The 45785-nt window shown below is 37.9% G+C and carries 37 protein-coding genes, 1 other RNA gene and 1 pseudogene; 19 read left to right on the top strand and 20 right to left on the bottom strand.

Annotation, left to right across the window (positions count from 1 at the left end):
• The 6 genes from AN486_RS13690 to rsgA form a co-directional block, all read left to right on the top strand.
• Positions 1–445, top strand: a 445-nt coding sequence (locus tag AN486_RS13690; RefSeq protein ID WP_290601077.1) for an IS607 family transposase, incomplete at its 5' end; no start/stop codon positions are given.
• Positions 446–570: 125 nt separating this feature from the next.
• Complete coding sequence (locus AN486_RS13685; protein WP_233455403.1) at positions 571–942, top strand: hypothetical protein; 372 nt, start codon at positions 571–573, stop codon at positions 940–942.
• A 186-nt stretch (positions 943–1128) separates the two neighbouring features.
• Positions 1129–3087 carry a molecular chaperone DnaK gene (gene dnaK, locus AN486_RS13680; RefSeq protein ID WP_053539891.1) on the top strand — a complete coding sequence of 653 codons (1959 nt, stop codon included), beginning with the start codon at positions 1129–1131 and terminating at the stop codon, positions 3085–3087.
• 719 nt (positions 3088–3806) lie between these two features.
• The gene (gene dnaJ / locus AN486_RS13675; protein WP_039202901.1) at positions 3807–4940 is read left to right on the top strand and encodes a molecular chaperone DnaJ; all 1134 of its coding nucleotides are present in this window, start codon (positions 3807–3809) and stop codon (positions 4938–4940) included.
• Entirely contained in the window at positions 4937–5194 is a 258-nt protein-coding gene (locus tag AN486_RS13670) for a sulfurtransferase TusA family protein (RefSeq protein WP_027401832.1), read from the top strand. Before dnaJ ends, AN486_RS13670 begins: the two co-directional genes overlap by 4 nt.
• Positions 5191–6417: a small ribosomal subunit biogenesis GTPase RsgA gene (gene rsgA / locus AN486_RS13665; RefSeq protein WP_290601079.1), complete on the top strand. Its 1227-nt coding sequence runs from the start codon at positions 5191–5193 to the stop codon at positions 6415–6417. The genes AN486_RS13670 and rsgA overlap by 4 nt, the downstream gene beginning before the upstream one ends.
• Positions 6418–6701: 284 nt before the next feature.
• Here rsgA and AN486_RS13660 read toward each other — a convergent pair whose 3' ends face one another.
• On the bottom strand, positions 6702–8477 hold the full coding sequence (locus AN486_RS13660; RefSeq protein ID WP_290601073.1) for a bifunctional serine/threonine-protein kinase/formylglycine-generating enzyme family protein: 1776 nt from the start codon (positions 8475–8477) through the stop codon (positions 6702–6704).
• A gap of 431 nt (positions 8478–8908) precedes the next feature.
• On the opposite strand from AN486_RS13660, the gene AN486_RS13655 reads away from it, so the two are divergent.
• Positions 8909–10501: a glycoside hydrolase family 57 protein gene (locus AN486_RS13655; protein WP_168635426.1), complete on the top strand. Its 1593-nt coding sequence runs from the start codon at positions 8909–8911 to the stop codon at positions 10499–10501.
• A gap of 109 nt (positions 10502–10610) precedes the next feature.
• On the opposite strand, the gene AN486_RS13650 is transcribed toward AN486_RS13655, so the two are convergent.
• Both AN486_RS13650 and AN486_RS13645 read right to left on the bottom strand, forming a co-directional pair.
• Positions 10611–10838 carry a hypothetical protein gene (locus AN486_RS13650; protein ID WP_053541320.1) on the bottom strand — a complete coding sequence of 76 codons (228 nt, stop codon included), beginning with the start codon at positions 10836–10838 and terminating at the stop codon, positions 10611–10613.
• 279 nt (positions 10839–11117) lie between these two features.
• Positions 11118–12545, bottom strand: coding sequence for a phosphoglucomutase/phosphomannomutase family protein (locus AN486_RS13645; protein WP_053539887.1), 1428 nt, complete (start codon positions 12543–12545; stop codon positions 11118–11120).
• A 122-nt stretch (positions 12546–12667) separates the two neighbouring features.
• Between AN486_RS13645 and AN486_RS13640 the strand changes: the two genes are divergently transcribed.
• The 3 genes from AN486_RS13640 (at position 12668) to AN486_RS13630 (ending at position 15123) form a co-directional block, all read left to right on the top strand.
• Entirely contained in the window at positions 12668–13543 is an 876-nt protein-coding gene (locus AN486_RS13640; protein ID WP_168635428.1) for a PD-(D/E)XK nuclease family protein, read from the top strand.
• Between the two features lie 834 nt (positions 13544–14377).
• Entirely contained in the window at positions 14378–14680 is a 303-nt protein-coding gene (locus AN486_RS13635) for an RNA-binding protein (protein WP_168635429.1), read from the top strand.
• A 140-nt stretch (positions 14681–14820) separates the two neighbouring features.
• Positions 14821–15123 carry an RNA-binding protein RbpA gene (locus AN486_RS13630; protein WP_027401821.1) on the top strand — a complete coding sequence of 101 codons (303 nt, stop codon included), beginning with the start codon at positions 14821–14823 and terminating at the stop codon, positions 15121–15123.
• A gap of 371 nt (positions 15124–15494) precedes the next feature.
• Here AN486_RS13630 and AN486_RS13625 read toward each other — a convergent pair whose 3' ends face one another.
• The 10 genes and pseudogenes from AN486_RS13625 to pbpC all read right to left on the bottom strand — a co-directional run bounded on the left by AN486_RS13625 (position 15495) and on the right by pbpC (position 25615).
• Entirely contained in the window at positions 15495–16856 is a 1362-nt protein-coding gene (locus tag AN486_RS13625) for a hypothetical protein (RefSeq protein WP_325064581.1), read from the bottom strand.
• A 448-nt stretch (positions 16857–17304) separates the two neighbouring features.
• Positions 17305–18027, bottom strand: coding sequence for a ribonuclease III (gene rnc / locus AN486_RS13620; protein ID WP_053539882.1), 723 nt, complete (start codon positions 18025–18027; stop codon positions 17305–17307).
• A 188-nt stretch (positions 18028–18215) separates the two neighbouring features.
• On the bottom strand, positions 18216–19169 hold the full coding sequence (locus AN486_RS13615; RefSeq protein WP_053539881.1) for a DUF4435 domain-containing protein: 954 nt from the start codon (positions 19167–19169) through the stop codon (positions 18216–18218).
• Positions 19169–20512 carry an AAA family ATPase gene (locus AN486_RS13610; RefSeq protein WP_053541318.1) on the bottom strand — a complete coding sequence of 448 codons (1344 nt, stop codon included), beginning with the start codon at positions 20510–20512 and terminating at the stop codon, positions 19169–19171. Before AN486_RS13610 ends, AN486_RS13615 begins: the two co-directional genes overlap by 1 nt.
• A 156-nt stretch (positions 20513–20668) precedes the next feature.
• Positions 20669–21033, bottom strand: an RNA gene (gene rnpB / locus AN486_RS13605) — RNase P RNA component class A.
• Between the two features lie 51 nt (positions 21034–21084).
• Positions 21085–21789: a hypothetical protein gene (locus tag AN486_RS13600; RefSeq protein WP_053539880.1), complete on the bottom strand. Its 705-nt coding sequence runs from the start codon at positions 21787–21789 to the stop codon at positions 21085–21087.
• A gap of 372 nt (positions 21790–22161) precedes the next feature.
• A complete protein-coding gene (locus AN486_RS13595; protein ID WP_290601070.1) occupies positions 22162–22383 on the bottom strand; it encodes a GxxExxY protein in 222 nt (73 codons plus the stop codon).
• Between the two features lie 216 nt (positions 22384–22599).
• Positions 22600–22716: pseudogene (locus AN486_RS13590) on the bottom strand (GxxExxY protein); the annotation flags it as partial.
• 283 nt (positions 22717–22999) lie between these two features.
• Complete coding sequence (locus tag AN486_RS13585) at positions 23000–23146, bottom strand: hypothetical protein (RefSeq protein ID WP_015083478.1); 147 nt, start codon at positions 23144–23146, stop codon at positions 23000–23002.
• A 114-nt stretch (positions 23147–23260) separates the two neighbouring features.
• Positions 23261–25615, bottom strand: a complete 2355-nt coding sequence (pbpC, locus tag AN486_RS13580) for a penicillin-binding protein 1C (protein WP_290601067.1) — start codon at positions 25613–25615, stop codon at positions 23261–23263.
• Positions 25616–25801: 186 nt separating this feature from the next.
• Here pbpC and AN486_RS13575 point away from each other — a divergent pair, with 186 nt between their 5' ends.
• Positions 25802–31507 carry an alpha-2-macroglobulin gene (locus AN486_RS13575; RefSeq protein WP_290601065.1) on the top strand — a complete coding sequence of 1902 codons (5706 nt, stop codon included), beginning with the start codon at positions 25802–25804 and terminating at the stop codon, positions 31505–31507.
• Positions 31508–31599: 92 nt separating this feature from the next.
• Here the strand turns inward: AN486_RS13575 and AN486_RS13570 are convergent, their stop codons facing one another.
• Positions 31600–32487, bottom strand: coding sequence for a hypothetical protein (locus tag AN486_RS13570; RefSeq protein ID WP_290601063.1), 888 nt, complete (start codon positions 32485–32487; stop codon positions 31600–31602).
• A 211-nt stretch (positions 32488–32698) separates the two neighbouring features.
• Here AN486_RS13570 and recJ point away from each other — a divergent pair, with 211 nt between their 5' ends.
• Positions 32699–34744, top strand: coding sequence for a single-stranded-DNA-specific exonuclease RecJ (gene recJ / locus AN486_RS13565; protein ID WP_290601061.1), 2046 nt, complete (start codon positions 32699–32701; stop codon positions 34742–34744).
• Positions 34745–34834: 90 nt separating this feature from the next.
• Here the strand turns inward: recJ and AN486_RS13560 are convergent, their stop codons facing one another.
• A complete protein-coding gene (locus AN486_RS13560; RefSeq protein ID WP_071992760.1) occupies positions 34835–34954 on the bottom strand; it encodes a photosystem II reaction center protein Ycf12 in 120 nt (39 codons plus the stop codon).
• Between the two features lie 278 nt (positions 34955–35232).
• Here AN486_RS13560 and AN486_RS13555 point away from each other — a divergent pair, with 278 nt between their 5' ends.
• On the top strand, positions 35233–35583 hold the full coding sequence (locus AN486_RS13555; RefSeq protein WP_290601059.1) for a YkgJ family cysteine cluster protein: 351 nt from the start codon (positions 35233–35235) through the stop codon (positions 35581–35583).
• Between the two features lie 89 nt (positions 35584–35672).
• Here AN486_RS13555 and AN486_RS13550 read toward each other — a convergent pair whose 3' ends face one another.
• Both AN486_RS13550 and AN486_RS13545 read right to left on the bottom strand, forming a co-directional pair.
• Positions 35673–36404, bottom strand: coding sequence for a hypothetical protein (locus AN486_RS13550; protein ID WP_290601057.1), 732 nt, complete (start codon positions 36402–36404; stop codon positions 35673–35675).
• Positions 36401–37582 (bottom strand): AAA family ATPase, encoded by a 1182-nt coding sequence (locus AN486_RS13545; protein ID WP_234413213.1) that lies wholly within the window; start codon positions 37580–37582, stop codon positions 36401–36403. The genes AN486_RS13550 and AN486_RS13545 overlap by 4 nt, the downstream gene beginning before the upstream one ends.
• Positions 37583–38068: 486 nt before the next feature.
• Here AN486_RS13545 and AN486_RS13540 point away from each other — a divergent pair, with 486 nt between their 5' ends.
• Both AN486_RS13540 and AN486_RS13535 read left to right on the top strand, forming a co-directional pair.
• Positions 38069–38446, top strand: coding sequence for a TMEM165/GDT1 family protein (locus AN486_RS13540; protein WP_053539873.1), 378 nt, complete (start codon positions 38069–38071; stop codon positions 38444–38446).
• 29 nt (positions 38447–38475) lie between these two features.
• Positions 38476–38757: a TMEM165/GDT1 family protein gene (locus tag AN486_RS13535; RefSeq protein WP_039202938.1), complete on the top strand. Its 282-nt coding sequence runs from the start codon at positions 38476–38478 to the stop codon at positions 38755–38757.
• Positions 38758–38781: 24 nt separating this feature from the next.
• On the opposite strand, the gene AN486_RS13530 is transcribed toward AN486_RS13535, so the two are convergent.
• Positions 38782–39267 (bottom strand): hypothetical protein, encoded by a 486-nt coding sequence (locus AN486_RS13530; RefSeq protein ID WP_053539872.1) that lies wholly within the window; start codon positions 39265–39267, stop codon positions 38782–38784.
• Between the two features lie 794 nt (positions 39268–40061).
• Between AN486_RS13530 and AN486_RS13525 the strand changes: the two genes are divergently transcribed.
• Entirely contained in the window at positions 40062–41255 is a 1194-nt protein-coding gene (locus AN486_RS13525) for a Coenzyme F420 hydrogenase/dehydrogenase, beta subunit C-terminal domain (protein WP_290601054.1), read from the top strand.
• Between the two features lie 54 nt (positions 41256–41309).
• Here the strand turns inward: AN486_RS13525 and AN486_RS13520 are convergent, their stop codons facing one another.
• The gene (locus tag AN486_RS13520) at positions 41310–41687 is read right to left on the bottom strand and encodes a GxxExxY protein (RefSeq protein WP_053539868.1); all 378 of its coding nucleotides are present in this window, start codon (positions 41685–41687) and stop codon (positions 41310–41312) included.
• Positions 41688–41729: 42 nt separating this feature from the next.
• Positions 41730–42962, bottom strand: a complete 1233-nt coding sequence (locus AN486_RS13515; protein WP_053539867.1) for a methionine gamma-lyase family protein — start codon at positions 42960–42962, stop codon at positions 41730–41732.
• Positions 42963–43048: 86 nt separating this feature from the next.
• Here AN486_RS13515 and AN486_RS13510 point away from each other — a divergent pair, with 86 nt between their 5' ends.
• From AN486_RS13510 to AN486_RS13500, 3 genes are all read left to right on the top strand, one after another.
• Positions 43049–43864, top strand: coding sequence for an acyl-CoA desaturase (locus AN486_RS13510; protein WP_053539866.1), 816 nt, complete (start codon positions 43049–43051; stop codon positions 43862–43864).
• Between the two features lie 230 nt (positions 43865–44094).
• On the top strand, positions 44095–45153 hold the full coding sequence (locus AN486_RS13505; protein WP_053539865.1) for a fatty acid desaturase: 1059 nt from the start codon (positions 44095–44097) through the stop codon (positions 45151–45153).
• 190 nt (positions 45154–45343) lie between these two features.
• Positions 45344–45785 (top strand): fatty acid desaturase (locus AN486_RS13500; RefSeq protein WP_290601052.1); only part of this gene is annotated, 442 nt, incomplete at its 3' end.

Raw genomic sequence — 45785 nt, 5'->3', positions numbered from 1 at the left:
GCGGGTTCTTTACGCCCGTGTCAGCACAAAAACCCAGTTGTTAGACCTTGACACACAAATAGAATTTTTAGGCAAAACTTACCCAGGATGTCGAGTCGTCAAGGATGTTGCTAGTGGCATGAACTGGAAGCGGAAAAACTTTCTTAAATTAATGACTCAAGTTGCCCAGAATCAAATCTCTGAAATTGTCGTGGGACATAAGGACAGGTTATGCAGATTTGGTTTTGAGTTCGTTGAGTGGTTTTGCAACCTTCACGGCTGCAAAATTGTTGTGGTGAACAATGCCAAGCTATCGCCGCGCGAAGAGTTGATGCAGGATTTTATGGCTATCATGCACTGCTTTTCCTCCAAACTTTACTTTCTTCGGGCTTACAAGAAAAAAATAGCCGAAGAGCAAAATATTCATGAAACAAATAGTAGTCAATATGAGTCAATGGGGGTATAATAGTAAAAGACGTAGCAAACCAAGTCCATGAAACTGGACTTTTTTATCATACAAAGAACAAGGTTCAAAGCCTCTCCCCGCAACGGGGAGAGGTTTACCAGAGGGGTTTCATATTTGGTTAAACTATGAACCGTTTGCAGTATAGAAAGTTTTGGTATCGAGGTCACACAAAAGTTTGTAACCAAATTATTGTGAAGGCTTATGATACTAAGATGGACGACAAAGGTGTGGTGTGGTTGCGTTTTGGAGGATTAACTCCATGTAAAACTCTCAAGTTACCAACGACTTTACCAATAAAGTGTCAGCTAAGGCTAATTAAGCGTAATAGCAGATGGGAAATACACTACACAACTGATATCCAAAAAGCTGGAAAAAAGACCGATGGTAAAATAATTGGATGTGATAGAGGTTACACCGAAGTTGATGCCACATCTTCTAGGGAACACCAAAAAATAAATTACCCAATTTTGTGGGATGGGCATCCTGCCCGTCCTTGATGGTTAGCGGGCAATTCGTCCCGCACCACAAGAAATTTTTGGGTATTTTTTAAATCGGTAGCATCTGTGTAAGCGATCGCTTATAATGTGTTTTAAATAAAGGTTGCATAAATTCATTGCCTGTAGCTAAGACACAACCACTTGTGAGTAATTACGGTAGAGCATCTTACTAAAAATAATTCAAGTATGGGAAAAGTTATTGGGATTGACTTAGGGACTACAAATAGTTGTGTCGCTGTTTTGGAAGCTGGGCAACCAAAAGTAATTGCCAACTCCGAAGGTGGACGTACTACCCCTAGTATCGTAGCCTTTGGTAAAGCTAACGATCGCCTAGTCGGACAACTAGCCAAGCGACAGGCTGTAACCAATGCCGAAAACACAGTCTACAGTATCAAGAGATTTATCGGTCGTCGTTGGGAAGACACAGAATTAGAGCGCGGTCGTGTCCCTTATAATTGTATCAAAGGCAGGGATAACACCGTTGATGTCCAAATTCGCGCCCAAAACTACACACCCCAAGAAATATCCGCTATGGTCTTGAAAAAACTCAAGCAAGACGCGGAAAATTTCCTGGGGGACGAAGTAACAAAAGCCATAATTACCGTACCAGCATATTTTACAGATGCTCAAAGACAAGCCACAAAAGATGCAGGTACTATTGCTGGGCTAGAAGTATTAAGAATTATCAACGAACCCACCGCCGCCGCCCTAGCCTTCGGTTTAGACAAACAAGATCAAGAACAATTAATCCTAGTATTTGACTTAGGCGGAGGCACATTTGACGTATCTATCCTCCAACTAGGAGATGGAGTTTTTGAAGTTAAAGCCACCTGTGGTAATAATCATCTCGGCGGAGACGACTTTGATAATGCCATTGTCTGCTGGATGGTGGAGCGATTCCTGGCAGAAGAGAAGATAGACATTACCCAAGACAAAATGGCACTCCAACGCCTGCGAGAAGCCGCGGAAAAAGCCAAAGTGGAACTATCCAGCCTGGTTGTTACCTCCATTAACCTGCCATTTATCACGGCTGATGCCAGCGGACCCAAACATCTGGAAATGGAACTCAGCCGGTCCCAATTTGAAGAACTCACAGGGAGTTTAATCGAGGGGACAATCGCCCCCATAATGCAAGCTCTCAAAGATGCAGAAGTCAAACCACAAAATATAGATAAGATTATTCTAGTCGGGGGTTCTACCCGCATTCCTGCCGTTCAAAACGCCCTGATTAAATTTTTCAATGGTAAAACCCCGGATCATTCCGTCAACCCTGATGAAGCCGTAGCCTTGGGTGCAGCTATCCAAGCTGGGGTTTTGGCAGGGGAATTAGACACCCTGTTACTTTTAGATGTCACACCTTTATCTTTAGGGATTGAAACACTAGGAGAAGTATTCACCAAAATTATTGACCGAAATACCACCATACCCACCAGCAAAGCTCAAATATTTTCTACAGCCGTTGATGGTCAAAACTCCGTAGAAGTTCATGTCCTCCAAGGAGAACGCGCTATGGCTAAAGATAACAAAAGTCTGGGCAAATTTCTCCTCAGTGGCATTCCCCCTGCGCCTCGCGGCGTTCCCCAAATTGAAGTCGCTTTTGAAATTGATGTGAATGGCATCCTCAAAGTTGCGGCGCAAGATAAAGGTACAGGTAGAGAACAGAGCATCCGCATTACAAGTACAGGCGGTTTAAGCAACAACGAAATTGAGCAAATGCGGAAACAAGCTGAATTATTCGCCGAGGAAGATCAAAGACGTAAAGAACTGGTAGCACTCAAAAACCAAGCTAATAATCTTTTGTTCACCTATAATTCAACATTACGGGATAATCCCGATTTGGTCAGTGAGCAATTGATGGCTGTGGCTAATCAGAAAGTTGAACAACTACAAGCCGCAATGAACAACTCCAATCTGTCCCCAGGGAAGTTTAAAACACTTTTAGAGGATTTCCAACAAACTATCTTTGCTATTGGTACAGATGTTTACAACCAGGCTAGTGAGGAACATTCTAAATCAGAAGATGTCACGCAAATCAATCTCACAGAAGAATATCATTCTTCCTTACCCAATACACAAATACCACAATTCAACGTTGATTTAGATGAAGAAAATAACTCACAAGTTGATTATGAGACCATAGACTAAGTAGGTTGGCATTGAAAATTGTCGTTATGGCAAGGCAAAAGGCAAGAGGCAAAAGGCAAGAGTGAAGAGGGTTTGGGCGATTTTACGCTTCTTTACACTTACACAGTTTGGTTTTATTGTGTTCACCTACTTAGTACCGCAAGGCGGAAGTCAAAAGTCAAAAGTCAAAAGTCAAAAGTCAAAAGTCAAAATGAAGACAGTATAGGCTTTTGGAGGATTTAGAATGGTTCATTCACTTACGCCACAGCGTACTAGAAATTTACCATGCCAAATATCTGCTTAACACAGCCATACCATATACCTAGCCAAAAGTATAGGTTGGGTTTTCCACATTTAATAGTACGGCTAGTACCTATAATCAATAGGTGGGTTTTCCACACTTCAATAGCACAATAATATAGCAGGAACGATTTAATGTAATTTGTCTTTACGAACGGCGGAAAAATCCCAGACAAAACCCAGGTCTAGGAAAAATAAGGACAGATTTACTCTTTTCCAGACGCTTAAGCAACCACTTTAAACATACCCTATGATCATTATTGTGGACACTAATGCCAAGAAAATAATAATTATTAACAAAAATTAAAAAAGAGCATGACTAACGCTAATCCCCGCTATTTGCACTCCTAAAAGTCTGTATTCTTGTTAAAGTGTTACCTTGAACCTATTAGCTAGTATTTTCTGTAATTCTGCTTCCTTCTAAATTTTAACCTTGCTATATGGCCCGAGACTATTATGAAACCCTGGGTGTCTCTCGTGACGCCGAGAAAGAAGAGATTAAACAGGCTTATCGCCGCCTAGCCCGAAAGTATCACCCAGATGTAAATAAAGAATCTGGGGCAGAGGAACGATTTAAGGAAATTAACCGCGCCTACGAAGTGCTATCTGAACCAGAAGTTCGCGCCCGTTATGACCGCTTTGGTGAAGCAGGTGTTTCTGGCGCGGCTGCGGCTGGTCCTGGTTTCCAGGATATGGGTGACATGGGTGGTTTTGCCGATATCTTTGAGAGCATTTTCAGCGGCTTTGCTCCAGGTGGACAACCCCAGCAAAGACGGCGGAGTGGACCAGTACGGGGCGATGATCTGCGCTTAGACCTGAAATTAGATTTTCGGGAAGCGGTATTTGGTGGAGAAAAGGAAATTCGGATTTCCCATTTAGAAACCTGTGAAGTTTGTACTGGTTCTGGCGCTAAATCAGGAACTCGCCCCCGGACTTGTAGCACCTGTAGCGGTTCAGGTCAAGTTAGACGGGTAACAAGAACTCCTTTTGGTAGCTTTACTCAAGTATCAACTTGTCCCACTTGTGATGGCACAGGAACAGTGGTGGAAGATAAGTGTAATGCTTGTGATGGTAAGGGCGCAAATCAGGTTACAAAGAAACTGAAAATTAATGTTCCCGCCGGTGTGGACAATGGCACAAGACTACGGATTTCCCAAGAAGGAGATGCGGGTCAACGGAATGGTCCTCCAGGTGATTTATACGTTTACTTGTTTGTCAATGAAGATGAAGAATTTCATCGTGAGGGCATTAATGTTAACTCGGAAATTAAAATTAGCTACTTACAAGCGATTTTAGGTTGCCGATTGGAGGTAAATACGGTAGATGGACCTGTGGAGTTAATTATTCCCTCTGGAACTCAACCGAATACAATCATGAAATTGGAAAATCGTGGTGTTCCCCGTCTGGGTAATCCTGTGAGTCGTGGTGATCATCTGTTGACGGTGTTAATTGATATTCCCACAAAGATCATCCCAGAGGAACGAGAACTACTGGAGAAGTTGGCTAAAATTAAGGGAGACAGAACTGGTAAGGGTGGTTTAGAAGGATTCTTAGGAGGCTTGTTTAAGTCATGATTGGGTCTTCTGTATTCACCCCTGATGCTCAACTCGATTTACGTGGTACTCCTTGCCCGATTAATTTTGTGCGGACAAAATTATTTCTGGAAAAGATGCCTCCTGGCGATTTGTTGGAAGTCTGGTTAGATCCGGGTGAACCGATAGAACAAGTTCCTGATAGTCTAACAATGGCTGGTTATCAAGTGGAACAAATTACAGATTGTACTGGCTATTTTTCCCTGGTTATCCGTCGTCCGGTTACTGTGGCATGACAGGGGAAAATATTTCTACTAAACAGTTATTGGGTACGGTGTTAGCTGTACAGGCGAATTTTTATCGAGTACAGATGGATGAAGTAGAAGGAGTCAGCACTTCGGCTTCGCTCAGTGAACAGTCAGGAGTTCAGGAGTTCAGGAGTTCAGAAATAATAGAAAGTTCTTCCTCCCCTTCTTCGCTGTCACCTGTTCCCTGTCACCTGTCACCTTCTTCCCCTTCTTCGCTGTCACCTGTTCCCTGTCACCTGTCACCTTCTTCCCCTATCCTCCTCTGTACAAGAAGAACGCGCTTAAAAAAGATTGGTCAACAGGTGATGGTGGGCGATCGCGTAATTGTGGAAGAACCAGATTGGGCGGGGGGACGAGGGGCTGTGGGTGAGGTTTTACCGCGTCATAGTCTATTGAATCGCCCAGCGATCGCTAATGTCAATCAAATTCTCCTGGTTTTTGCAGTTGCAGACCCGCCTTTAGAACCTATTCAATTGAGTAGATTTTTAATTAAGGCTGAATCTACAGGCGTTGATGTGCTGTTATGTTTGAATAAATGTGATTTAGTCTCTCTAGAAGAAAAACAGCAAATTAGCGATCGCTTACTGGCTTGGGGTTATCAACCTTTATTTATTAGCGTTCAAAATAGCATTAACATTGACCAAATAGCCACATATTTGCAGGATAAAATTACAGTGATTGCTGGTCCTTCTGGTGTGGGGAAATCCAGCTTGATTAATAGTTTGATTCCCGATATCAACCTGCGGGTGGGGGAAGTTTCCGGTAAATTAGCCCGTGGTCGCCATACTACCCGTCATGTAGAATTATTTGAAATGCCTACAGGTGGATTATTAGCAGATACTCCTGGTTTTAATCAGCCAGATTTAGATTGTAGTCCTGAAGAATTAATCCACTATTTCCCAGAGGCCAGAGAACGCCTAGCTGTTGCCCATTGTCGCTTTAGTGATTGTATACACAAAGATGAGCCAGACTGTGCTGTTAGTGGTGAGTGGGAACGATATCAGCATTATTTAGAATTTCTGGATGATGCTTTAGCCCATCAAAACCAGACTAACCAACAAGCTGACCCCGAATCAAGTCTGAAATTAATATCTAAAGGTAAAGGTCAAAGTCAGTACGAACCAAAACTAGAAAGTAAAAAATATCGCCGAATTGCTCGAAAAACCCAATTACAAGATTTACAGGAGTTATATCGAGAAAGTGAGGATTGATACTAAATAAATTTCAGATCCCCGACTTCTTGAAGAAGTCGGGGATATTGGGATCTTGAATGAACCGAATTTCCTAACATTCAAAATCCCACCCCTTCTTCCATCCTGTAAATCCTTAAATCCTGGACATCCTGATTCAGACAAAATAAAAAATCTGTGCTATAATGAATCCAGACACCAAAACCAGATTTTTGTAGAAAAATATTTTCCGCCTAACTGCGGTGGGTTAAAAAGGGAAAAGAAAAAAAGAGAAGAGAGCAAAAGAGCAAGAGTGTAAAGGGCTACTAAGTCCTCGCCGCACCACTACACACAAACCGAAAACCAATATCGTGGTCGTTGTTGTTGTAGTCGAGGGAGATGTAGAAGCGAGCAGCAGAACGGAAACATCCAGGACTGTCGTTCCACGAACCACCGCGCAGCAGCTTTGCGCTCCGGCTTGGACTTGTCAAAGCACTGCCATCTGTAGGCGCATTTATATAATTATCTTTATAGTCATCTTGACACCATTCCCAGACATTACCGTGCATATCGTACAAACCAAAAGAGTTAGGGGGAAAAGTTCCTACATCTGTAGTGTGCTGACGATATTTTCCTTTTGGTGCAGAAGCATAGGTATAATCACCATCATAATTTACCAAATCTGGAGTAATACTTTCACCAAAATAAAATGGTGTGGTAGTTCCGGCACGACAAGCATACTCCCATTCTGCTTCACTGGGTAATCTGTATTTTTTGCCTGTTTTTTGACTTAATTTTTCACAGAAAGCAACTGCATCATTCCAACTAACTCTTTCAACTGGGCAGTTATCGCCTTTGAAGTTGGAAGCGTTAGTTCCTATGATAGCTTGATACTGTGCCTGTGTCAATTCATATTTTCCCATGTAGAAACTGGGAACTGTAACTTGGTGTTGGGGACTTTCACTTGAGGATCTATTTTTTTCGCTTTTCGGTGAACCCATGATAAATGTTCCCCCTGGGATTTCCACCATGTCCAACGTCACACCATTTCCTAAGTCTTCTGTAAAGTATTTCGCGCTTGCGTTGCGTCGGTTGGTGATATTTCCCCGTGCGTCTGTGGTGACAACTTCAAAACTAAAGGTTTTAAGGTTATTGGAAGGTATTGGTGGTTGAGGTTTTGGTGGTTGAGGTTTTGGTGATTGTAAAGCTTTTTCTATTGCTGCTATTCTTTGCAAAATCTCATGGGAGTTTTGAGGACGATCTTTATATAAACGCTGCATCATATCATCTAATAAATCTGCCAACATAGATGATATTTGTGGTGCATGATTCCGCCAATTTAATGTTTCATTATAGGAATCATACATGATTGGATCAAGTGGTTCTTTACCTGTGAGTAAATAAACAAATGTCCGTCCTAAAGCAAAAAAATCAGATTGAGGTACAGCATTATGATTAATTTGTTCCGAGGGTGTGTAACCTGCGGAAATTATTCCTGTGACACCACCTTGTTGTTTAAATACTGTAGATGTTACCTTCCTCACAGTCCCAAAATCAATTAATACCAATTCGGCACTTTCAGACCGCAACATAATATTAGGTGGTTTAATATCTCGATGAAAGAAGTCTTTATTATGTACCTGTTCTAAAATAATAATTAGATCTTTTAGCCATTCTATAGCTGTAGTTTGGTTAATAGGACGCAAACCACGTTTTCGCATATATTTTTCTAAATCTTCTCCCACAACTTTTTCCATTACCAAACAATGAATTGGATTTTGGCTATTGTAGGGATAATATTCAAAATAAGCGTCTGATTCTACTTGAGGAATACCGGAATGATGGAGTTGACTTAAAACATCAGCTTCTTGTTTAAATAATTCTACGGCTTTAGGGTTGTTATTAATCAAGACTTTGAGAACTTTAGCCTGATTGGTTCTGACTTCGTTAATCTCATAAGTCACACCAAAGCCACCCCGTCCTAACTGACATTGTACCCGATAACGTTGTTGTAGCAAGACTTCCGAGCCACAGGCTTGACAAAAAAGGATATTATCGGGATTTTGTGGCTTTGGGCAGTTAGAATTGATGCACAGGCTCATAATCTTGGTAGTTAGGACGTTTATTTGATATTCTACCTTGATTTACTGAAAATCAGTAATTTAGGATTTATGCACTGTCAAAATTAATCATTTTATGTATTGAGGAAAAAAGGCTATTTCCGAATTTGATTGATGATTATATTGATCATGAACAGACAAATATGGGAAGCTTGCAAATACGCCAGGGAATGAATTCCCTGTCTCATAGCTCAAGTCCGTTAAAACGGACTAAGGAATTTCACAAGTAAGTGTAGACGCGGTTTATGAGCGCCCGTTGAACTTCCGCGAAGCGGCGCTAGACCAAAATATTTTTCTATTAAGTATTAGCCGAGGATTCATGACCAATGACCCATATCGTCTTAAAATATTCTTAATTTCCCCACACAGACTTTTTTGTCTGTAACCTCCAAATACCACACATAAAAAATATTATGGCTATAGGCTACGTCGCGCTTGTACTTCATGCACATCTGCCCTTCGTTCGTCACCCAGGAAGTGATTATGTGCTAGAAGAAGAATGGCTGTATGAAGCGATTACTGAAACTTACATTCCTTTATTAAAAGTATTTGAAGGCTTAAAACGAGATGGCGTTGATTTTAAACTCACCATGAGTATGACTCCGCCTTTGATTTCTATGCTTCGTGATCCTTTATTGCAAGAACGCTATGATGCTCACTTATCACAACTAGAAGAGCTTATAGAACTAGAATCTGAGCGCAATATTCATAATGGTCATCTGCGGTATTTAGCAGAACATTATGCAACTGAATTTAATCAAGCGCGGGAGTTATGGGAACGTTATCAGGGTGATTTAGTTACAGCATTTAAACAGTTCCAAGATAGTAATAACTTAGAAATTATTACCTGTGGTGCGACTCACGGCTACTTACCATTAATGAAAATGTATCCCCAAGCTGTATGGGCGCAAATTCAGGTAGCTTGTGAACATTACGAAGAAACTTTTGGCCAAGCCCCTAGAGGCATTTGGTTGCCAGAATGTGCCTATTATGAAGGTGTGGAGCGAATGCTGGCGGATGCTGGTTTACGTTATTTCCTCACTGATGGACATGGCATTTTATACGCCCGTCCCCGTCCTCGCTTCGGTAGTTATGCCCCGATTTTTACTGAACCCGGTGTAGCAGCTTTTGGTCGAGATCATGAATCTTCCCAGCAAGTATGGTCTTCTGAGGTGGGTTATCCTGGTGCAGCCGAATATCGGGAATTTTATAAAGATTTGGGTTGGGAAGCGGAATATGAATATATTAAGCCCTATATTATGCCCAATGGTCAGCGCAAAAATACAGGTATTAAGTATCATAAAATTACCGGACGGGGCTTAGGTCTTTCCGATAAAGCTCTATATGATCCTTATTGGGCAAAGGAAAAAGCGGCAGAACACGCTGCTAACTTCATGTATAATCGTGAGCAGCAAGCTGGGCATTTACACAATATCATGGGTCGGCCGCCAATTATTGTATCTCCCTATGATGCGGAGTTATTTGGTCATTGGTGGTATGAGGGTCCTTGGTTTATTGATTATCTGTTTCGGAAGTCATGGTATGACCAGAAAACCTATGAAATGACCCATTTAGCCGATTATTTACGGGCTAATCCTCAGCAACAAGTATGTCGTCCTGCTCAGTCGAGTTGGGGCTTTAAGGGTTTCCATGAATATTGGTTGAATGATACTAATGCTTGGGTTTATCCACATTTGCACAAAGCTGCGGAACGGATGATTGAAATTTCCCAAATTGAAGCTGAAGATGAATTACAGGAAAAAGCACTTAACCAAGCTGCGCGAGAGTTGTTATTAGCACAATCTTCTGACTGGGCGTTTATTATGCGGACAGGAACAATGGTTCCCTATGCAGTCAGAAGAACGCGATCGCATTTAATGCGTTTTAATAAGCTGTATGAAGATGTGAAAGTTGGTAAGGTTGATAGTGGTTGGTTGGAAAAAGTCGAATCAATGGATAATATTTTCCCCAATATTAACTATCGTGTTTACCGTCCAGCATTTTAATTAAGTAGTTCCCATATCCCCGACTTTTTGAAAAAGTCGGGGATCTAAACCCGCAGAATTCTGACTGGGGGTTATTTTTATATACATCTTGTCAAATTGCCACTAAATACTATCTGGGTAAATTACGGCTGTGGTAAGCATCAATAGCATAGACAGGTACGCGTTGGGCATAGTCCATATCTACACCAGTAATAGATTTAGCTAAAGCTGCAAACTTATCAGAAGCCCAGTTGCGTTCGTGAATGGGCTTGCTTTGTTCACCCATAAAGTAGGCTAGAGAACCGATAACAGAAACTGCTACCCAACCAACAACCAATAGAGAAATTAAAATAGTCATTCGAGAACCTCGTTTTTTACTTTTTGTAACCTTATGTAAATAAATATAACAGATTGTTAACAGAAGTTGCAAATTATTTTCTGGTGTGTATGCCCCTAAAATAGGTGAGGTATTCCTCACTGTAATTATTTTGTAATAAAACAAGGGGGAGTGGGGGAGTGGGGGAGTGGGGGAGTGGGGAATAAAAATTACAGTTACTCAACTTCCACTTCCACTTCCACTTCCACTTTTTCTTCTTTCTGACTCGGTGACTCGGTGAATCCTGCTCCCTGCTATAAACTAACCTAACTTAGCAATTTCACCTTCCATGAATTTAGCAATCTGACTAAGTTTTTCCGGTGAGTTGGTTTCCATGTACACTCTCACCAAAGGTTCTGTTCCAGAAGGACGCAGTAACACCCAGCTACCCTCTTCTAAATACAGTTTAATACCATCTTTCCTGCCCACCTCTTTCACCGCAATTCCTGCCACTTCTGAGGGCGGATTTTGGGTGTAGGAATCAATCACTGCGACTTTGTGATCTTCCGTGAGGTGTAAATCCAAGCGATTGTTATACAAAGGTCCATCAGCTTCGGCTATAGCTTCTTGTACCAACTGACTTAAAGGCTTACCTTCATAAGCGATCGCCTCAGCTACTAGCATATCTGCTAAAACCCCATCTTTTTCGGGAATATGCCCAATGATACTTAAACCACCGGATTCTTCTCCACCGATCAAAACGGCGGTTTCCCGCATTTTCTCACCAATGTATTTAAAACCTACCGCAGTTTCATAAATTTGCAAGCCATACTTAGCAGCAAAATTATCTAATAAATGCGTAGTTGCCACAGTCCTAACAATTGCACCGCTCTTACCCTTGTTTTTAATCAAATGCCGTGCTAGAACTAACAGCACTGTATTGGGAGTGAGGACATTACCTTGTTCATCAACAATACCAAAGCGATCGCTATCACCATCGGTAGCCAAACCCAAATCCGCATGATCAGCCCTCACGGCTGCCACCAACTCAACTAACTGTTCCCCTTTGGGTTCAGGCATACCACCGCCAAACAGCACATCCCGCCAATCGTGGAAACTTTCTAATTGACAACCACAGTGTTGCAAGACTTCATCTAAATATCCCCGTGAGGTAGAATAAAGGGCATCATATTTGACCTTTAAATTCGCACTTTTAATTTTTTCCACATCTAACAAGGTGTAGATAAAATTTAGATAATCGGGCTTCGGATCAAAAGTAGAAATTGAACCAGATGGGTTACTACCGGGTAACTCGTCCGATGCCGTTTCTATATTGGCCACAATAGTATCAGTAATTTCTGGAGTTGCAGGACCTGCATAATCGGGAATATATTTAATCCCACAATAGGGTGCAGGATTATGACTAGCAGTAAACATCAAAGCCCCTGCGGAATTGAGAAGACGCGCATTGTAGGCAATTACTGGCGTGGGACAATCCCGATCAGTAATTTTCACATTCCAGCCCAAATCCGCCAAAACTGCGGCAGATGTCCGGGCAAACTCGTCTGCTAAAAACCGCGTATCGTAGGCAATTAAAACAGGTTTGTCTTTACTATAGGCAGTTTCCAGATAACTAGCGATCGCTCTCGTTACTTTCCGTACATTAGGAAAAGTAAAATCATCGGCAATAATTCCGCGCCATCCATCAGTACCAAACTTTATCTTACCGGAATTGCTAGGGTTACTCATATTGCCACTCTCTCCCGTGCATTATTATTGCTATTTACTATTAGGAAACATCCAGCAAAGCTGTGGAACAGCCACTAAGCCGCAAGTATCCCCAAGGTAATTTCTCTCACTCTACATGAGCAATGTCAACCCCCGATAGACCCTTTGTTAGTTACCACCTTTGGTCTTTATTTGCCCCCAGCCGGGGACAGGAACATTGGCATTGCCAAATGAGAAGAGGATTTATCAAAGCGCGACAGCATGAACCCCAAGTCAAAGCCTTATTGGCAACAGCTACCCCACCCCAGCGCATTGGCATTCTTGCCCAAAAAGGTGTGTATGAGTTTCATCGTCATCTTCATTGGTTAACCCAGGTTGATGGTGTGGAAAAAGTGGCGAGGTTATTGAGATTGAGTCAAACCCATGAAACAGTTAAATATCGGGTATTACAAATTTTAAGAAAATATCAAAATGCCCCTTTATTATTAGGTAAGCGGATTCTAGAATTAACTTCAGGTGATGAAGGTTTTCCCAAGCCGATTGTGATTGAAAAACAAGATTACTGCTTTCGGTTATATGCCGCTATGGATTGTATATTTATTGAGTCTGATAGCACCTTACATATTTTAGATTTTAAAACAGGTAGATCGGCTTTTGACCACAGACAAGCATTAGTTTATTTACTTGCAGCCCGTTATCTTTATCCTGGTAAACCCGCAGTTGCATCTTTTTATAATTTGGAAGTTTGTAAAAAATCGGAATTAATTACTATTAGTAATAGTGAGTTTAAATCTTTAGAATCTGAGTTAGCAAATATTGCCCATCAACATCAAGAGGATTTACAACAATATGAAGCTAAAAATAGCAACTTTAGTCAAATATTTCCCCCAAATCCTGGAAACCATTGCCGTTTTTGTGCCTTTAGTTCTATCTGTGAATTCGCTGATTTAAAACTACCAAAATCTTATGTGATGCCAATTACAAAAGTTAGCGGTAAGCGTAAAGCTCAGTGGCTTTAGCCCTGAGATATAAGCGAGTTAAAAAGATCGGAGAATTTATCTTTTGCGTTCTCTAGTGTTATACTGTTCACAACAGGAACGGTAATCAACCTGTCTAAAAACCTAACTGCCTAACGGCAATATGGGTTCTATTCCATAGTTCTAGTTCCTGCCCAGGAATAGGTAAAATCTTCATGGGAGCTAGACGACACAGAATTTATTTAAACTCAATCAAAATTTGCAGTAATGCAACTACCTTGTCCGCTGAGGGGAAGTTAACGCTTGGGGAGAGAACCACCTCTGGCTTAAATACCGCAAGGGGTCTAAGTTAAGTGGACTCGTTGAACCAAGAATCTCAGTGGCTCTAGCCCTGAGAGTGTCAAAAAATCTCACCCTTCTCCAACATCTTCGTGAGTCGTATTTGGTGATTTAGAAAGTGAGATTGAGTAAGTTATCTTAATTTTGTTCGTTGGGCAATTCCTCACTCGCGCGTATTGTATTCATCTCATCACCTCCCTATCGGGTAGGTGAGAGGCTTCTACCGTTTAAACTAAATCATCAGTGGCTGATCTTGTAGCAACAAAACCCAACATTGACGACAAATATCTCACCACAAATATCTAAAATAATTCACAACCATAATTAACTGTACAAATCTTGCTGCATCATCAATCTCCGCCTCAATTATTGATGATTTTGTCAATCTAGCTGTCGGTGATTTGGAGAGTTATGCTACTGGAGAAAAAATTTCCATGCCAAATTAGAAAATAAACCTTAATTACGGGTATTATATGGTTGAGGCATTCCTCATGTTGATAGTCTAAAAGTCCACTTTTTAATTTTCGGAGCTATTCAATGTCAATTTACGTTGGTAATTTGTCCTATGAGGTCTCAGAAGAAGACCTCAAGCAGGCATTTTCAGAATATGGAACTGTGAAAAAAGCTCAACTGCCTACTGACCGAGAAACCGGACGCGCCAGGGGTTTCGGCTTTGTAGAAATGAGTTCAGACGCAGAAGAAGAAGCAGCCATTAATGCACTTGATGGTTCTGAATGGATGGGACGCAGCTTGAAGGTTAACAAAGCTAAACCCAAAGAAGATCGTGGTGGTGGTGGTGGACGAGGTGGATATGGTGGTGGTGGACGGAACCGTTACTAAGTTTTAACATCCACAATCAATCATAATTTTATCAAAACAGACACATATTGTGTCTTTTTTAAGTCCTATAGCGGATTTTATCTGAGTGCTGATATTGTAGTTAAGGAACAAGTCAACTTTTTAATTTTCGGAGTCATTCAATGTCAATTTACGTTGGTAATTTATCCTATGAGGTTACAGAAAATGACCTGAGTGGGGTTTTCGCAGAATATGGAACTGTTAAGAGAGTCCAACTACCTACTGATCGGGAGACTGGTCGGAAAAGAGGTTTTGCCTTTGTAGAAATGGGAACAGAGGCAGAAGAAACAGCCGCAATTGAAGCACTTGACGGTGCTGAATGGATGGGACGGGGCTTAAAAGTTAACAAAGCTAAACCCAAGGAAGATCGTGGTGGTGGTGGTGGACGTGGTGGATATGGTGGTGGTGGACGCGATCGCTACTAAATTTTGCCATTAGAACTCTAAGCATCATATTTTGAGGACAGAGAAAATCTCTGTCTTTTTTAATGTATACAAAAGCTTAAATTCATGCTATAGCGGTATGCAATTGAATCAGATACATCCTAGTCCCCTCCTCGCTTGCGGGGAGGGGGTTGGGGGTGGGGTTCTTGTATCTCACTCAACCGAGAACCGCTATATTGTACTAAGTAGGTGAACACAATAAAACCAAACTGTGTAAAGAAATGTAAAATCGCCTAAACCCTCTTCACTCTTGCCTCTTGCCTCTTGCCTCTTGCCTCTTGCCTTTTGCCTTGCCATAACGACAATTTTCACCGCCAACCTACTTATCTCTCAACTTTTCAAGAGATTTGTTTTTAACAAAATCTCTTAAAGAATGATAAGTCAATCCCACCAAAATTAATACTAAAAGCAATATTCAATTGTTCCAAAGTTCCCACTAACCAGCCAACAGTATCAGTGGTGGAAGATTCATAGTGATTAAACAAAATTGCAAATTTCCTTTCTAAATATGGTTTAACTTTTCCACAAATGAGGACAATTTTTAATAATAAGCCCATTGTCGGGACTGTTCCTTGATTACTAATTAAATCTAAGAAAACAAAGTGCTGTGGTGATGATTGGTTATTAACAACTAAAAAGTTTAATAAATTACTGCAAGTTCTTACCAATAACAAATCATTAATTTTTTGCTCATTGGCTTGAGGTAAAATATCTTGTAAATATTTATATAGTTTTTGGTTGAATTGTTTTTTTCCGTATTGCTTGTCCACAGAAGATATCAAATATTCATATAAATCATCTTTAAAATTACGAAAATTTTTCGCTTGTCCGCCATATTTTATGAACTGTTGGGCAGATTCATGATATGTATTCCCATGTTCAACTTTACCAATAAAATGTTTTAATGTGGTGTATAACTCACTGTCAGTTAACAATGTAGGATTATCTATAGGGCGTAAGATTCTATCGGCTTCGGCAGTTGAGGTGTTTTTCAACATCTGAATTCGCCGCACTTTATAAGTTACATATTGTGATAAATCAATTTCAAATTTTTTTTGTACCTGTGATTGAAAATGTCTAACAGTTTCTTTTTGTTCAATAGTAGAGTTGTCGTTCATTAAACAATGTTCATACAGATAAGGATAACGACGAATTAAGGTCATCAGTGGCTGATTATCTTGCCTCTTAGTTACAGGATGAGTCTCATTTACTACTTGAGTAAATCTCTGTAAAATTAAATACTGTTCGCTGCTGACAAACTGTTTGATTAATTCCCGTAAACGAGTGATTTCGCGGCAACGTAAATTGCTAATTTTATAAGTAGGAGGTATAGCATTAAATAAACTTATCAAATCGGCAATTGCACTATGTATCAGGGGGTTCATGTGCCAGTAGTTGATGAGAATATGGCAACACCGATTCAGGAAAAACTGAAATTCTTCAGATGCGTTCTTAGATGCGGTAATTTTGTCTAAAATTGAGATAATTTCTGGTTCAGGATAATTCGCTCTTTCAATAAATAATGCCCGGAATCTGTCCAATATTTGGTTGGGAGATTCTTTTCGCACTAAGTTTACTAAGTGTTGATAGATTAACTGTTCTTCATGGTAACAGTCATGATAATGGTGAGCATAGTCTAATTTTCGGTCAATTAGTTTCGCCGAATGTTCTTGGGGAACTGTTTTGTCTGAGTTAATATCAATTCTGTTTCTCACTTTTCATTACCTACAGCCTGGAATAAGTATATTTTTTATACGTTTTATTATAAATGGTAACAGTATAAACACGGTTTTAGAATTATTTTTTAATTTGTACAGGTTAGTCTAATGCTGCTGAGAACATTTTACCACATAACACAGGACTTCACTGAGAGCTAAACATGAGGCAGATATAAATTTTTACTACCTAATCTTAAATTTTTAATCAAGAAACATCAGTGACTATGATCACCAAAAAAGAGTAATCCTAAAATTTGGTATAAATTGGAGAATTTTGTGTAAGTAGGTTGGCGTTGAAAATTGTCGTTATGGCAAGGCAAAAGGCAAGAGGCAAGAGTGAAGAGGGTTTGGGCGATTTTACTTTTCTTTACACAGATTGGTTTTATTGTGTTCACCTACTTATATGAATGTAAAAACGCAAGTTACTACCCTCTTAAGTATATTATTACTCATCCTTTGGTGGAGTGCTAATTGCTAAATAGGCAACTTTGGCAGCGGCTTGTTCAGCGGCTTTAATAGAACGCCCTTTACCTTGTCCTAGCATTTTTTCATATAGCCAAACTTCAGCAAAGAAGCGTTCATGATTGTGGTGGGGTTGACTGATTTCTAAAACTCGATATTCTGGAAGAACCTTAAATTGTGCTTGAGTCCATTCTTGTAAGGCTGCTTTATAATTGAGTCTAGCAGGGTCAAGGCGGATTTCTGTGGTTAGTTGTTGGAAATGGGAATCTAACCAAGGACGAATCAGGTTAAGGTTGTTGGTACTCAGGTACAGCGCCCCTAGAACGGCTTCAAAGGAGTCTGCTAATCGTGATTCTTGACCAACATGATCAGCGGTGGCGCTACCGGCTACTAGTAAATATAATTCTAAACCATATTCTCTTGCTAGTTGGGAAAGAATGCGATCGCTCACCAAGACCGAACGAATAGCAGCAAAATCACCGACTGAACAATCAGCATAATGTTCCCATAATACTACGGCAGCCACTAGGCGTACCACTGCATCGCCAACAAATTCTAGCTGTTCATAATTGGCAGTATCAGAAACAGTGGGATGAGTGAGTGCTAAATCTAACAATTCCCATTTAATAGGTGCATTTAGTGACAAACCTAACTTTTGGACTAAACTTTCAAGCTGCCGTTGACGGCGGGGATAAACGCTGGACATTGAGTAAGTTGGGAAAAAAGGGATAATAACTATTAACTTAGCATTAAATTATAGGGTATAAATAAAAGTCTGTTTTTTGTGCAAAAACTTACTACATCAGCATTTTCATAACTTCAACTAGCTGCGGAATCTGGAATTAGCGGATGATACCATACAATAAAAACATAAAAGAAGAGATAAGCTGACGTTTATTCCTGTTTTATTACTTGCATTAGATAAGCATTTAGACTTTCGGGGGTTTCAGCATAGCCATTAAATGCTGTAAGTGCTTGTTCATTGGTAAGTATAGGATGTGGACTGGTATAGTCATTATTAAAAGTGAAACTTAATTTTTCTGCAATGAACAATTTACTTTTACAAGAATCTCTTAAAATTAACCTTAAAAATACTAACACAAACCATATTTCATATTTTCCTCGGAAAACCTTATAATGTTCACAATTAGTAAATTCAGTCATTTTATTATTTAAAATATCTGCTGGAATTTCTGGAGCATTTGGAAACTTTTGTTTGATTTCTTCCAAATCATAATTTGCCGAAACTGACTCTAAAGTTAAATCAATAAAATTTTCAAAATCTTTAGAAAGATTATCAGATAAATTTACACCTATTTCTCTCCCTGTAGAATTTCTAATTTCTACCAAACAAGCATACCAAGCATTAAGCAAAATTGTAGCTTGATGAAATTCTTCTTGTCTATCTTTAAAAAGAGTCATACAAACTTGAAAATCTGGATCACTAACCTCTGATAAATGACATTCATTTTTGATAATTTCTTTGAAAACATTTACTGAAACATAAAAATTTTCAATTGAATAACAAGATGTTTCAAATATTGGTGGGTTATGAGGTGGTAAAGGTTCATTAAAATCTCTATCAATGAAAAATGCTTTTTTGTACTTATCATATTCTCTATGAATAGTAATAAGTCGGTAAACTTCTAACACTTTCTCTCTACCCCCACAATGGATAGCGTGATAATTTTTAATAAAACGCTTGATTCTTGGCACATAATAAGCATTATCTTTACCTTCAAAAAAACAAAATAAACCATCTTTACCTTGTGTTGTATGCAGGATAAATTCTTGATAGGCAACCTGGGGTTTTTCTCGACTCAGTCTGAGTATTTCTGTGTATAACATTAGGCTATAATCGTTTCTGAAGGTTGAATATATTGATCTAATCCAATAGCATATTTATCCAGTTCATTATCAAAAATAAATGGAGAATGGGTTACTGCTAAAAGTAATTCACATTTTCCTGAATTGATAATATCTGGAAGTAATTGTTTTTGCCATATCATTGATAATGATAATTCTGGTTCATCAAAAAGTATAATAAATCTTTTGTCACTTTCAGAAAGGTATATTTTGGAAAATGTAGAAATAATTTGCTTTTCTCCAGAAGAAAGTTTACTCAAGTCAATTTCAGAATCAGTTTTTTCTGATTTGATAAATATTTTGATGGCACTTTCATCATAAAATACTCTTTTATTGATTAAATATTTATTACAAATGTCTTTAAATTTCTTCACCAAATCATCTAATTCTTTTTGTTTATCATATATTTCTACTAATTTTTTTAAAATATAAGTTAGTGATGGATTTCCAAATGATTGATTTTTAACACTATTTCTAATTTCATTTTTATCAGTTTCAGATAATTCTTTACCAACTCTTGCTAAAATAATTTCAATATCATTTTCATTAATTCTATTTAAAAAATTATTGTCTGTGTGAGCAAATCCTTTTACTAACTGACTGAGAATTTCCGAAGTGATTTTAGAAAATCCTTCTTTTAAGAGTTTATCAATTTTACTTTCAATTTGAGTAAAACGTTTTTTAACATCATCCATTCCAAACTGGATAAGTGTATTTTCTTGCTTCAAAATCTCATCATTGTAACCTAAATTATATAAATCTTCTTCAACCCGTCTGTATGTTGGAAAATACATAATCTCACTACCTTTAATACCGGATTCAATTTCCTCTTTACAGGTTCTAAAAAATTGGTTTGATAAATTTTCCTTATTCATTTCGGCTTGCTCAAAAACTCGAAATAGATGAGTTATAGGATATTTTCTGAACTTGGGATTATATTCAAATTCCATTTCTAATTTTCTTCTATTACCTTTGACTTGTATAAATCTAGTTCTTAACATCTCAAATTGAGAATAACCAACCTCATTAATAAATTCCTTAACTATTGGATTATCATAAATTCCTTTAGTCAATTCATTTACACTAGCTTTATCTATTTTAATAGGATTTCTGTCATTAAATTCTAAAATCAATTCATCAAAACTGAATTCATCAAGTCTAAAAAAATTTCTTGTCAAAGTATAATAAAAAAGATTTAAAACTTGAGTCTTACCAATTCCATTTTCACCAACTAGTATCTTTATATTTTCATCAAAAGGAATGTGTATATCATCTGTTCCAAAAAGACCATACACTGAAAAAGATTTTATATTACTTGTGTTCATTTTATTGTCCATATTAATAACTATAGCTATATATTATGTCATAAGTTGTCAAATAGCTCTATTCAAAATTTCATTAGCTAAAATGTTTCAGTCTCTCTCATTTTCTGTAGTAATTGAAAAAACGAACTATGGAAAATAAAATCCAAAGTCCGTTTTCAAAGAGAGTCGGTAGTAAGCCGGGTTCTGTTCTCTTGCGAGGGCAGTTATCTATCTGGGATGTTTGTTACCAAACACCTCTAGCGGCTCTTTTCAAGCGGAACTGGTAAAAGACCAACCGTAGTTCCTCCGGCCTTGCTTCCAACTGGGGTTTACCGAGCCAACGCCTCTCGACGCTGCTGGTGCGCTCTTACCGCACCTTTGCACCCTTACCAACCAATAAATTGACTGGCGGTATCTTTCTGTGGCACTATCCTCACGATCGCTCGCACTGGACGTTATCCAGCAAGTCTGGTCTTTCGGAAGCCCGGACTTTCCTCAAACCAGTCTTAATGACTAATCTGCAACTGCCTACGCCTACTCTCTTCTTTCTCTATTTTACATTTGATTGCATACTCTGTACTACTACCTGAAAATCACTTTTTCTTATTCCAGGGTAGCGCGTAAGTCCAAGGGAGTTTTTTAATAGTAAAAGGACAATTAATAATTGACACTGGAGGAACATTTATTCCTGGCGCAATACCGACTCTCATTTCGGAAATCCGCAGCACAAGTTGTAATGAAAATTCCAAATTTTTTTTGCCATCTATAAAGTCTTTGTATAACTTCTTATCATTCTTCTTGATGGCAGCAATATTAATTAAGGGAGAAGCTGGTTGATATATTCCTGATTCTTTATCTCTTTGAAATACATCTTCTGCGGTGACATTTTCAGAAATTGTCTTTTTAGGAGCAATGATTGTCGGGACTTGGGGTATAGCTAAATCGCGGGTTAAGTCAGGAGATTTGCGAATCACTCGCCGGGACTGTTTGGTATGTTCAACCACGAAAGAACTATTATCCCAATCAACATATACGGCAATGCTATCTGATTTATTTTCAATACTCATTGATAACTCTTTGAGATCAGTTTCTACTTTATCTAAACCATAATTACCTGTTTTGAAGGAAATACCCACGGTGTCTTGGAGATTTTGTTCTTTTAATTGATCATCAACAGCACCGTTTTGGAAATCAACTTTTACTATATTGTCTATAGATTCAATCATGCGATTAAATGTCCAATAGACAGTCAGTATGTAAATCATCAAAATAATCAGATTTTGATCGCCACTTTGCATTTTTATAACCCTGATTTTCTACCATTTTCAAAATTGTAACATAGTCTAAACTATGATTTATGTGATTTATGTGATGAAGTTGTATGATGCAATTGAATGTGATTTTTACAGGTGTGACTCTAAATCATCCAAATCATAAAAATCATAAAAATCACAAGAATCATAAAAATCACAAGAATCATCCAAATCATAGGAATCATAGTTCAGACGTTTTATATTTCTTATTAGTAAGTCTTTTAAAGTTCAAACTAAGTAGGTGAACACAATAAAACCAAACTGTGTAAAGAAACGTAAAATCGCCCAAACCCTCTTCACTCTTGCCTCTTGCCTCTTGCCTTTTGCCTTGCCATAACGACAATTTTCAACGCCAACCTACTTAGTTTCACCGAAATTGATTAGTAACCCAATCTCAAGATTATATGCTTCTAAGTAGTTAATTGCTTGTGCAAAATGAACGTCTTCTAATTTAGTTACTGCTTTTATTTCAACTGAAATAACACCTTCGACCAAAAAATCTACTCGTCGTGTTCCTATTTGTTCTTTTTTGTAAAAAATTGGCATTTCAAATTCTCTTGCAAAAGAAATACCCGCCAATTGCATTTCAATTACAAAAGAAGGGAACAGGGAACAGGGAACAGGGAACAGGGAGCAAATAAGAAACACTCATTTGCACAAGTTTAAAGCTCAGTCAAAAAAAGGATGTTTTTAAAAGATGCGTAGCACGAAAAAAACAGTGTCATTATTTCAATCTCATGTTTTTAAACATGAGTTTTTCCTGTTCCCTGTTGCCCGTTCCCTGTTCCCTCTGAACAATGCTCTTTGATAAATTACTTCTTGAAAACCATTACCCAATGTTTTATGCACAGTCATAGAACATCCAATGATTTTGGATGTCAGTTCTGAGTATCTATACTTTTCATTGATCATCTTTTCTTGACCCTAACTTACCCTACCTTACTTGATTATTGTCTAAACTATAATTATTTTGATTACTTTGATTCAATGATCACCATATTAAATCATCAGGCGTTGCTGAATCGAGGTATGAAATTTCCAAATTGAACCTTTAAAAATCTTACCTTTGCGTCTTTGCGCCTTTGCGTGAGACTAAAATTCATACCCTTAATCAGCAACGCCAATCATCATTATCACCAACATCACTACAAATCATAGTTTAGACAGATGCAGGGAAAGAAAAGCAGTTCATAAATTAACTTGCGTGTTCCCAGTCGCTGAGTGATTCAGACTGTTGATTTTTCGCTTTAGTTTTGCGGACTGGTACTTTAGGAGTCCCAATATCAACAGGAGAAAAAGACTGTTTCTTTTTAGTAGACTTGCGTTCTTGTGTATTTTTCATGACTATTTTCACTTTCTGAAAACTTTTAACCACATTTACATAATCAACTTTAATTGATCAAATCCCGGATAAAAGATTGAGGTGATTATGTAAAATTCATCAATCCATAACATCCTATAATTTAGTAGGATCTGCTACAGAAAAACCTTGTTTTCTCGGTTGGATATTTCCTAACTTTACTTGAAAGTTTATTTGGTCACGCATCTTACCAGTTCTGGCTTCTAGCTTCCAATTACCGGGGCGTAAATGCCAAAATATCGCATTGGTTGATTGTGTAGATAAATGTTGATCATTTAGCCACCAGTCTATAGACTGATTTAATGTTCCACTAGCTTTAAATTCTAGTTTTTGCTGTCCCTCTCCAGATGGATACAGCAGAAATAAATCCCCATTACGAGGAGAGATAATTCGGAAATTATCAGGATTAAAATGCAATTGTGGCTGTTTTGCTAACCATTGATCATACACAGGTGATAAATGAAAATCCGTAGATTTTTGATATGCAATTTTATCTTTCACAGAGAAATATTCTTGAACTACGGAAGTACAGCTAGGTGTAGGTTTTAGCCCTGTGATGGCACAAATTGGTAATTTTACCATGCCCTCTGGAGATGGAAAATTAGCGGGTGTTTGACGTTCATGCAGATGTAACATGATTCTGTTCCACAAAGGTGCAGCCCCTGTGACACCGGAAACCTGACGCATGGGTTCACCGTTGAAATTACCCACCCAGGTAGCCACAGTATAATCACTACTAAAGCCAACTGTCCAGGTATCACGATAATTTGAAGATGTACCAGTTTTGACAGCGACGGGAAAGGGCAAATTTAACACTGAGTCTACACCAAAAGCTGTGGATCGGGCATAGCGATCGCTTAACATATCAATAATTAATTGCCAATAATTGGAAACTAAAGATTGAGAATTTGAATTTGGGGAACTGTTTAATGTAGTTACTAATGGTGTTATTTTCCCCATGTTAGCCATAGTTAAATAAGCCCTAGCTAGTTCCCACAAGTTCACCTCACCACTACCCAAAGTTAAACCCAAACCGTAATATTCAGCATCTTGATTTAAATGTGCAAAACCCAACTCATGTAAGCGATTTAAAAAAGTTTCTACACCCACTCTTTCTAATACCTTTACCGCAGGTACATTTAAAGAATTTGCTAAAGCAACTCTCACTCTCACCGGACCGAGAAAGCTGTTAGTATAGTCTGTGGGACTATATAATTTCGCTCCCGGAATTGCATAATGGGCAGGTACATCTGGCAAAATCGTATGAGGATTAATTACTCCTTTTTCTAAAGCTAATTCATACACAAATGGCTTTAATGTAGAACCAGGTTGTCGTAAAGCTTGTACTCCATCATTTCGTCCTAATTTCACATCATTAAAATAATCAGGCGAACCAACATAACTTAAAACCTCTCCAGAGGAGTTGTCAATTATCACTACTGCTGCATCATGGACATTATTAGCCTTTAAAGAGGAAATTACTTGTTGTACTTGTGCTTCCACAAATTGCTGTAAAGGGCGATTTATTGTCGTGCGAATAGGTGATGATTCCTGATTAGGTGTATTGTTTTGTTTGGCTAACCAAAATAGAAAATGTGGTGCAGCAATAATTCCCTGTTGACGAGGTTGAAATATTATTTTTTCTTTATATATAAGTTGCGCGTCTGCATCAGAAATATATTTTTCCTGTACCATTCTATTTAAAACATATTTCTGTCTTTGCTGTAATCTTTCTCGATGTTGATAAGGATTAAAATAAGTGGGATTATTAGGAATTGCTGCTAAAATAGAAGCTTGGGCTAAGTTTAAATCACTAGCAGGAATAGAAAAGTAAATTTGCGCCGCAGCTTCTACACCATAAATATTTCCCCCCATAGGTAAACGATTAATATAAGCAGCAAGAATTTCATCTTTCGTCATTCCCGCAGCTAATCGCCAAGATAACCAAACCTCTTTTAATTTTGCAGTCATTGTTCGCGGTGAATTATCCAACATTCTCGCCAATTGCATGGTAATTGTGGAAGCACCGGAAACAATTTTTTTATTCTCAATTGCTATTTTTATCGCTCGAAAAATTGCTTTTAAATCTAATGCACCATGTTGATAAAAATGAGCATCTTCGGCGGCTAATATTGCTTTGATGAATTGTGGTGAAACTTGATTTAATTTGACAACTGAGGTATTTTCTTGATCACTGGTTAATATAGTTCCTAATGGTAAATTGTTACGATCTGTAAACTCTATTGCTAATTGATGCTGGGCAATATCTAGACTACGAATAGGGGCAAAATAAGGACATGATCGGATTAATAAATAGATTAAAATGCAAGGGACAATAATTTTATTCAGTTTGTAGTTGCGGTTTATCTGCAATTTATATGATTTTATCTCACGCAGAGACGCTAAGACGCAGAGAGTAAGAGTTTTGAGGAAATGAGTTAGTAAATTCATAATAATGTTAAGAATTGTATGCTTTTTGGGAAATAGTTACGTTACATTAGTTATCTATATATCATTCCTGTTTTTTAATCGAACCACGGAGGCACAGAGAACACAGAGGAGGAGAGTTGTTTACATTTTATTTAGGATTGGTTTATTCACTGTAGCTAATTGCTGTTGATATTTTTTGCATTTAATATGATGATTGGAAAAATCTTTAAGTTCCTGTTTATTGTCACTCTCGTGTTTGGAATGACTGGTTGTAATTTTATGACTATTCAACCAGGTAAGGAAAAGTTACCACCTGTTGAGTCATTAATTACGCCAAAGTTACCAGATTGGATAGAACAAATTAGTCCTTTAGGAGATGCAAAACCTACCAGTCAAATTCGGATTCGCTTTCAGGAAGCTTTAATTCCTGTTGAAAGTCTTGATAGTCCCCAACAGCAAAGTTTATTAACTAAATTTGCGATTTGGCCTCCTTTACCGGGACAATTTCGCTTTTTAACTCCGCGTATGGTGGGTTTTCAAGCTGATAAAGCTATACCGAAAGCAACGCGAGTTAAGGTTACTCTTAAAGCGGGTTTAGCAGATTTAAAAAATCATCGGTTAAGTCAAGATTTGGCTTGGACTTTTAATACTGAATCTATTCAAATTACTAATTTACCAGGAGTTAACCCGATTGAAAAAGCCGTAGTTGAACCAATGGGTTTACAACCAAAGTTGCAATTTACCTCTAATTTAGAATTAGATTTAGATTCTGTCCAAAAGCATTTACAGTTAATTCCTGAAGGTAAAACGCAAGGTGTGGGTTTTAAGGTGGAATTAGCGAAGGAAGAAACACCAGAAAGTTTAGATCCTTTTGAAAAATTTGACCCTTCAGTCAGAAATTGGGTTTATAATCTTATTCCTGGGCAAAATTTAGAGAAAGCTACTTCTTATCGGTTGACTTTTTCTCTTGGTATTCTTCCTGCTAATGGTAATTTACCCAGTCAAAAAGAATTTGTTAGTAAGTTAGCAACTTATTCACCTTTAGGATTTGTGGGAATTAAACCCTATGGAGAACCAGATTCTGGGGGAACTTATGGGAGATTTACTAAAGGTAGTCCTCAGTTAGAATTTAATAACATTTTATTGGCAGATTCCGTTAAGGACAATATTAAAATTAAGCCCGTACCTAAAAATATTGATACTGTATTGCAAGTTTCTGAAGAAGATAGAATTGTCAGCATTAATCCCTGTTCTTTAGAACCATCTACTACTTATACAATTAATATTGAGAAAAATCTTAAAGATAAATTTGGGCAAACTTTAGGTAAACCAGTAACAATTAAATATGATACTGGTGATGTGGCTGGAAATATTTCTGTACCATCAGATTTAAATATTTTCCTCACAGATAAAGATTTGCAAATTAATATTGATACTATTAATTTACCAGAGTCAAAATATCAAGCTGCTTATCGCATTGTTAAGCCTACAGATTTGGTTTATACAAATACTGCTAATGATTTATTACCCGAACCTTCTAAATGGCAAGATTTCAAAATTAGGGGTAAACAAAATCAGTCATTAACTATCAATATTCCTCTGAAAGAAAAATTAGGTAATCGTCAGGGAATGTTAGCTTATGGAGTGCAAGCACGAACTCATAAATATCAAGAAGACGGTAAGCAATTGTGGAAAGAACCGACAACTTATGGCATGGTACAATTAACTAATTTAGGTGTCTTTTCTCAATGGTTTCCAGAATCGGGTTTAATTCGGGTTCATCATCTTAGTGATGGTTCACCAGTTAAAGCGGTAAATATTGAAATTTATCAATCAAAATTAGCAGAAAAATCTCGTCCTCAACCTGTACCCTGTGCAACTGGAAAAACTGATGAAAAGGGAATTTTGATCATTGAGAATAATCAATTAATACAATGTTATCCCAAATTAAAATCTAGCGGACTACAATTATTAGTAATCGCCAGTGAAAATCAAGATTGGGCATTTGCGAGAACGGAAGAATATAGTGGTGCTTATGGTTATGGAATTGATGCCGGTTGGGAAGCTGATAAACCAGAATCACGAGGAATTATCTTTTCTGATAGACAATTATATCAACCCGGAGAAAAAGCTGCTTTTACTGCTTTTGCAGATTATTTAGAAAAAGGTAAAATTCAGGAAGACAAAAATTCCGTTTATCAATTAACTTTAGTTAGTCCTAATGGACAAAATACAGATTTAGGAACAAAAACAACTAACCAATTTAGTACATTTTCTTTAGAGTTACCAATTCCTCAAAATCAGCCTTTAGGCTTTTATACTATTAAAGCTAAAGGTAACAAGGGACAAGAAATTTCGGGAGAGTTTCGAGTAGCAGAATTTAAACCCCCAAATTTTAAAGTTGATTTAAAACTCAATCAAGAATTTGCAGTAATTGATGACAAAATTGATGTGCAGGTAGGAAGTAATTATTTATTTGGTTCACCAGTTGAAGGGGGAGAAGCTAAATATTTTGTCACTCGTAAACAGACTAATTTTATCCCTAAAGGTTGGGAAGAATTTAGTTTTGGGAGACAATGGTTTTGGCCAGAAGAAAGTCCCAATGTGACGAATGATGTTTTGCAAACTAGCACTAAATTAGATACGAATGGGAAAAGTAGTCAAACTGTAACTGTAGCTAAAGATTTACCATACCCCATGACTTATCGGGTAGATGTGCAAATTAGTGATATTTCTAATTTATCGGTTGCTAATTCCCAAAGTTTTACCGCTTTACCCAGTAACCGAATAATTGGTTTAAAAACGAATTTTGTCGCTGACGCTGGCAAAGATTTTCCTATAGAATTCATTGTCACTGACGCAACTGGAAAAGCTTTAGACAATCAAAGAATACATCTGGAATTACAACAGATGAAATATAGCAGCGTCACCAAAATTGTTGAAGGTAGCAAAACTCCACAAAATCAAGTTGAATATCAGACAGTTGGGAAAACAGATATTACATCTGGGAATACTCCCCAAACAGTCAATTTAAAACCTACTGTATCAGGTTCATATCGGATTCGCGCTAATTTCAGTAATAGTAGAGATGAACTTACAGCCACAGATTTACAAATTTGGGTGACAGGAGAAAATCAAGTATTTTGGGGTGGAGAAGAAAAAGATAAATTGGAAGTTAAATTAAATAAAAAAGAGTTTAAACCTGGAGACATAGCTACAGCTTTAATTCAATCTCCCTACCCAGAAGGAGAATTATATTTTGCGGTGATTAAAGATAAACCTCTCTATCAACAAGTAGTTAAAATTAAAGGAGGTGCGCCCCAAATTCAGTTTACAATTACCCCGGAAATGTTACCTAATGCAGCAGTAGAGGCGGTATTAGTCAGACAAGGTAAACCACTTAATCAAGTAGAACCGGGAAGTTTAGAAAATTTAGCCAAAATTGGGTTTGCAGCTTTTAAAGTTAACCTAACAGATAAATATTTAAAGGTACAAGTTAACCCAGTTGAAAAATCTTTAGAACCGGGAAAAGAAGCAAATGTAGAACTGGAATTAAAAGATCATCAAGGAAACGCTACCAAAGGACAATTTACTGTCATGGTGGTGAATGAAGCGGTATTACAATTAACTGGTTATCGTCCGCCAAATTTGGTAGATACTGTTTATGCAGAACAACCAATTTCTACCCGATTCAGTGATAATCGTCGTGATGTTAAATTAGCACCATTAGCTACAGGTTTACCCAAAGGTTGGGGTTATGGTGGAGGTTTCTCCAATGGTTTAGCAAATACTCGGATTCGTGAAGATTTTCAAGCTTTAGCTTATTACAATGGTTCGGTGATTAGTGATGAAAATGGTAAAGCAAAAATCACCTTTAAATTACCCGATAATCTAACAACTTGGCGGATAATGGTTGTGGCTACAGATGGAAATCTGCGGTTTGGGAATGGTGACGCAACATTTATCACCACAAAACCATTAATAACTAATGCTATTTTGCCACAATTTGCCCGGAGTGGCGATCGCATTTTGGCAGGTTTATCCGTCACCAACACCACCACAAACACTGGAAATCTGACTATTAACGGTGAACTTAGCGGTTCTCTTAACTTCGCCGAAAATAACCCCAAAACCACCTCATTACAACCAAAAGCCGAATCAGCAACCCAAGCTTATCGTTTCCCAATGGTAGCGGGTAATTTGGGCGAAGGTAAAGTCACATTTACCACTCAATTAAATAATATTGCTGATGGTTTTACTGTCCCCTTGGAAATTAAACCTTTAGAAATTACCGAACAAGTTGTGGAAACTGGTGTAAGTGAAAGACAGGTAAAAATTCCCTTGAATATTGCTAAAAATACCTTTCGTGAAGCCGGAGGTTTAGATATTCAATTAGCCAGTACCTTAATTCCAGCAATTAAAGCCCCTGCAAAACAAGTTTTAGAAAATAATGATTTACCATTTGCAGAACCAGCCGCAAGTCAATTATTAATTGCTGCAAATCTGCAAACTCTCACCCAAAAATATAATCAAACCTTTGCCGAATTTAATCCTCAACAACAAGCAAAATTAGTAATTGCACAATTACAAAAATTGCAAATAGCAGATGGTGGTTTTGCAGCATTTCCAGGACAAGAAAAATCCGATCCTCTGGTTTCTGCTTATGCTGGAGAATCTTTAGTTATAGCTAATCAAAACTTTCCTAATTTAGTGGATAGTAAAATCATCTCTAATCTGAAAACTTATCTGCAAAAAGTTCTCGCAAATCCTGGACAATACGACTTTTGTAAACAGAAACTTTGTAAATCTCAATTACAACTAAATTCCTTAATTGCCTTAGCACAATTAGGAGATAAACGCAATAGTTTCTTGTCAGATATTTATCAACAACGTGATAATTTTGATCTAGTTACTCAAATCAAATTAGCCAGATATCTATATCAATTTCCTGAATGGCAAAATCAAGCCCAAATCATGCGGTTGGAGTTCCAAAAGAATATCTATGAAACTGGACGTACCGCAGTTGTGAATTTACCCAAAACTTGGAGTTGGATGAGTTCAAACACTGTCACCCAAGCCCAAGCTTTACGGTTATTTATTGACCAAAAAACCAACCCAGAAATTATTGATAAATTACTGCAAAGTCTGCTAAATTTACGCAGAGAAGGGACATGGGAATCTAGTTATAATAACGCCCAAGCCCTCACAGCTTTAGTTGCATATAGCCAACTCCAACCCACACCACCTAATTTTATAACTACGGTAAAATTAGCAAATCAGAAATTAGGAGAAACCAGTTTTAATGGCTATCAAAATCCTAGCTTACAAATGAATATTCCTATGAATCAATTACCTCAAGGTAAACGTGATTTATGGTTACAAAAATCTGGAAGAGGTAAATTGCATTATTTAGTCGCTTACAAATATCGTTTACAAGGAAATCAACCAGGGAGATTTAACGGTTTACGAGTAACGCGAGAAATTAGTAAAGTTAATGAAGAGAAAACTATTCAAAAAACCGGAATGTATGCTTTTGATAAACCATTAACCTTACAACCTGGACAAGTATTTGATATTGGTTTAGAAGTAATTACAGATCATCCTGTAGATCATGTAGTCATAAAAGACCCATTACCCGCAGGATTTGAAGCTGTAGATGGTAGTTTTCAAACAGCGACACCAGCATTACAAGCAAAAGCCGATAATTGGCAATTAGGATATAAAACAATCTATAAAGATCGGATTATTTCCTATGCAGATCATCTAGAACCAGGAGTTTACAGTTTACATTATTTAGTTCGTTCCGTTACCCCAGGAACATTCATTTGGCCAGGTGCGGAAGTTCATCTTCAATATGCACCAGAAGAGTTTGGACGCAGTGCAGATTCTACTTTAGATATCTTAGAAAGGTGAGTTTTTTTATGATGAATTAATTCTCTTTTCTCTGTGTCCTCTGTGCCTCTGTGGTTCGATAAATTTCCTCCAAACCACAGAGTGCAAAAACCTTATTGTACAATCTGATTCCGGCAATATTCTTGCGTCGGTGTCACCGAAACAACTTCCACCTCTACAGGTTTTTCTGGAGTAGGATTAATAATAAACTCACTTGGTCCTTGATGCGGTTTTAGAGGATTTCCCCAGTCATAGGTATAACCTAAACCAGACCAAGGATAATATTCTTTTTTGGCATTGGTGTAGGAATTGGTGTATATTGCCTTAACAACAGGACTACTATCAGGAACAGGTAAAGGTAAAAGATTACAACTAGAATCGTTAATTTCTCCATCAATACATGGTCTAGTTAAATCTTCGGCTTTTACCCACATTTCCACAAAATGAGTTTTAGTGGAATATTTATTTAAGATTAATCCTAAATACTGTTGTAACCGCAAAGAAAGTTCAATATTATCAGGAATATTGCTATCAATGGGTTGATATTTTTGACAAAATTCTTTTACTTGTGGTACTGCGGTAAACCAAGTTTGATAAGGTAGTAATTTCTTTGCACCTATTGGCCAATCTGTATTTGGGTTACTTGTGTATTTCCAAGTTGACATCAAATATTCTACTTTGCCATTATTTGATCTCGATTTTACTTGGGGATTATTTGGAGATAAAGCCCAAAGATTATTAACTACTTCATCTGCTAATGGTTCTTTGGCATCTTCAATACTATCTGCTAATGTTTTGGTGAGAACATTATAAGTTTCTGGTTGATATTGCAATAGATAGTCATAGACATTTTGGGTTACTTCTAATTGGGCTAATTCTGCTTTGAGGATTGGAGTATTGTTGTTAGTAATTCCTGCTGCTAATACTCTATTTTGCCACCCGAAAACTAAAAAGGCACAACAAAGTAAGCCTACAAATAATTTCTGCTGCCAATTTCTCATGATTAATCACTTGGTACTTGGAGTTTTGTATCAAAACAGATTCTACATGAAGATACTATCAGTTTTGTAGTAAGAATTGTTAATAAATAATTAAAAATACTGAATTACGTATTATAAATATAGAACTAATATTTGATTTTAAAAAAGATACGTAGGTTGTGTTAGCGACAGTATAACGCACCATGATCAATGAAAAAGACGGAAATTGGCAATGAACAATAACCAATCAATTAGACGCTTACCCAATCAACGTTGGCAAATTGCAGCAACAAATCCCGAAGCCAGTTTAACATTAGCAAATTTAATGAATATTTCCCCCATTATTAGCCAATTGTTAATTAATCGGGGGATGAAAAACCCAGAAGATGCCAAAATATTTTTAGATCCTGAATCTCTGAATTTACCTTCTCCTCTGGAAGAATTTCCTGATTTAGCTGCTAGTGTGGAATTATTGGAAATAGCGATCGCCAATCAAGATAAAATAGCTATCTGTGGCGACTATGATGCAGATGGTATGACTAGCACTGCTTTACTACTCCGCAGTTTACGCGCGTTAGGTGCTGATGTTGATTATGCTATCCCCAGTCGAATGCACGATGGTTATGGCATTAATAACCGGATTGTCCAAGAATTTCATGATGAAGGGGTGAAACTAATTCTCACCGTAGATAACGGAATTTCTGCCGTTGAACCAATTACCAAAGCCAGAGAATTGGGTTTAAAAGTTATTATCACAGATCATCATGATATTCCCCAAATATTACCCCCAGCTAATGCAATTCTTAACCCGAAACTAATAGCTGAATCCTCTCCTTATCGAGGTGTAGCTGGTGTGGGTGTGGCTTATATTTTAGCCGTTTGTTTAGCACAGCAATTAGGAGAACTCAAAGGTTTAGTACAACCCCTTTTAGCCCTATTTACTTTAGGAACTATTGCCGATTTAGCCCCTTTAACGGGTGTGAATCGTCGCTGGGTAAAAAGAGGTTTAAATATATTACCAAAATCTACTTTACCAGGGATACAAGCATTAATTCAAATTGCCGGAGTTCAAGCTAGTGAAGGAGAAAAAAATCAAAATTCCAAATCTTTAAAACCCGAAGATATTGGTTTTCGATTGGGACCAAGAATTAATGCTATCGGCAGAATTGGTGATCCCCAAATTGTCATTGATTTACTCACAACTGATGATTTTATTATTGCACTAGCCAAAGCTATCCAGTGTGAACAAACTAATACTCAACGCCAACAAATGTGCGAAGAAATTGAAAAAGAAGCCATTTCTATTGTTGAAGATTTATATGTAAACTCTTTACAAAAAGATCGGGTATTAGTTGTTATTAAAGATAATTGGCATCATGGTGTCATTGGAATTGTTGCTTCCCGCTTACTAGAACGTTATGGTGTTCCCGTCTTTATTGGAACTTACGAAAATGACAGCATAATTCGGGGTTCAGCGCGGGGAATTCCTGAATTTCATGTATTTGCAGCTTTAGATACTTGTCGAGATTTATTAGGTAAATTTGGAGGACACAAAGCTGCGGGAGGATTTTCTTTACCAACGGAAAATTTACCAGAATTTAGATTGCGGTTATCTGCATTTGCAAATCAGTGTTTAGAACCTCAACATCTGAAACCGCTTTTGAAAATAGATACTCAAGTTAATATTTACGAAATTAATCAGGATCTTTTCCAACAGTTAAATATTCTTCATCCTTGCGGTATTGATAACTCAGATCCAATTTTTTGGACTCCTAATGTTCAAATAATTGAACAGAAAATAGTTGGTAAAGGTCACATTAAATTAACTGTATCCCAAACTATAGACAATCAGCGTCAAGAAATTAAAGGCATAGCATGGCGTTGGGGTGACTATTTTCCCTTACCATCAAGATTGGATATTGCTTACAAACTCCGAGAAAATAACTTTAATGGTAAAACTACCATTGAAATGGAGTTAATCGGTGCAAAACTCCCAAATCACGTTCTTGAACTTTTCACTAATTCATCAAATCAATCACGGGGTAGTTTTGAATATAAACAGCGTCAATATACCTGTGGAATCTATGAAAATGGTGTGAGTAGGGAATTAAGAGTTAAGAATTCTGAAGGTAAAGTTTTAGTTATGCAACCAGAAGATAAATTTGGTCTGTTAGGTTTCAACCGCGACAATGCAGAACAGATAGATTTGTCCCAACCCATCTATGAAGGAATTATTCAAACTGCAATTCAGGCTTTATCAACTTCTGTGCAGAATTAAAGATTTAAAACTTTTTTAAGCGGGGATTTAAACCCCGATGATCCTAAATGGGTAATTGGTGACAATACAAACCATTACCCATGACCCAATTTACAGGTTGCCGTTGCGAAATGCTAGAAGGAAGATTACTATAGGACCGGAAACCACGATTAGTCCCACGCAAGTTAACTGCAAGACAACTTCCCAATTGATGTTAGCTAAAATCTCCATTTTTTCCTCCCAATGATTTTAATGGTTTAAAAAGATTTAATAATTCAATCGTAAAACCCGCAACTTATCATATCTGTTTAGGGGATCGAAAATTTAATTTAGTTCACAAAATTATAGAAAAAGTCATAAAAAAGTAGAATATAGCAGGAGGTGGGGGCGCAGGGTCTGCGCCCTTTGTCAGCAGTCAGGAGTAAAATCCTTTTGTTGTCAGAGTTTCATGATTGATATCCTAATCACCCTATACAGGGGTATAACAGGAAGATTAAAAGGTTAAAAATATGGCTACTTGGCAATGTATATCTCAGTGTGGCGCTTGCTGTAACTTAACACCAGCAGATCGTCCAGATTTAGAAGAGTATCTTTCACCACCGGATTTAGAACTTTATCTCAGTATGGTCGGCGAAGGGGGATGGTGCGTAAATTATGATCATGGTGCGCGGGAATGTAAAATCTACTCCACCCGTCCCCGGTTTTGTCGGGTGGTAGCAGAGACATTTGAAGAGATGTATGGAATTGAACCGGAAGATGTGAACGATTTTGCCATTGATTGCTGTCGTCAGCAAATTGAGGGGGTTTATGGCGATCGCAGTTTGGAACTTATCCGCTTTGATCAAGCTGTCGGTTTTTGATTTAATTCATACAGGTATTCTCTCATTGTGTTTTTTAGCGCAGTAATCAATGGGAGATTCATCTTTATGTACCTAAATGTTGCTACTGCTTACAACGTTTCTATGCTATCCCATATATCTAACAATAATTTCAAGCTAGATAAATGATTCATTGATTCACATCGCTTTTTTAACGCATCTAGATACTTTTTATCCGCTACAACTTTTGGATCTTTTTTACTGTAGGACAAACCAAATTCTGTGAGATATTCTTTGAGATAACGTTCATGAAATTTCGCTTTTGTTCTAAAAATATGTCCAGGTGGACATGAAGACATTTCTTCAGGATCATTTACCAAAATATCGTAATATGCCTGAAACTCCGATAAAACTGGAGAACTTCCAATTGAACTATATTCGTTAGCAATTTCTGCATTACCTAATGCCCATGTTTCAATACAGCAATGCTGAATTATTATATGAATCTCTGTTTTTGAGCTATCTATATTGTACCCTGATTTTAGATCATCAAGTTTAGATTTAACTTCATGAAAACGATCAATATAAGAATTTTCTTCGGAGTCAATACATATAAAAAAATGATTGACATTACCGAATTTTTCTATATCAATTAAACAGGCTTCCAGTCGAGAAACTCCTGGATATTGCTTAGGCTTACTCACCATATTTGGATAACCATCACCTGCGATAATTCGACAAGTATTTATTGTCATATCTTCAGGTCTAATAACAAAAGTTAAGCTAGGAAATAAATGTTGTAACCATGCTTTATATACTTTTGGTTCTGTCTTTCCCCCCTCTACTAAAAATAAAAGATTCACTCAGAAACTTCCTCACTATCAAGTAAATTAACTAATTGAGTAAACTTATCCAAACTAGAAGCTGTGTTAAGTTCTGGAATATTTAAAGATTTTCTAACTTTGACTTTATTTCCAGATTTACTAACTATTTGCCAAGTTTTCCAAGGAATATTATTGATAATATATGGATGATGGCTAGTAAGTATAAACTGTACATCTGGGGATTTATCAAGGATAAAGTCTGTTAGTTCAGCCATACAGTTAATCCCTAAACTATTTTCAAATTCATCAATTAAAATCACGGATTCTTCAGGAGCAGTAATTACTTCAATTAAAAAAATTAAAGTACGAAACATACCGGATGAAATTCGCTCTTGAGGAATCCAGTCTTCTAAACCATTTTCTTGAATTTCCAAGAATAGCATAAAATCACCATATGAATCTCTCTTACTACTAACTCTCACATCTTTTACTTCTGGAAAAACATCAATGTAACGTTCTTTAATTTCATTGAAAACATCTGTAAAAACTTTCTGTAAATAAAAAGCCTTTAAGACTGGCGGAAAATCAGCAACAAATTCTTTATAATTCTGAATTTCTAGTATTTTAGAAAAATTAAAACCAAGTCCAATCATTGATTGTTGACGAGTTTCAAAGTTAAATATTAATCTCTCAAATGCTTTACGAACTGGAATAATTAAATCTTCTTCTGAAAGAAGAGTAATTGCACTTTCAGTTCTTTTCAATTTAGGTAATTTTTCGTTATTGAATTTTGAATATAAGTCAGTGCGGAGAAGTATCTCTAATTCAGAATTATCATCATATCGAACTAATTTTTCATACACAATTTCGGGTTGCTCTGATTCATTTACGTTGAGAAACATTTCTTTGTTTTTAGTTGAGGAACTTTTTAATTCCCATCTATAATTTTGTCCTAAATGAGAGAAGTTAATACTCCATTCCAAATCATCTAAATTGCGATTTATACCTTTTGCAACATCACAAATTAAATTAAGTGCCTTTAAAATTCTTGTCTTTCCAACTCCAGAACCACCAACAAGTAAATTTAGATCCTCAAATTTAACTTCCTCAATGTGCCAATTTTCTTTATTGTTACTGAACTTAAAACTCTGTATTTTCATATTTCTTACTTTTTTTAACAAATAATTATATAGAGAATTTAAAAGAATTTCTGACATGAACATCTTCAATTCGCTTTATGTCTGGTATTTTAGCACTCAAAATTATGATCAGAGATTTTGTTTTAGATGACTTTTTAATATCATTAATTAAGCGCGTATTCTCATCAATAGTCTTTATGCAAAAAATAAATACTGCTATTTGCTTGATATTGCCTCTTGACGAGTATACTCAAAACGGCTAGAAACTGGACTTTTTTATCATACAAAGAACAAGCTTCAAAGCCTCTCCAATTATAAAAGCTGCTCCTTTTCCCTCCCTTGTAGGGGAGGGTCAGGGAGGGGTGCGGGGAGAGGTTTACCAGAGGGGTTTCATATTTGGTTAAACTATGAACCGTTTGCAGTATATAAGCAGAGCGATCGCAGTTTAGAACAAATCCGTTTTGATCAAGCTGTCGGTTTTTGAGAAATCCAGTTGCAATTTATGACAACAATATGAGAAAATGAAAAGAATATGAAAACAACCTAGAGACAATATTAGCGCCTGTGAAACTTGATACTCCACCTGTCAGCATTTCCCAATTATCGGAAACTGAAAGCCAGTTACATCAGACTATAGTTAAGGATCATCCCCAACCTAAAGAATCTGTATTTATGGTCTTTGGGACGACCTTCATTACAATTTTTCTCGCAGAAATTGGTGATAAAACCCAACTTTCCACCTTATTAATGAGTGCAGAATCTCATGCCCCTTGGGTAGTTTTCTTGGGTTCAGCAGTAGCATTAATTACTACTAGCTTACTGGGAGTATTATTAGGTAGTTGGATATCTACAAAACTCAGCCCGAAAACCGTCGAGAAATCAGCCGGGGTGATGTTGCTGTTAATTTCCCTGATGCTGGTGTGGGATGTGATTCAGGGTTAATACTTATAAATATTGTGAATTAGGGAATTATGAACTGGCATCTTTTAGGACTAAGCTTTGTAACAGTGTTTTTATCAGAATTGGGTGATAAAAGTCAGTTAGCAGCGATCGCACTTTCTGGACAGGGACAATCTCGAAAAGCTATATTTTTTGGTACAGCGGGCGCTTTAGTATTAACAAGTCTCCTGGGCGCATTGGCTGGTGGTGCAGTGTCCCAATTTTTACCTACACGCATTTTAAAAGCGATCGCAGCCGTCGGTTTTGCCATCCTCGCCATCCGTCTATTATTACCTAACAGTGACGAGGAATAATTCAAAAAGTAAAAAACTCTGATTTTAAGCTTCCCGCCAACACCAATTTAAAAGCACACCTCCTCCAACCACCTTCAAAACTTCCAACAGAAAATAACCGCCGTGCAATAAATTCATTGTTGGTGGCATTGAATCACGAGGGAGTAAGCTAAAATTAGCCCCCAGAGCGCACATTTGGGGAGTTAGGAAATAAGTATCTAGAAATACGATTATTAACAGAAGTCCAGATAAAGCAATGATACCCAAACGCCAATTAGATTGAGTTTTGCTAATAGCTAACACAGCAGTTAAAACCACAGCAGCAGACAATAATTCTAAGCGATTAAAATTCCCAAAAACCACATAACCGACTGTAGAAAAATTTGCCTCATTCATCATCCCAGCAACAGCAAGACTAGGCATAATTACCCAATCTAACACCAGACTAGCACTCAGCCAAAAGCCCAGAGTTAAGAGAATGGCTGTTTGCCAAGTTGACTTTTTCAAATTGGGGTTAGAAATAGCGTTCATAAAAATAATTGCTTTGTTGTATTCTTAGAGTCTAACTAAAACAATGATTTTGACAACAAATATCAATTAACTGTTACAAACCAAAAAATAGCGTTATTAAAGCGGTTTCAGACGATTTTGTAAACAAATTTGAAGTTTGATTAACAAATAATTCAAAAATCTGCAAAACTTAATATCTTTGCGTCCAGAAAATCCAATTCAATAGATTGACTGTTTTAGTATTTAAGATTTGCTAATGCTAACCAAAATCCTGTATCTGCTATAATCATAAAAATTCTTTAATCATTATGATATCACCACCGCCAAGAAATTCATTTCTTGGCTAATAGCAAAATTCAGCTTTAGCTGAATCAAGATTGATATTTATTTAGTCTGTTTTAACAGACTTTTGCTATTAGACTCAGAATTCATTCTGAGGCGGTTTGGTGGGAAAATGAATCAGTTCTTGTGCTTTGCTATTTTTGACTGTCTTTAAATAACTGATAACTACCAAGTGCAATTCCTATTCCGAAAACTGCTGGAGCAGCAGCACTGATAGCAATAGCCGCCGGAATTTATAATACTTGGAATAGTATAATTACTGTATCGCAACATCCAGTTACAACAAAACTTATATAGCATTACTTAAAAACATACCCGACACCTTACCCGCCCATTACCAATCCTTCCGCGTCCCTCTCTGCGCCTGGAGCGTCTCTGCGTGAAAAAACCTCTTATTCAACCTTAAACGCCCACTTCATAACCTGTAAAGGTAAGGTAATAAAAGCCATATTTAGTAAAAATAAACAAAATAGATGACATCCATAGAATCCCACAAAAAAGCCAAAGCCCTCAAACCCGGAAGCGTGCGCCCCGCCAAAGAACTCTGTAGCGAATGCGGACTATGCGACACCTACTACATTCATTACGTCAAAGAAGCCTGCGCCTTCATTACCCAAAGAATAGACGAACTAGAAACCACCACCCATAACCGCCCCCGCAACCTCGAAAACGAAAACGAACTATATTTTGGAGTTCATCAAGAAATGATGTCCGCCAGAAAACAACAACCCATCGAAGGCGCACAATGGACAGGAATAGTTAGCAGCATAGCCATAGAAATGCTCAATCGTGGCTTAGTAGAAGGCGTAGTCTGCGTCCAAAACAGCAAAGAAGACCGCTTTCAACCCATGCCCATTATCGCCCGCACCCCCGAAGAAATACTAGCAGCCAAAGTAAACAAACCTACCCTATCCCCCAATCTTTCTGTATTAGAAGAGATAGAAAAATCAGGAATGAAACGGTTATTAGTCATCGGAGTAGGTTGTCAAATCCAAGCATTACGAGCCGTAGAGAAAAAACTCGGCTTAGAAAAACTCTACGTACTCGGAACACCATGCGTAGATAACGTTACCCGCGCCGGACTGCAAAAATTCTTAGAAACCACCAGCCGTTCCCCCCAAACAGTAGTCAGTTACGAATTTATGCAAGACTTCCGAGTCCACTTCAAACACGAAGACGGTTCAGAAGAAACAGTCCCCTTCTTCGGCTTAAAAACCAACGTCCTCAAAGACATCTTCGCCCCATCATGTATGAGTTGCTTCGATTACGTCAACTCCCTCGCTGATATCGTCGTCGGGTATATGGGCGCACCTTACCAATGGCAATGGATAGTAGTCAGAAACGATACAGGCAAAGAAATGCTCGAACTGGTAAAAGACCAACTCAACACCCAGCCCGTCACGTCCCAAGGAAACCGGAAACCAGCAGTACAGCAAAGCATACCAGCTTATGATCAAGCCGTCACCTTACCCATGTGGGCAGCGAAATTAATGGGTGTGGTGATAGATAAGATTGGCCCCAAAGGACTGGAATATGCGAGATTTTCCATAGATTCCCACTTTGCGAGAAATTATTTGTATGTGAAGCGGAATCATGGAGAGAAATTAGAAGCTCATGTACCGGAGTTTGCGAAGCGGATAGTGGAGCAGTATAAGTTACCGGAATAAGGTCTCACGCAAAGGCGCAAAGACGCAAAGGGAAGAAGCGTCTTTGTCCTGAGTTTATAGGTTGTTCGCAATGCGGGAGATTCCGTCTTTGATGAGAAATGATCCGAAGTTTATGAGTAAACCAAGGCGTTTATCAGCGAGACGAAGGTAAGTTAATAGTTGTTTTTTATGCACCGGGTGAACTGTTTCTACAGATTTAAGTTCGATAATAACTTTGTTTTCAACTATTAAATCAGCCCGAAAACCTATCTCTAGATGAACATCTTCATAAACTACAGGTATGGGTTGCTCCGCTTTCACCGCCAATCCTCGCTTTCCTAACTCATATTCCAGAACAGACTGATAAACAGATTCCAACAAACCTGGTCCCAACCTTGTATGAATCTTATACGCAGCATCAACAACTTCCTTTGCCATCTCATTCTCATTCATATCCACCTTCTTCCTTTGCGTCTTTGCGCCTTTGCGTGAGGATTATTCTATATTTATCACCGCCTCAATAGCCGCTTGTAAAGCTATAGATACATGAGTCCAATGAGTCCCCCCTTGGCAATAAACCACATAAGGTTCTCGCAATGGACCATCTGCTGATAATTCCAAGGTACTCCCCTCGATAAATGTCCCCCCAGCCATTACCACTTGGCTTTCGTAGCCTGGCATATCGTCGGGTATGGGTTCTAGATAAGATCCTATGGGTGAATACTGTTGAATGGCTTTGCAGAAGGCGATCAGTTTTTTGGCTGAACCGAGTTTAATCGCTTGAATCACATCTCCTCTGGGCGCTAATGGTGGGGGGTTAACTGGATAACCCAGTTTGTCAAATACATAACCTGTTAGGTATGTTCCTTTCATCGCTTCCCCTACCATCTGCGGGGCTAAAAATAATCCTTGGAATAACAGGCGATTTTGATCAAAGGTTGCTCCGCCTTCGCTACCAATTCCGGGGGCTGTCAGTCTACAAGCGGCGGCTTCTACTAGGTCTGCTCGTCCGGCTATATAACCACCTGCACTCACGACTGTACCCCCAGGATTTTTAATCAATGAACCAGCTATTAAGTCAGCACCAATATGGGTTGGTTCTTGGGTTTCTATGAATTCGCCGTAGCAGTTGTCTACAAAACAAACTGTGTGAGGATTTTGCTGTTTGACTATGTAAACAATTTTCTCTATGTCGGCTATGGAAAGGCTTGGTCGCCATGAATATCCGCAGGAACGTTGAATCAATACTAACTTTGTGTTGTCAGTAATGCTAGTGCTTAAGTTTTGCCAATCTATTTTTCCTTGATCAGTTAATTCCAATTGGCGGTATTTTATGCCAAAATCAATAAGAGAACCTTGGCCTTGTCCTCTCAAGCCAATTACCTCTTCCAAAGTATCGTAGGGAGAACCGACTACTGCTAACATTTCATCCCCAGGACGAAGAACACCGTACAGCGCACAAGCGATCGCATGAGTTCCCGAAACAAACTGCACTCGCACCACCGCAGATTCAGCACCCATCACTTGGGCAAAAACTTTATCTAAGGTTTCTCGTCCTAAATCATCGTGTCCGTAGCCACTTACGCCTGCAAAATGGTGTGCGCCTACTCGGTGATGACGAAAGGCATCTAATACTCGTTTAAGATTATGCTTGACCTGAGCGTCAATACCAGAAAAAATTTCTAATAGCGCCTGTTCTGCTTCCCGCAGCTGTTCAAAGCTGTTCATCGTTTCCTCATTCAAAAACATAAAATAGATATGCGGATTTTAGGATCGCGCAGACTAGGCTGAACAATTTCTATTCAGGTTACTGCATGACAATTGCTACTTCTAAACCTCACATTAACTGGGTTAATACCCTATTTTTCGTTGCATTGCACGTCGGCGCTCTCTTTGCCCTAGTTCCTAGCAATTTTAGCTGGCAGGCAGTTGGTGTGGCTTTATTGCTCTACTGGGTAACTGGAGGTTTAGGTATTACTTTGGGATATCACCGTCTTGTTACTCACCGTAGCTTTCAAACACCCAAATGGTTAGAGTATGTCTTGGTGATTTTTGGCACACTTTCTTGTGAAGGTGGTCCCATCGAATGGGTGGGTACACATCGAATTCACCACTTACATTCCGATACTGAATCTGATCCCCATGATTCAAATCAAGGTTTCTGGTGGAGTCACATGGGTTGGATGATTCATTTCGCTCCCGCTCACGATCAAGTTCCTCGCTTCACTAAAGACATTATTGATGACCCAGTTTATCAGTTTTTACAGAAATATTTCATTTTCTTACAAATTGCTTTGGGCTTGGTCTTATACTTCTTAGGCGGATGGCCAATGGTGGTCTGGGGAATTTTTGTCCGCATTATCTGGGTTTATCACTGTACTTGGTTGGTAAATAGTGCTACTCATAAATTCGGATACCGCTCTTATGATTCTGGTGACAGATCAACTAATTGTTGGTGGGTTGCTATTCTTGTATTTGGCGAAGGTTGGCATAATAACCACCATGCTTTTCAATACTCTGCTCGTCATGGTTTGGAATGGTGGGAAATTGATATGACTTGGATGACAATTCAGTTATTGCAATTACTGGGTCTAGCAACAAATGTGAAACTGGCAGAGAAAAAGGCATAATACAGATTTCATGCTCAAAGTCAATAGTTTTATAGTCAATCTTTGGCTGAAAACTATTGACTTTTTGTGTGTAAATGGGGCAATTTAAAATTTAAAAATTTTAATTGCTAACTAACTATCCTAAGTGGTTGTTAAGTTGCTATAATCTCAGAAATTAATGTTACAAAACTTTGCAGCAAGTTACGTTTTTTAGTAACGTTGTGTTGCAGTCTGTTGTTTTTCAGGTATTCATGACTACATCAATCATCAAAAGTCAGGAAATAACGGTCTCCACAGACCTGGGCAAAGACCAAATAAAACTAAAGCATATTATCAAAAGTCTGCCCAAGGAATGTTTTCAGAAAAATAGCCGCAAAGCCTGGACAACTGTAATTCTCAGTTTATCTATGGCTGCATTGGGCTATTATTTCATCGCAATTTCCCCTTGGTTTCTTTTACCCCTAGCTTGGATTTTTACAGGAACTGCTTTAACAGGTTTTTTTGTTATTGGTCACGATTGTGGTCATCGTTCATTTGCAAACCGTCGCTGGGTAAATGATTTAGTGGGACATTTTTTCATGATGTTCTTGATTTACCCTTTTCATAGCTGGCGGATTAAACATAATCATCACCATAAACATACTAACAAGCTAGACGAAGACAACGCTTGGCATCCTATTAGAACAGAGGTTTTTGCAGGTTGGTCTAAGAATAGACAATCTGCCTTTGAGTTGTTTATGCGTCAACGTCTCTGGTGGGTAGGTTCGATTGGTCATTGGGCAGTTGTGCATTTTGATTGGCGCAATTTTCAGAAAAAAGACCAAGCTAGTGTCAAACTTTCTGTAGCTGTAGTAGTTGCTTTTGCAGCTATTGTCTTCCCAAGTTTAATTATTACAACTGGTGTTTGGGGTTTTATTAAATTCTGGTTTATTCCCTGGATTGTTTACCATTTCTGGATGAGTACCTTCACTATTGTTCACCACACTCTTCCAGATGTTCCTTTTTCAACTGCTGATAAATGGAATGAAGCCTTAGCACAGTTATTTGGGACAATTCATTGTGATTACCCTCAGTGGGTAGAAGTTCTTTGTCACGATATTAATGTTCATGTTCCCCATCATATTTCTACTGCTATTCCTTCCTATAATTTACGGTTGGCTTACAGTAGCATCAAAGAAAATTGGGGTCCTTATCTCCATGATGAATATAAGTTCTCTTGGAATCTGATGAAAGAAATCACTAATCAATGTCAACTCTACAAAACTGATATTGGTTATACTACTTTTGACGCATACCGGGCAGCGAAATAATTATCCATGAGTGATGAATTTAGAAAGTATAAATTTGTTAATTGCTTACTTGTACTTTCATCACCAGTTCCTTTAGTTTGGCAATTAACCACGAATGTTGAGTAAAATTGCCAATATTTCTCTGTTTAAATTCCAGTGGTAACTAAATATTACCCCACACTTAATTGATAATTTACAATCAACCAATCCAGTGCAATTAGATACAATCCAGTTTAATCAAGACCCTAGTTCCCAATCTGGTGAAGGTAAAGAAAAGTTACCTTTTACTCTTCAGGATTTAAAAGCTGCTATTCCCGCTGAATGTTTTCAGCCTAGTGTGACTAAATCGCTTTATTATTTCTTTCGTGATGTTCTGATTGTGGGACTGCTGTATGCAGTTGCCAATTACCTAGATTCTTGGTATTTCTGGCCAATTTTTTGGGTAATGCAAGGAACGATGTTTTGGGCTTTGTTTGTAGTTGGTCATGACTGCGGACACCAATCTTTTTCTAAGCATAAGTGGTTAAATGATCTAGTTGGTCATATTACCCATACTTTCATTCTTGTTCCTTATCATGGTTGGAGAATTAGCCACAGAACTCACCACAAAAATACAGGCAGTTTAGAGAATGATGAAAGCTGGTATCCTGTCT

The sequence above is a fragment of the Anabaena sp. AL93 genome (assembly GCF_001672085.1).
Taxonomy (GTDB): domain Bacteria; phylum Cyanobacteriota; class Cyanobacteriia; order Cyanobacteriales; family Nostocaceae; genus Dolichospermum; species Dolichospermum heterosporum.
This window is presented reverse-complemented; position numbering and strand designations above follow the sequence as displayed.

Bases quoted from the DNA above. Each gene is read 5' to 3' on its own strand.
- AN486_RS13685 (WP_233455403.1), top strand. From the start codon at position 571: ATGAACCGTTTGCAGTATAGAAAGTTTTGGTATCGAGGTCACACAAAA.
- dnaK (WP_053539891.1), top strand. From the start codon at position 1,129: ATGGGAAAAGTTATTGGGATTGACTTAGGGACTACAAATAGTTGTGTC.
- dnaJ (WP_039202901.1), top strand. From the start codon at position 3,807: ATGGCCCGAGACTATTATGAAACCCTGGGTGTCTCTCGTGACGCCGAG.
- AN486_RS13670 (WP_027401832.1), top strand. From the start codon at position 4,937: ATGATTGGGTCTTCTGTATTCACCCCTGATGCTCAACTCGATTTACGT.
- rsgA (WP_290601079.1), top strand. From the start codon at position 5,191: ATGACAGGGGAAAATATTTCTACTAAACAGTTATTGGGTACGGTGTTA.
- AN486_RS13660 (WP_290601073.1), bottom strand. From the start codon at position 8,477: ATGAGCCTGTGCATCAATTCTAACTGCCCAAAGCCACAAAATCCCGAT.
- AN486_RS13655 (WP_168635426.1), top strand. From the start codon at position 8,909: ATGGCTATAGGCTACGTCGCGCTTGTACTTCATGCACATCTGCCCTTC.
- AN486_RS13650 (WP_053541320.1), bottom strand. From the start codon at position 10,838: ATGACTATTTTAATTTCTCTATTGGTTGTTGGTTGGGTAGCAGTTTCT.
- AN486_RS13645 (WP_053539887.1), bottom strand. From the start codon at position 12,545: ATGAGTAACCCTAGCAATTCCGGTAAGATAAAGTTTGGTACTGATGGA.
- AN486_RS13640 (WP_168635428.1), top strand. From the start codon at position 12,668: ATGTCAACCCCCGATAGACCCTTTGTTAGTTACCACCTTTGGTCTTTA.
- AN486_RS13635 (WP_168635429.1), top strand. From the start codon at position 14,378: ATGTCAATTTACGTTGGTAATTTGTCCTATGAGGTCTCAGAAGAAGAC.
- AN486_RS13630 (WP_027401821.1), top strand. From the start codon at position 14,821: ATGTCAATTTACGTTGGTAATTTATCCTATGAGGTTACAGAAAATGAC.
- rnc (WP_053539882.1), bottom strand. From the start codon at position 18,027: ATGTCCAGCGTTTATCCCCGCCGTCAACGGCAGCTTGAAAGTTTAGTC.
- AN486_RS13615 (WP_053539881.1), bottom strand. From the start codon at position 19,169: ATGTTATACACAGAAATACTCAGACTGAGTCGAGAAAAACCCCAGGTT.
- AN486_RS13610 (WP_053541318.1), bottom strand. From the start codon at position 20,512: ATGAACACAAGTAATATAAAATCTTTTTCAGTGTATGGTCTTTTTGGA.
- AN486_RS13600 (WP_053539880.1), bottom strand. From the start codon at position 21,789: ATGCAAAGTGGCGATCAAAATCTGATTATTTTGATGATTTACATACTG.
- AN486_RS13585 (WP_015083478.1), bottom strand. From the start codon at position 23,146: ATGAAAAATACACAAGAACGCAAGTCTACTAAAAAGAAACAGTCTTTT.
- pbpC (WP_290601067.1), bottom strand. From the start codon at position 25,615: ATGAATTTACTAACTCATTTCCTCAAAACTCTTACTCTCTGCGTCTTA.
- AN486_RS13575 (WP_290601065.1), top strand. From the start codon at position 25,802: ATGATGATTGGAAAAATCTTTAAGTTCCTGTTTATTGTCACTCTCGTG.
- AN486_RS13570 (WP_290601063.1), bottom strand. From the start codon at position 32,487: ATGAGAAATTGGCAGCAGAAATTATTTGTAGGCTTACTTTGTTGTGCC.
- recJ (WP_290601061.1), top strand. From the start codon at position 32,699: ATGAACAATAACCAATCAATTAGACGCTTACCCAATCAACGTTGGCAA.
- AN486_RS13560 (WP_071992760.1), bottom strand. From the start codon at position 34,954: ATGGAGATTTTAGCTAACATCAATTGGGAAGTTGTCTTGCAGTTAACT.
- AN486_RS13555 (WP_290601059.1), top strand. From the start codon at position 35,233: ATGGCTACTTGGCAATGTATATCTCAGTGTGGCGCTTGCTGTAACTTA.
- AN486_RS13545 (WP_234413213.1), bottom strand. From the start codon at position 37,582: ATGTCAGAAATTCTTTTAAATTCTCTATATAATTATTTGTTAAAAAAA.
- AN486_RS13535 (WP_039202938.1), top strand. From the start codon at position 38,476: ATGAACTGGCATCTTTTAGGACTAAGCTTTGTAACAGTGTTTTTATCA.
- AN486_RS13530 (WP_053539872.1), bottom strand. From the start codon at position 39,267: ATGAACGCTATTTCTAACCCCAATTTGAAAAAGTCAACTTGGCAAACA.
- AN486_RS13525 (WP_290601054.1), top strand. From the start codon at position 40,062: ATGACATCCATAGAATCCCACAAAAAAGCCAAAGCCCTCAAACCCGGA.
- AN486_RS13520 (WP_053539868.1), bottom strand. From the start codon at position 41,687: ATGAATGAGAATGAGATGGCAAAGGAAGTTGTTGATGCTGCGTATAAG.
- AN486_RS13515 (WP_053539867.1), bottom strand. From the start codon at position 42,962: ATGAACAGCTTTGAACAGCTGCGGGAAGCAGAACAGGCGCTATTAGAA.
- AN486_RS13510 (WP_053539866.1), top strand. From the start codon at position 43,049: ATGACAATTGCTACTTCTAAACCTCACATTAACTGGGTTAATACCCTA.
- AN486_RS13505 (WP_053539865.1), top strand. From the start codon at position 44,095: ATGACTACATCAATCATCAAAAGTCAGGAAATAACGGTCTCCACAGAC.